This is a genomic window from Maridesulfovibrio sp., from assembly GCF_965230075.1.
Taxonomy (GTDB): Bacteria; Desulfobacterota; Desulfovibrionia; order Desulfovibrionales; family Desulfovibrionaceae; genus Maridesulfovibrio.
On the sequence record NZ_OZ245945.1, the window covers coordinates 3,773,527 to 3,822,500 of the forward strand.

42 protein-coding genes, 1 tRNA gene and 2 rRNA genes (2 of these 45 only partly in view) are annotated in these 48,974 nt (G+C 47.5%); 17 read left to right on the forward strand and 28 right to left on the reverse strand.

What is annotated here, in order from left to right; all coding sequences use genetic code 11:
- The 3 genes in view from ACO05Z_RS17080 to ACO05Z_RS17090 are tightly spaced (at most 58 nt apart) and all read left to right on the forward strand, a layout consistent with a single transcriptional unit that may run on beyond the window.
- Positions 1-798: the 3' portion of a tyrosine-type recombinase/integrase gene (locus ACO05Z_RS17080; RefSeq protein ID WP_421903392.1), read on the forward strand. Its footprint begins 390 nt before the window's first position; 798 of the gene's 1,188 nt are visible here — the last part of the coding sequence; its start codon lies beyond the left edge, outside the window; the stop codon is at positions 796-798.
- Between the two features lie 58 nt (positions 799-856).
- A complete protein-coding gene (locus ACO05Z_RS17085; RefSeq protein WP_415712692.1) occupies positions 857-1,135 on the forward strand; it encodes a type II toxin-antitoxin system RelE/ParE family toxin in 279 nt (92 codons plus the stop codon).
- Entirely contained in the window at positions 1,135-1,431 is a 297-nt protein-coding gene (locus tag ACO05Z_RS17090) for a HigA family addiction module antitoxin (RefSeq protein ID WP_421903393.1), read from the forward strand. The genes ACO05Z_RS17085 and ACO05Z_RS17090 overlap by 1 nt, the downstream gene beginning before the upstream one ends.
- A gap of 647 nt (positions 1,432-2,078) precedes the next feature.
- Here the strand turns inward: ACO05Z_RS17090 and ACO05Z_RS17095 are convergent.
- The 15 genes from ACO05Z_RS17095 to ACO05Z_RS17165 form a co-directional block, all read right to left on the reverse strand.
- A complete protein-coding gene (locus ACO05Z_RS17095; RefSeq protein ID WP_421903394.1) occupies positions 2,079-2,864 on the reverse strand; it encodes an AAA family ATPase in 786 nt (261 codons plus the stop codon).
- A 50-nt stretch (positions 2,865-2,914) separates the two neighbouring features.
- A complete protein-coding gene (gene cooS, locus ACO05Z_RS17100) occupies positions 2,915-4,828 on the reverse strand; it encodes an anaerobic carbon-monoxide dehydrogenase catalytic subunit (RefSeq protein WP_421903395.1) in 1,914 nt (637 codons plus the stop codon).
- Between the two features lie 4 nt (positions 4,829-4,832).
- Entirely contained in the window at positions 4,833-5,396 is a 564-nt protein-coding gene (locus tag ACO05Z_RS17105; protein WP_421903396.1) for a 4Fe-4S dicluster domain-containing protein, read from the reverse strand.
- A 19-nt stretch (positions 5,397-5,415) separates the two neighbouring features.
- Positions 5,416-5,757, reverse strand: a complete 342-nt coding sequence (locus tag ACO05Z_RS17110; protein WP_421903397.1) for a hydrogenase maturation nickel metallochaperone HypA — start codon at positions 5,755-5,757, stop codon at positions 5,416-5,418.
- 194 nt (positions 5,758-5,951) lie between these two features.
- Entirely contained in the window at positions 5,952-7,034 is a 1,083-nt protein-coding gene (locus ACO05Z_RS17115) for a nickel-dependent hydrogenase large subunit (RefSeq protein WP_421903398.1), read from the reverse strand.
- Complete coding sequence (locus ACO05Z_RS17120) at positions 7,034-7,579, reverse strand: NADH-quinone oxidoreductase subunit C (protein WP_421903399.1); 546 nt, start codon at positions 7,577-7,579, stop codon at positions 7,034-7,036. The genes ACO05Z_RS17115 and ACO05Z_RS17120 overlap by 1 nt, the downstream gene beginning before the upstream one ends.
- Before the next feature lies 1 nt (position 7,580).
- Positions 7,581-8,114: a 4Fe-4S binding protein gene (locus tag ACO05Z_RS17125; protein WP_421903400.1), complete on the reverse strand. Its 534-nt coding sequence runs from the start codon at positions 8,112-8,114 to the stop codon at positions 7,581-7,583.
- On the reverse strand, positions 8,114-8,557 hold the full coding sequence (locus ACO05Z_RS17130; RefSeq protein ID WP_421903401.1) for an NADH-quinone oxidoreductase subunit B family protein: 444 nt from the start codon (positions 8,555-8,557) through the stop codon (positions 8,114-8,116). Before ACO05Z_RS17130 ends, ACO05Z_RS17125 begins: the two co-directional genes overlap by 1 nt.
- An 11-nt stretch (positions 8,558-8,568) precedes the next feature.
- Positions 8,569-9,519: a respiratory chain complex I subunit 1 family protein gene (locus ACO05Z_RS17135; protein ID WP_421903402.1), complete on the reverse strand. Its 951-nt coding sequence runs from the start codon at positions 9,517-9,519 to the stop codon at positions 8,569-8,571.
- Positions 9,519-13,283 carry a proton-conducting transporter membrane subunit gene (locus tag ACO05Z_RS17140; RefSeq protein WP_421903403.1) on the reverse strand — a complete coding sequence of 1,255 codons (3,765 nt, stop codon included), beginning with the start codon at positions 13,281-13,283 and terminating at the stop codon, positions 9,519-9,521. The genes ACO05Z_RS17135 and ACO05Z_RS17140 overlap by 1 nt, the downstream gene beginning before the upstream one ends.
- Positions 13,284-13,363: 80 nt before the next feature.
- Entirely contained in the window at positions 13,364-14,032 is a 669-nt protein-coding gene (locus ACO05Z_RS17145; protein ID WP_421903404.1) for a Crp/Fnr family transcriptional regulator, read from the reverse strand.
- Positions 14,033-14,457: 425 nt separating this feature from the next.
- Positions 14,458-16,500, reverse strand: a complete 2,043-nt coding sequence (locus ACO05Z_RS17150) for a bifunctional DNA primase/polymerase (RefSeq protein ID WP_421903405.1) — start codon at positions 16,498-16,500, stop codon at positions 14,458-14,460.
- A 5-nt stretch (positions 16,501-16,505) separates the two neighbouring features.
- The gene (locus ACO05Z_RS17155) at positions 16,506-16,745 is read right to left on the reverse strand and encodes a helix-turn-helix transcriptional regulator (protein ID WP_136675768.1); all 240 of its coding nucleotides are present in this window, start codon (positions 16,743-16,745) and stop codon (positions 16,506-16,508) included.
- Positions 16,746-16,847: 102 nt separating this feature from the next.
- Positions 16,848-17,648, reverse strand: coding sequence for a hypothetical protein (locus ACO05Z_RS17160; protein ID WP_421903406.1), 801 nt, complete (start codon positions 17,646-17,648; stop codon positions 16,848-16,850).
- 206 nt (positions 17,649-17,854) lie between these two features.
- Entirely contained in the window at positions 17,855-18,481 is a 627-nt protein-coding gene (locus ACO05Z_RS17165) for a hypothetical protein (protein WP_421903407.1), read from the reverse strand.
- 101 nt (positions 18,482-18,582) lie between these two features.
- Between ACO05Z_RS17165 and ACO05Z_RS17170 the strand changes: the two genes are divergently transcribed.
- Positions 18,583-19,095 carry a CC0125/CC1285 family lipoprotein gene (locus ACO05Z_RS17170; protein WP_421903408.1) on the forward strand — a complete coding sequence of 171 codons (513 nt, stop codon included), beginning with the start codon at positions 18,583-18,585 and terminating at the stop codon, positions 19,093-19,095.
- A gap of 146 nt (positions 19,096-19,241) precedes the next feature.
- Here the strand turns inward: ACO05Z_RS17170 and ACO05Z_RS17175 are convergent.
- Positions 19,242-19,328, reverse strand: a tRNA-Leu gene (locus ACO05Z_RS17175).
- A gap of 201 nt (positions 19,329-19,529) precedes the next feature.
- On the opposite strand from ACO05Z_RS17175, the gene ACO05Z_RS17180 reads away from it, so the two are divergent.
- The 4 genes from ACO05Z_RS17180 (at position 19,530) to ACO05Z_RS17195 (ending at position 23,932) form a co-directional block, all read left to right on the forward strand.
- Positions 19,530-20,213 carry a DUF554 domain-containing protein gene (locus ACO05Z_RS17180; protein ID WP_421903409.1) on the forward strand — a complete coding sequence of 228 codons (684 nt, stop codon included), beginning with the start codon at positions 19,530-19,532 and terminating at the stop codon, positions 20,211-20,213.
- Between the two features lie 71 nt (positions 20,214-20,284).
- Positions 20,285-22,480 (forward strand): SpoIIE family protein phosphatase, encoded by a 2,196-nt coding sequence (locus tag ACO05Z_RS17185; RefSeq protein WP_421903410.1) that lies wholly within the window; start codon positions 20,285-20,287, stop codon positions 22,478-22,480.
- Complete coding sequence (locus ACO05Z_RS17190; RefSeq protein ID WP_421903411.1) at positions 22,477-23,331, forward strand: hypothetical protein; 855 nt, start codon at positions 22,477-22,479, stop codon at positions 23,329-23,331. Before ACO05Z_RS17185 ends, ACO05Z_RS17190 begins: the two co-directional genes overlap by 4 nt.
- Position 23,332: 1 nt before the next feature.
- On the forward strand, positions 23,333-23,932 hold the full coding sequence (locus tag ACO05Z_RS17195) for a TIGR00730 family Rossman fold protein (protein WP_421903412.1): 600 nt from the start codon (positions 23,333-23,335) through the stop codon (positions 23,930-23,932).
- Between the two features lie 33 nt (positions 23,933-23,965).
- Here the strand turns inward: ACO05Z_RS17195 and ACO05Z_RS17200 are convergent, their stop codons facing one another.
- A complete protein-coding gene (locus ACO05Z_RS17200) occupies positions 23,966-25,261 on the reverse strand; it encodes an HD-GYP domain-containing protein (protein ID WP_421903413.1) in 1,296 nt (431 codons plus the stop codon).
- A gap of 23 nt (positions 25,262-25,284) precedes the next feature.
- Positions 25,285-26,436: an HD domain-containing phosphohydrolase gene (locus ACO05Z_RS17205; RefSeq protein ID WP_421903414.1), complete on the reverse strand. Its 1,152-nt coding sequence runs from the start codon at positions 26,434-26,436 to the stop codon at positions 25,285-25,287.
- A gap of 239 nt (positions 26,437-26,675) precedes the next feature.
- Here ACO05Z_RS17205 and rocD point away from each other — a divergent pair, with 239 nt between their 5' ends.
- Genes rocD through ACO05Z_RS17220 form a run of 3 tightly spaced genes read left to right on the forward strand, consistent with a single transcriptional unit; the run spans position 26,676 to position 32,575 of the window.
- The gene (rocD, locus tag ACO05Z_RS17210; RefSeq protein WP_421903416.1) at positions 26,676-27,875 is read left to right on the forward strand and encodes an ornithine--oxo-acid transaminase; all 1,200 of its coding nucleotides are present in this window, start codon (positions 26,676-26,678) and stop codon (positions 27,873-27,875) included.
- 53 nt (positions 27,876-27,928) lie between these two features.
- The gene (locus ACO05Z_RS17215) at positions 27,929-32,056 is read left to right on the forward strand and encodes a two-component regulator propeller domain-containing protein (protein WP_421903417.1); all 4,128 of its coding nucleotides are present in this window, start codon (positions 27,929-27,931) and stop codon (positions 32,054-32,056) included.
- Positions 32,057-32,575, forward strand: a complete 519-nt coding sequence (locus tag ACO05Z_RS17220) for a hypothetical protein (RefSeq protein ID WP_421903418.1) — start codon at positions 32,057-32,059, stop codon at positions 32,573-32,575.
- 115 nt (positions 32,576-32,690) lie between these two features.
- On the opposite strand, the gene ACO05Z_RS17225 is transcribed toward ACO05Z_RS17220, so the two are convergent.
- Positions 32,691-33,107, reverse strand: coding sequence for a secondary thiamine-phosphate synthase enzyme YjbQ (locus ACO05Z_RS17225; RefSeq protein WP_419778265.1), 417 nt, complete (start codon positions 33,105-33,107; stop codon positions 32,691-32,693).
- A gap of 138 nt (positions 33,108-33,245) precedes the next feature.
- Here ACO05Z_RS17225 and ACO05Z_RS17230 point away from each other — a divergent pair, with 138 nt between their 5' ends.
- A complete protein-coding gene (locus ACO05Z_RS17230; RefSeq protein ID WP_421903419.1) occupies positions 33,246-33,665 on the forward strand; it encodes a hypothetical protein in 420 nt (139 codons plus the stop codon).
- Between the two features lie 49 nt (positions 33,666-33,714).
- On the opposite strand, the gene ACO05Z_RS17235 is transcribed toward ACO05Z_RS17230, so the two are convergent.
- Both ACO05Z_RS17235 and ACO05Z_RS17240 read right to left on the reverse strand, forming a co-directional pair.
- Positions 33,715-35,874 carry a PAS domain S-box protein gene (locus tag ACO05Z_RS17235; RefSeq protein WP_421903420.1) on the reverse strand — a complete coding sequence of 720 codons (2,160 nt, stop codon included), beginning with the start codon at positions 35,872-35,874 and terminating at the stop codon, positions 33,715-33,717.
- Positions 35,875-36,005: 131 nt separating this feature from the next.
- A complete protein-coding gene (locus ACO05Z_RS17240; RefSeq protein ID WP_421903421.1) occupies positions 36,006-37,043 on the reverse strand; it encodes a DUF1786 domain-containing protein in 1,038 nt (345 codons plus the stop codon).
- Between the two features lie 57 nt (positions 37,044-37,100).
- On the opposite strand from ACO05Z_RS17240, the gene ACO05Z_RS17245 reads away from it, so the two are divergent.
- Positions 37,101-37,967, forward strand: a complete 867-nt coding sequence (locus tag ACO05Z_RS17245) for an esterase/lipase family protein (protein WP_421903422.1) — start codon at positions 37,101-37,103, stop codon at positions 37,965-37,967.
- Between the two features lie 48 nt (positions 37,968-38,015).
- Here ACO05Z_RS17245 and ACO05Z_RS17250 read toward each other — a convergent pair whose 3' ends face one another.
- Positions 38,016-39,605, reverse strand: a complete 1,590-nt coding sequence (locus tag ACO05Z_RS17250) for a HEAT repeat domain-containing protein (RefSeq protein ID WP_421903423.1) — start codon at positions 39,603-39,605, stop codon at positions 38,016-38,018.
- Between the two features lie 35 nt (positions 39,606-39,640).
- A complete protein-coding gene (locus tag ACO05Z_RS17255) occupies positions 39,641-40,099 on the reverse strand; it encodes a chemotaxis protein CheX (protein WP_421903424.1) in 459 nt (152 codons plus the stop codon).
- 227 nt (positions 40,100-40,326) lie between these two features.
- Here ACO05Z_RS17255 and ACO05Z_RS17260 point away from each other — a divergent pair, with 227 nt between their 5' ends.
- Together ACO05Z_RS17260 and ACO05Z_RS17265 are read left to right on the forward strand one after the other, a co-directional pair.
- The gene (locus ACO05Z_RS17260; RefSeq protein WP_421903425.1) at positions 40,327-41,568 is read left to right on the forward strand and encodes a NupC/NupG family nucleoside CNT transporter; all 1,242 of its coding nucleotides are present in this window, start codon (positions 40,327-40,329) and stop codon (positions 41,566-41,568) included.
- 22 nt (positions 41,569-41,590) lie between these two features.
- Positions 41,591-43,339 carry a chloride channel protein gene (locus tag ACO05Z_RS17265; protein ID WP_421903426.1) on the forward strand — a complete coding sequence of 583 codons (1,749 nt, stop codon included), beginning with the start codon at positions 41,591-41,593 and terminating at the stop codon, positions 43,337-43,339.
- An 11-nt stretch (positions 43,340-43,350) separates the two neighbouring features.
- On the opposite strand, the gene ACO05Z_RS17270 is transcribed toward ACO05Z_RS17265, so the two are convergent.
- Positions 43,351-43,530 carry a hypothetical protein gene (locus ACO05Z_RS17270; RefSeq protein WP_421903427.1) on the reverse strand — a complete coding sequence of 60 codons (180 nt, stop codon included), beginning with the start codon at positions 43,528-43,530 and terminating at the stop codon, positions 43,351-43,353.
- Between the two features lie 211 nt (positions 43,531-43,741).
- On the opposite strand from ACO05Z_RS17270, the gene ACO05Z_RS17275 reads away from it, so the two are divergent.
- Positions 43,742-44,809, forward strand: coding sequence for an HD-GYP domain-containing protein (locus ACO05Z_RS17275; protein WP_421903428.1), 1,068 nt, complete (start codon positions 43,742-43,744; stop codon positions 44,807-44,809).
- A 58-nt stretch (positions 44,810-44,867) separates the two neighbouring features.
- Here the strand turns inward: ACO05Z_RS17275 and ACO05Z_RS17280 are convergent, their stop codons facing one another.
- The gene (locus ACO05Z_RS17280) at positions 44,868-45,833 is read right to left on the reverse strand and encodes an AEC family transporter (RefSeq protein ID WP_421903429.1); all 966 of its coding nucleotides are present in this window, start codon (positions 45,831-45,833) and stop codon (positions 44,868-44,870) included.
- A 133-nt stretch (positions 45,834-45,966) separates the two neighbouring features.
- On the opposite strand from ACO05Z_RS17280, the gene ACO05Z_RS17285 reads away from it, so the two are divergent.
- The gene (locus ACO05Z_RS17285) at positions 45,967-46,545 is read left to right on the forward strand and encodes a hypothetical protein (RefSeq protein WP_421903430.1); all 579 of its coding nucleotides are present in this window, start codon (positions 45,967-45,969) and stop codon (positions 46,543-46,545) included.
- Positions 46,546-46,548: 3 nt separating this feature from the next.
- Here ACO05Z_RS17285 and ACO05Z_RS17290 read toward each other — a convergent pair whose 3' ends face one another.
- The 3 genes from ACO05Z_RS17290 to ACO05Z_RS17300 all read right to left on the reverse strand — a co-directional run.
- Positions 46,549-47,127 carry a pentapeptide repeat-containing protein gene (locus ACO05Z_RS17290; protein WP_421903431.1) on the reverse strand — a complete coding sequence of 193 codons (579 nt, stop codon included), beginning with the start codon at positions 47,125-47,127 and terminating at the stop codon, positions 46,549-46,551.
- Between the two features lie 202 nt (positions 47,128-47,329).
- Positions 47,330-47,444: ribosomal RNA gene (gene rrf / locus ACO05Z_RS17295) — 5S ribosomal RNA — on the reverse strand.
- Positions 47,445-47,541: 97 nt separating this feature from the next.
- Positions 47,542-48,974: ribosomal RNA gene (locus ACO05Z_RS17300) — 23S ribosomal RNA — on the reverse strand (it continues 1,501 nt past the right edge of the window).

Sequence of the window (48,974 nt, forward strand, 5' to 3'; positions counted from 1 at the left end):
CGGGAAGAAAGCCTACACCGTATCTGGATTTCACCAGCAATTGGCGACTGTCCTTTTGCCAGCGTGTCAGCGACCGACCTTGAAAAGATCAAAACCAATATGTCTGAAAAGGGACGCAGTCCCCGCTCCATACAGTATGCCCTTGCGACCGTGCGCCAAGTATACAATGTCGCCAAGAATCTGGATATTTTCAAAGGCGATAATCCGGTCAAAAAAATCAAGATGCCCAAGATGGATAACCGTCGGACGCGTTTCCTGTCTGAAGATGAAGCTGATCAGCTCCTTGATGTGTTGCTGGAAAGAAATCCCCTGCTGCATAGCGTGTCTTTGGTTTCCCTGTATTGCGGCCTTAGAGCTGGCGAAATCATCGAGCTTGAATGGAAGGATCTGAACTTCGCAGAAGACATGATCCTGATACGTGACGCCAAGAATGGTTTCTCACGTCACGCTTTCATGACCAAACAGGTCAAGCAAGAACTCCGCGAACTGCGCAAGCAAGTTGACCCTGACCAAAAGCCAGTCTTTAGCGCACAACGCGGTAAGAAAATCAATGAGGTCTCCAGACTTTTCAATGAGGCTGTCGACGAGCTTGGATTAAATGTTGGTATTGACGACCGCAGGCAGAAGGTTGTTTTCCATACCCTACGCCACACTTTCGCAAGCTGGTTGGTTCAACGGGGAACTCCGCTCTACACCGTGGCAAAGCTCATGGGCCATTCCACTCTGGCTATGACTGAACGGTATGCCCATCTTGCACCGGACAATTTAAAAGCTGCGGTTGCTGTTTTAGAAAACTAGTGTCCTCAACACTTCTTGACAAAACGTTGCGCAGTGCGCAACATACTAATGAAGAACAATGATCAAAACATTTAAGCACAAAGGTCTGGAAAAATTTTATCGATCCGGTTCAACAGCCGGGATACAGGCCAAGCATTCCAAGCGGCTCAGAATCCAACTTTCAGTCATTGATACGGCTCAGGAAGTGGAGGACGTTAACCTTCCCGGATTCAGACTGCATAAGCTCAAAGGAAGCCGTGCAGACCTCTGGTCCATAACCGTTAACGGTAATTGGCGGCTGACCTTTGAATTTCGAGACGGGAATGCCTACATTTTAAATTACGAGGATTATCATTAATGACTATGTACAATCCCCCACATCCCGGTGAGCTTATCAGCTCTGTATACATGGAAGAATACAATCTCAGCTGTCGCAAGCTGGCGATGATGCTCGGTGTGGCTCCGTCCACTCTCGCCCGTGTTCTGAACGCCAAAAGCGCGGTTTCCCCAGAAATGGCCCTGCGCCTCTCAAAGGTTCTCGGACGTACCCCCGAAAGCTGGCTGGCTATGCAAGCCAATTACGACCTTGGAAAGGTTCGGAGTCAGATTGATTTATCTGGGGTTACTCCTGTGGGGCGTGGGTCGATGGTATAGCTGCCCCCCCGACAATACCTCCAACTTATTCAAAACACCTTCCAATCCGCTCAGCTTCTTTCGGCAACCTAGAAAACTGCCTCCTCTACGATTCCCTTTCTTCAAAAAAGCTAGCTTTGTGTTGCTCTTCTTTTGACTAAGCACAAACGCCATTTCCAGCCATCTTTCTTTGCCTCTTGTGTTGAGCCGACGGCGAATAAACTAACCTTAGCCCCAAGGCTGAGCTGGACGTAAGGTCGACCACTTTGAAAAAGTGGGCCTACCTTACCTGTCCTGCCTTCGGACACCACTTGATCATGCTTTATTTTACGAGAGCATTGGGCGATTCAAGCAGAATAATGAAAAATCACGGATAATAAACTATATTCTCGCATAATAAGGTATTGTCTCACAAAATACTGTGTAAGAAAGAAAAACGAAGTTTAAATGATAGAGTTGAGAAGAGAGTGGATTCGCTCATGGGCAAAAGTCTGTTTCCTGGATCTAAGTCGGCGATATTGTAAACGTCACTAAGTTAGTCCCATCCATAAGATTACTTTACTAGAGGATAGCATTTTAGCCAGTATGGCAGAGCTGATGCTTCCCTGCCATACTGGCTAATGTCTACGAGTGCTTATGGCTACCTGTAGATGAACTAAAAAAATAGTTTAGATTTGAGTCTTCTTGCCGCTTCGCTGTGTAAGTTGATCAAGGATGCTTTGTGCGGCTTTTACTACCTTTCCACCTTGGGAAAAAGGCGATACCCCGGCAATGTCTGCCTGACGAATGCTTTCATCCATAGGCAGTATACCGAGCAATTCCTGTTCATGAATGTTACTTTTTAAGAAGTCCGTTTCAGCTTCATTTCGTACCTTACTGCCGACGGTAAAAATATTTTTAATTCCAATATCTGAAGCAAGAGTTCTTATCTGCGCGGCAGTTTGCAAGCTGCGGCTTCCCGGCTCTACAACTATAATCAAGGCGTCAACAGATTCTGCCGTTCCGCGTCCGAAGTGTTCAATCCCTGCTTCCATATCCATCACGACACAATCATTCTTTTGGAAAAGAAGATGCTTCATAAGCGTTTTGACCAAGGCATGTTCCGGGCAGATACAGCCGCCCCCGCCCTGCTCTATGGTTCCAAGGAGCAACATGCGTATGTTTTTATAGTCAACTGCAAATTGATCCGGAATGTCTGAAACTTTAGGGTTGAGTGAGAAGAAACCGCCGCTGCCTTCTGCGCCTGTGCGTTCTTCTGCAAGTTCTTTCAACTGCGAAATAGGCGTGACATTCCGCAGGCTTTCTTCGGGGATACCGATAGCTGAACCCAGATTAGCGTCAGGATCAGCATCTATTGCCAGTACAGGAAGCCCTTGCTCAGCAAGAAGTCTGGCTAAAATTCCCGCAAGAGTAGTCTTGCCTACCCCACCCTTTCCTGTGATCGCAATTTTCATTATATATCTCCATGGAAGGAGTACCCCGTGCAGGGGTACTCCTTTTGATTTTATGTGAACAACCCTAAGCTTTTACGACGCTCCAGAATTTCATCATAGAGCTTGTCAGCCGCTTTTACAGGGTCGGTTTCGGGTATGAAAAAGCCACCAAAGATATCTTTTACGTCTTCGGTCAATGCTTTTACTACTCCGGGAGCGCCTGTTATTTGCGGCATGACACCCACATGGGTCGGTAAGCCCAGTGCTACTGCCCAGCTTCCGATGGCAACTGCCTTTTCAGACATCAGCTCCGGGGCAGAAGCAACCACAGGTAGATCACTAAGATCTTTGTCGAGAGCATTGGCCAGTGCTGAAGCCAACTGAACCGCTCTGGAATTGTCTACACATGACCCCATATGCAGGACAGGAGGGAGAGGACCACCGAGTCCTGCAGCTGTCCCGACTGCAGTCAGCACTCCGAGCAGCGATTTGCCTGCATATTCTTCTGCAGCGTTTTGCGTCATCATACCATCTTTGGCATATGCTCCGGCTCCGCAACCGGTAGCGAGTACCAGAACATCTCGTTTGAGCAGTTCCTTAACCATAGTCCTGTATGCATGGTCCTGTTTGACCTTGACGTTATTACATCCTGCAAAAAGGGCTACACCCTTGATCTCTCCACTTACAATTGCATCAATCAGAGGTTTGAGAGGATCTTTTGCATTGACGTGGGTAAGTGCACCGATGATTGCCTCAACACTGAAACCCACGATGGCTGTTTCTTTAACCTTGGGAATATTAATCCGCTTAGGATCGCGTTTCTTAAATGCCTCAATGGAAAGGGTGACAATTTCCCGGGCCCGCTCAAGAGCGTCTTCTTCGCTGAATTCGACATGACGCGCACCTGTTATCTTGTTGTCGGGCATAGTTGTTATTACTTCAGTGTGATAACATTTACCGGCAGTTGCAATGGAAGGCATAATACATTGTACATCTACAACCATCGAATCGACAGCTCCGGTCAGTATCGCCAATTCCTGTGAGAGATAGTTGGTGGCAAGGGGGATTCCGTGGCGCATCATCACTTCGTTACCTGTACAGCAAATGCCGACAACATTAATCCCTTCCGGTGCCCCGGCATCAATGGCTGAGTCGTTCATAAGCATGGCCATGTCACAGATAACTTCGCTTAATAACGGGTTATGGCCATGCAGTGCAATGTTAACAGCACCTTCTTTGAGAACTCCCAGGTTGGCTTTGCTAATAGTTGGTGCAGGTGTTCCGAAGAGCACATCTGAAAGTTCTGTTGCCAGCACCATACCGTTATAGTCAGCTAGAGCTCCACGAATACCGCCCATGAGTAAATTTATATGATCGCTGTCACATCCGACATGAGTTCGAGCCATAATATTAGCAATTGCGGCATCAATGTTGTGCGGGAGTACCCCGGCCTTTTTAAGCCGTTCAATTCGCTCTGAAGGGAGAGTTTTGGTTATCCAGGTGCAACCTTTTTTGTGGTCCTGATTTCTGAAGTCATCCAGTGAAATCCGGGCCACTTCTGAAGCTATCTCTTGTGAAGATTTTTCTTCAACATCTATGTCCAAGGTTTCAGCAACTTTAAGGAGCTTAGCTTCATCCTTAATGCGGTATGCCTCAAGCCCTTCATCTCCAACATGTTTCATGGCAAGGGCTATGTGTCTGCCGTGTTCGGAATGTGCGGCAGCCCCGGCAGCCTGCATACGGATCAGGTTACGGGCGACGATAACGTCAGCTGTTGCACCGCATATTCCTCGGTCGGGTCCGTTACCGAAGGGATCAATCCTGCAGGGGCCCTTCCAACAGATACGGCAGCAGATACCCAGTTCGCCGAATCCGCATTGGGGCTGCATCTTCTCATAGCGGTCCCAGGGAGTATCAATACCCTCAGCCTCAGCAATGGGGATAAGGGTTGCCATGGATTTGTCTATGGATTTGTCTTGGCTCATATTATTATCCTTGATTGTTAGAGTGGATGTGGGCCATTTCCCGGGCTCGGGAGCGCATCATCATTTTCCGGTATTCAGAAAGTTTAATCAGTTTCAATGCACCCGTAGGACACGCGTTCACACAGCTGCATAAAGGTTTGCTGCCAGCAGTACTGCGGTGCTCACACAGGTTGCATTTTTTGGCTATTCCCAGATTGGTTCTGCCCGGTTCTACGGCAAATCCTTCCCGGCAGACTTCGATGGCACCGAAGGGGCAGGCGATTACACAAGCCTTGCACCCGATGCATTGTTTTTCATTAATTTTGACAATACCGCTGTCTTGATAAATAGCCCCGGTCGGACATGCGTATGCACAGGGAGCATCTTCGCATTGACGGCATTGCATGGGGACATTAATTCCATCAATCTGGATAATGTGAATTCTGGAAACAAGCTTGTATCCGTTCATCTGGGCCTCAATCAGGTTGCATCCACTATGGCTTTCGGCACATGATATTTCGCATTGCTTGCACCCGATGCATTTTTTCTGGTCTCCATAAATGATTGAATTGTCGTGATATTCAGGCACGTTTTACCTCTTTTTGTATTTAGTCCGCTTCGAAACTTTTCACATAAAGCTCACGCCCGCTTTTCAGGCGCATTGTTTTGCTTCCACAGTACGGGCATTCCATCTCTTGTTTTTTTACGGGGAACACCTTCCTGCATCTGTTGCACTCTGCAGTTGCTTTAACCGACTCAATGATCAGTTCAGCTTCAGCGGCCAATGTTGGTTCTGCTACTAGTTCAAAACAATCTCGCAGTGTCTGGACTTCTGCACAGGTAAATTCTCCCAAGCACATGGTGATTTTGTTGACTTTGTTGAGATGTAGCCTTTTGACTTCTTCTTCAACGATGCTCATTATTCCTAGTACAATGGAAGCTTCGTGCATTATTTCACTCCACACCCCATGCATGCAGGGCCATGCAATGGATTAAAGTTGTTTCTTTAATAAAGCGCAGTTCCGGAACAAGTTCTGTCCAATAGTTGACAGAGCTAAAAAATTGCAGAAAAAAACCGCCGCCCTGCATAGGCAGGGGGGCGGTTTAATCATCCGGCAATATATTGGATCACTTTGTCAGAAGTCTATCGCTCGGTACATGAGATACATGGGTCGATGCTGTTTACAATAAGGGGAATATCGGAGACTTTGCAATCTTTCATCATTATCTGCAATGCGTCCCAGTTCATATAGGTAGGAACCCGCCACTTCAGACGTTGCGGTCTGTCTGTTCCATCTGATTTCAGATAATAAATAAGTTCTCCACGCGGAGCTTCCGAACGGGCCACGGATTGGCCTTCGGGAATATTGGGTAAACGGTCAGGAACAGTTGGTCCAATGGGCATTTGATCAAGACTTTGTTCTATGAGCGATACAGCATCTACAGCTTCCCGTAGACGGACCAGCGCCCTGCTCTGTACGTCTCCTCTTGTTTCGGTTTGAACGCTAAAGCTAAGTTGGTCATAAGCGGCGTACGGTGCCTTGTCGCGGATATCATATGCTATCCCGGAGCCTCGGGCTACGGGCCCGACAACCCCCATATGAATTGCATCTTTTTCTGGCAGGATGCCGACACCCTGTGTTCTGGTTTTGATCAGCGGTTCATTTTCGTAGAGGCGGTATATTCTATCGAGTGACTTTTTTAATTTTTCGAGCTGTCCGCGCAAGAATTGTTCAGTTTCTTCTTCTAAGTCATATTTGACGCCGCCGATACAGTTGGCTGCAAGGTCCATGCGGTTGCCGTATACCCCTTCCTTGGCATCCTGTATTAACTCCCGGATTTCCATGACATGCATAAACATGGATTCGAAACCTATGATATGGGCCAAGATACCGACGTTAAATAAATTGGATGCTATGCGTTTAATCTCATCTGCAATGACCCTTAAGTATGTGGCTCGAGGCGGAACAACTATCCCGGCGAGATTTTCGATTGCCATGCAGTAGGTGCAGGGATGGCTGTTGGAGCAGAGAGAACATAGGCGTTCAGTGAGGGTTATATTCTGGAAATAGTTGCGTTGCATGGCCAGCGATTCCATTCCCCGGTGAACATGACCGGCAGTTATTTCAAGATTTTTTACCGTCTCTCCTTCAACATCCACCCGGAAATACATCGGTTCTTCAAGAGCTACATGTAACGGGCCTATGGGCATTGTATATTCAGCCATTATTCGACCTCCTTTGCCCAGTCGGGAGTGGTGGTTTCGGAGAAAATTTTTTCCCACAGCATACTGCTGGAAGCACCGTTCATCATTGATGAGAGTGGGACCAGACGGTTCATGACTCCGCTATCAAGGGTCGGATCAAGAAAGAGTCGTCGGGGCTTCGGTCTCCCCGTTAATTTGAGGTCATAGAGCTCTGCAAATTCACGTTCATGCCAGTCGGCATTGGCGAACAATCCGACTATAGAGGGGACAGTCCGGACTTCCGGGGGAAGCTTCAGGTTCAAAGTGAATATAACTCCGTTTATGTCGAAGCTGTAGACAATTTCCATTTCTCCATCCGCTGTGAATTTATCTTTATTGTAAGCGGTGATGGTACACAGTCTGGCTCCGTATTCTGTCAGCTTTTCAACCACTTCGGTTAACACTTCAGGTCTGGATAGCTGACACCAGACAAATGTGTTTTTGTTTGCATCACATGTGTATTCCAGATCGGTATACTGTAACAGTGCGTCAAAAGAATCGAGAGATGCATTTAGGTGGTGGGACATACTATCTCCTTTCAGCATCAGGCTTGATTATTTGTAATTGGTTACGAGCTGTATGGCGGCGCCTGCATTCAGGGCATATCTTCATAATATATTCAGCTTCATTTGATCCTATGGCTTTGGTGCCGAGTTTGTCTCGTCGCAATGGAAGCATGCGTTTTCCACAAGCAAGACACTTGGGGTATTGAACGAATTTGGTTTCGCAGCAGCGGTACTTTTCATCCTGCGCGTGGGCCAGATGCCAATTTTGGCTCATGTGAATAGCCTTTGTGGGACAGTAGTGTTCGCAAAGGCCGCAGAATGTACAGGTGTTGTGCCAGATTCTAAACTCTACACCATCTCCAATGGGAGTATCTGTCATTGAGATAGCGCCTCCGGCACAAACGTGGCTGCATATACCGCAGGTAATGCAAAGAGATGGATCCAGCACCGCACTGCCGCGAAACCGTTTAGGAGTGTGTGCCTTTCCCAGAGGGAACGGTTCTGTTGATGGTCCTTTAAGAACGTTTGAAATAATTACTTTTAGAAAGGGAAACATTATTTCACCTCCGCAAGCCGGTTCTTCCAGAGTTCGCAGGCTTTCATAATGCCTTCGATAATCGCTTGTGGTCTGGGAGGACAGCCGGGAACATTTATATCGATCGGGATGTATTGGTCCATGGGCCCTTCAATTGAGTAACTGTCCCTGAAGACTCCTCCGGAGATGGGACAAATTCCGACTGCAACCGTGATCTTTGGATGAGGGATTTCTTCATAGACGCTCAGGACGCGCTCCTTGACTCTCGTGGTCAGCGGACCGGTGATGAGTACAATGTCGGCATGACGTGGACTGCCGCAATATTTACAGCCCAGACGTTCCACATCAAAACGCGGTATCAGGGCTGTGGTGGCCAGTTCCACATCACAACCGTTACACGAACCGGCATTGATTCTGTACAGCCACGGCGAACGTGGAACCATACGTTGGATCATTTTAAGCATGATAACCTCGCTTAATTAAGAAAATATACCAACCCCAGACTAAGGTAAGCCAGTGAGGAAGGATACTTTAAGAAAAAGATAAAGCCTTGCTCCACTCTGAGTCGTCCGGTGGAAGCCCTGAAGAGGGAGACTGAAACGATCATCAGTACAAGACATTTTAATAAGTGGAAAACAACATTGACTGCCGCCCCGCCAGGCAGGGAGCTAGGTAAGAACAGGGCAACACCTAGACTGAGCACTACAAACAGTTTTACGGCAGACATCAGGTTGAAAAGGGCTAAAAGGGGGCCGGAGTACTCAAGGATAGGGCCTTCAATGACCTCTGTCTCCGCTTCAGGAATATCAAATAGTCCAACTCCCATTGTTCCCGAAATAAAGACAAGGTATGCCAAAAATGCAGGGAGCATTAAGGGGTCTAGAATGAACGGACCATGTGAAAGCTGATAGTTGATGATCCCGTTTAGTGAGAAGTCTCCTCCGGCCCGGAGAGCGGTCGCAAGAAGGGTAACCAGAAGCGGAATCTCGTAAGCAAACATAATGATCATTTCACGGGAGAAGCCGAGAGCTCCGTAGGGGGAGCTTGAGGCTGAACCTCCCAGCATAAAAGCTATTGCCGGAAGGGCAAGCAGGTAAAGCAGGACAAATATGTCTGACGCTCCGGGAATTCCCGACCATGCGCCGCTTATGGGAACAATGGCGGCACAGGTCATGGCCCCAGCCAGTCCGAGAATCGGGGCAAGCAGGAATGTTGCGGAATTGGCTGTTTGAGGAATCAGGGTTTCCTTAGTGCACAGCTTCACGATGTCGTAGATAGGCTGCAAAAGAGGGGGGCCGACCCTGCGTTGCAGTCGGGCAACGGTTTTTCTGTCGGCTCCCTTGAGCAGCAACCCGGTTATGAGGGCGAAAATACCGCCTGGAAATATGAGCATTGCCGTTCCGGCGCTGATGTATCCTTCCAGCATTATGCTTTCTCCTTGAAGAACGGAATTTGGATGAGGCCTCGTAAGCGCTCTACAAATTGTAAAGGGGCTTCATATAAGTTTGAGGCCGAAACATTGGTTTCCTTTGGGGGAAGTTCGGTAACTCCACATAAATGGATTCCTGTCCGTCTGACTTTTCGGGATAAGATCCGGAGTAAAAGTATTGAAAGGCAGAGGGGAATTAACAACATGAAAGCCATGAGAGAGGCGTTCCATTCTCCAGAACCTCCGGTTATTCCACCCAAACTGGTCGCAATAGGGGTGATTCCCAGAGATGACTCGATTGTTGCAATGGGCTTAAGCAGCAGGCCAGGGAAGATTCCTGTCACAATACTGATAGCAGAGAGTATGCACATTGGTATAAGCATCGTGAGTTTTGCTTCTCGTATATGTGCATATTTCGGAGAGAGATGACCAAAGAATGCTGAATGCAAAAACTTGGCAAAATAAGCCAGAGTAAGCACGCTCCCGGAAAGTGCGAGGAGTGCGAGCAGAATTTCATTTTGTTCAATCAGAGCTGTGTAAAGAATCCATTTGGAAGTGAAGCCACTAAAAGGAGGAACTCCGGCTGCAGAAAGAGCGCTGATTCCGAAAGCAAGGGTTGTCAGTGGCATGCGCTGCCCGATGCCGCCCAGTTCATCCAGTGAGTGGGCATGAGTTCTGTACATCAAGGCTCCTGCACACAGGAAGGCGAGGTTTTTAAAGACCATATGGTTAACCAGATGCAGCATTCCCCCAGCTATTCCCAATGAGGTGCCAAGGCATATTCCCAGCAGGATGTACCCCATCTGACTGACAGTGGAGTATATGAGTACAAGCTTTATGCTTGAATGGGTTACGGCTTTGTAGGCGGCATAGAAGATTGTCACTCCGGCAATCCACGCGGATATATACATTAACCCCTGCATTTCAGGGCTTGGTAGAATGCCGTGACCAAGGACAAAACAAAGCAGGATAAATCCGATGGGAGCACTTTTCAGTAGTACTGCTGAAATGTATCCGCTGATGGGCGTGGGAGCCGTTGACGGGTGCATCTGCCAATCAATACGCAGCGGAAGCATGGCCGCTTTCATCAGCAACCCTATTCCGATTAGGCCTATAGGGAGCAACCAGGTGGTAGCGGGGATATCCGGTAAGGCTTGTGCAATCTGCTGAAGATCGTAACTGTTTGATATATTACCGAGCAGGAGAATACCAATAAGCAAAACTGAAGCTCCAGCCATATTAAACAGGAAGTACTTGCTTCCTTCAGCGAGAGCATCCTGACTTTCTTCATGAATGATTACGAAGAAAAGTGGCCAGCTGCTCATTATTTCCCAAAAGGCAAAAAAATTGAACAGGTTGGTGGATAAAGAGAGTCCAATCAGGCCACTGATCATAAAGAGGCTGCTTCCATAAAAGCGCCATTGGGTGTGGCTGTGGTCCATGTAGCCGGCCGAGTAAATAAAGCAAAGGGTGGCGGAAGCGACGACGAGTAAAGAAAAGGCCAGTGCGTAGGGTTCCGTTTCAGGAGTAGTCAGCAATAAAAGCACGCCTGTCATGGCGGTTAACACGGCAGCTGCAATACCTTGAGAACGGTTGCTACGCAGGAGCGCTATGACTGCCGCCCCGGCAAGGGGAAGCAGCGTAGCAACAGGCCAATTCAATGTAAGGTCAGGGAGGAGGTCGACAGTTCGCCATGTCGCTTCCGCCGCGAGTGAGGCTTTATTCATCCACAGTTTCGGTTGGAGACCGAATATTATACACACGGCAGCCAGAGCCATCATGCCCAGTTGCATGGTCATGGGGGCTTCTTTGACCTCCGAGTGCACACACGACTGAAAAAATAGAACTTTAAGCAACCGAGCATAGTACATGATTCCGATCAGGCTACCGGTAAGGATCAAACCGGCGATGATATATGAATCAGTCTGAACTGCGGCGTGGAGCATCAGGAATTTGCTGATGAATCCGTTGAACGGGGGCAACCCCATAATGGATAGTGTGCCGATGGCAAACCATGCGCCAGTAAGGGGCATTTTTTTACCCAGTCCCGATAACTGGTCTATGCTCTGAGTTCCCGCTCGCAGGATAAAGGCACCGGCGGAAAGAAAGAGCAGACTTTTAATGACGGCATGGTTAATTATATGTCCCAGAGCCGCAGTCGTTGTCAGCCCAGAGTCAATTCCGAGAATAAGGGCAATCTCGCCGACTTGTGCCAGAGTGGAATAGGCGAGCATTCGTTTAATGTCGTTCTGACGGAGAGCCTTAACCTCTCCAATCAGCAGGGTGCATGCTCCGGCCATCATTGTCAGTTGTGGCAGTATTGACGCTTCGGTTGCTATCCAGATCGGAACGGCCCCGCTTGCAAACAGCGGTATGAACTTCAGCAGTCCGACAATACCCGCCTTGGTCAGGATTCCTGACATTGGGGCGGAAATTGATGAAGGTGCTACAGGGTGAGCATCCGGTAGCCATGAATGAAAGGGGAATAGCCCTGCCTTTACACCCAGACCGACAAAAAACATTACTGCGATACACGCCATTACTACAAGAGGCATCGATTCGACCGGCATATATAAAGATGCGATCTCGAAACTTCCTGAGTATGAATGCCACAAGAGTATGCCATAATGCATGATACAAGCCCCAGAGACACACATTATGAAATATTTATACCCCGCTCTGAGGGCTTTTTCTGTTTGCTTGTGAATGACCAGAAGGTAGGACGTCCAGGTCATAAGTTCCCAGAAAAGGTAGAAAGTCCCTAGATCAGAAGCCGTCGCAACCCCGATTAGAGAGCCGAACATCAGAAAAAGAAAGAAGAAGTAGCGGTTTGAGTGAGGACGGTTTCCGACATACCCGATGGAATACAGGACCACGATGGAACAGATGAATGTATAGAGGAGCGCGATTAAGGCAGATAGTTCATCTAGCCCGGAATGCAGCCATAAAGTGCAGATTGAGGCTAAAGTCGTCAGCGATATTAATATATTTCGTAATTTATATGAATATCTACCCACTAGAAAAACTGCGAATGCTCCCAGATAGGGAACAAGGACAATTGTGGGCCACGGCTGTTCAAAATGAGGAAGTCCGGAGGTTTGGTGTGTGCCTAAAAGGTCCAGTGCCAGTTCTTCACAGGCATGGATAAGCGGTTCCGGAGAAATTGTCAGCAGAGCTGTTGTTGCAGCAAGAGCTACGCAAATAATTCCTGTAAACGAGCAGGCGTCAGCATATTCAGTAGCCGACTCATCTACGGATATTTTTTCAAAGCATACAGCTTGTATAACCTTAATGATATACATCGCCGCAATGATGGTTCCCAGTGTGCAAGCGGCAGCAACTATATAGTTTCCATTTTCAATGGCCGCATACATAATCACGAATTTGCTGATAGCACCTTTGAACGGGGATAGGCCCATGAAAGAGAACATAGCGAATCCGAATAAGACCGAGGTATAGGGCATGGCCCTATGAATACCTCGGAGGTTATCGACATTCCATGAACCGGCGTGCATAGCCAGCCGATAAGCTGCTAAAAAGCACAGTCCGCGTATGACAGACTGGTAGGTGAGGTGGAGCAAAGCTCCTGCCGCACCTGATACTGAAGCGGTTCCGAAACCGATTAATAAATATCCGCATTCAGCCAAGGTTGAAAAGAGAAGCAGCCGCTTAAGATTCTTTGCTGAACTGAGAGCCAGCACTTCACCCAGGACCAATAAGATAGCCCCGGCGACCAAGGCAGTCTGAGAAGTAGAGAACATCTATAAAAACCTCCTGCCAGTGTGATAAAACTAAAGCAGGAGATCTTTCTGTCCGGGTTTTGACAAATTAGAATTTTAAATCAGAAAGGAAGTTGAGCTGCCTTATTTAGCTTTTCCATGTCGGGGATGAAGAAAGTGCCTCGGCGCACCTTTTCAATAAGACCAGATTTATACATCCCATTAAGAAGTGTTGAAACCATTTGGCGCGATGCCCCTAACATTTGAGCAATTTGTTCTACCGTCAAGCTGGTTTCAAGGATCACTCCCCCATCACCTTCCTTGCCGTTGGAAAGTGCTTCTTCATATAGAAATAAAGCCAGCCTCAATTCAGTATTGCGGAATGCAAAACCGTCTATGATTGAGAATGAACTGGATAAAAGCTCTCCAAGCACTTTGACCATTGTCATGGTGAATTCACTATGGGATACGGCTATTCTATGAAATTCATTAACAGGACATACGAACATACTTCCATCTTCCAAGGCTTCGCAGCTCGCTCTGGTGTGACTACTATAAACATCTCCAGGACTTAGAATAGAAAGTAAGAATTCTCTTGATGGCGAAGACAAAAAAATCCGCACTCTGCCTTCTTTCAGAATAAAGACGTAATTCTCTTCCGTGTCAGGAGAGTTTAGAATTTCACCTTTACGAAATTTGCGAATGCGGAAAGCCTTCATTATATCGGCATGTTCTGGAGCTTCAAGAACCTCAATCAGGTCAATGCTGGAAAGTTTCATTTTGGACTGCATTGTGCCTCCTTTAGGCTGAGGTTCTGATGTGACGCTTTGTATCTCTTGGATTGCCTCTAGGACCATATGGTATTGGGAATTAAGCTTATATACCATAAAAGGTTCCTTAACAAAACGAAGTAAGAAAATTTTTGTTAGATATGAAACTCTAAAGCTTCATGTATCGTCTGAGCGTGTTGTTCGCCCATTTTTAATTACTCCTTACGTTATCCAATAGACAAATACTGTCATCTGCCTGACATATTTAAACCAATTAGCAATGATTGGGGACGGCGATTTGGATGGCCGATGAATCGCCATTTACCGACTCATTACTTATTCTTTTTCAGCGCGAATTTCGCGAACTTTGCGAATTTACTAATTCAATATGAAGTGTGCGAATTTTGCTAACTTACTCGCAACGCACTTTGAGTAAATTCGCAAAATTAGCTTTTTTCGCATAAATAAAATATTTTTCGTGGTCTTCCTCCTCCTTGCGGCTTCACTTCTTCGATTCGGATATTTTTACTGGCAAGGAGGTTGTTCAGGGCCACGGTCATCTTTCGCTTTGAAATGTGGTTCCCGAAAAATTTATATAGACCGGAAGTATCCAGCTTTCCGCTAGACTCCTCCAAAGCTTCCATAATTTTCTGACAAGTCGAATCACTTTCCAGTCCTGCAAAGATGAACCGCGCTGACTGTTCGCAATAATCCCAAAGAGCAAGGGCCGCTTTCAAATGAGGGAGCCGAACGCTGTCACTTCCATCAAGCAAGGCGTAAATCAGTGCAATGCGCCGGACATAAGCTTCGGAGCGGTTAAGCACCGAACCAAGCAGATCTGCACGCTCTTTCGCCAGCAATGGATATATGTTTCCCCATTCTGCCTTAGCTTCAGGATCAAAATCCATCTGAGAACATACTTTCGAGGACTCCAGCAATGAATGAAGCTTCTTTTGAAACGACCTCACATGTTGGCTGTCCAAAGGTTCAGGAAAAGGAATCAATTTCGTTCTGCGGACGCAGAGCCATAGGAAACGGTTTGCAAAGCCATTGAAGATCTCAACCCGATCAAGTCGAGCGTGCAGCTCTTGCAAAGTAATATGGGTGGTAATGGCAACATGCGGATTTGTTGCCACCAGCTTACTTGTTTTGGTCAGCGGCTCGATGGTTCCGCCATCAAACAGGGTACGGACAATAGTTGAAAGCGTGTTGCCTTCCCGCTTTGTACAGGCCAGAGCCCCGGCAAATTCCTGATCAAGGATAAAAAGACGTTTGTCATCAACTCCGGGGTCCATCGTAATCTGTTCGCCAACTCCGGTGCTTTTATCCACATGATATTTAAGTTCCGGGTCACGTATGGCATGGATCAGGCCCTCACCACTGGACAGCGGTCCTTGAGAAGTTTGTGCCGAAACCCATTCCTTTTCATTGAAGGCGAACAGTTCCCGAATAGGAATGGATGAGGTGCCTTTACGCGCTTTCGAACTCTGCCCAACCAGCACGGCATTTATCCGGCTGTACTGCTTTTCTCCGGCAAACATGTGCGGAGACTGCCCGACCTCAACCCCGAACCGACAGAGAAAAGTCGCGAGGACGGCAATAGGATCAGCTTCAGACTTCTCCACCGCAAATTCTGCAAATTCTCCAGCAAAGCCGTAAAAAACCGCTTTGTCCGGGATCGGCCACGCTGAGGTGGTTAGCCCTGAATATGGATTGCTTTCTTCCACAACCTTCTTTCCGGCCTGTACTCCGCTCTGAAGAGTCCGTTGAACTTCCTTCGGTCCCAGACCTGTTTGTAACGCTGCTTTGGCAATAGCTTCAACATTCCCGCCATCCGCCTTCCCTGAAGCAATGTCCTTCCCGACCTGAAAAGCGACCTTGTTTAAAGAATCGTTTCGGGTTCCTTTCTCTACCTGCAGTAGGGATTGAACATATGCAGGTTGTTTTGTCTGTGAGTTGGACCCTGAGCCATTAAGAATAAGCTCTACCAGCCAAGCAGGAGCTTCAGCGGGAGAACATTCGGTTAACCATTGGTAAGAATCACCCGAAACATGAACCGATGGCGGTAGGATAATGTAACCGCCAGTTCCCCGGATATCGAGCCCCTTGCCGATCTTGCTGGCAGAGTTGCGGATCTCAATATCAGCAGGCTGTATGAAGAATAGATGCCGTCCCCCACTCCCGGTTCGCTGGGTTAATGTTTCGGGTAGTGGTGAGTTCTGACTTTCAAGCAAAGCAAGCGACTCTTCCCCGTGCGGTGGATCAATATCCAGAACAAAACTGTTCGCTCCGGTCGGGCTGCCTATATTTGCCTGTGGAAATTGCTGCCACCATTGGGTGATTTGATTAAGGTCGTTAGTCGCGCTCTTGAATCCACCGGAAACGCAAGGCCGCTTTCCTGAACATGGGAAGACGGGGAGCCCCTGCTTTGCATAGAACAAAGCAGCATCGGCAAGCGTCATAGTTGATACGGATGAAAGGGAGATCATTAAGCCTACCCCTGCAACCAGTTTTCAAGCCATGAAATCAGATCTTCACGCAGATATGCGACTCGTCTGCCGCTTTTGATGCTTTTCGGACCTCGCCCTTGGGAATCCAGATTAGCAAGGTAACCGCTTGAGATCAGACCGCCGAGGTAAAGTTTTACATCCTTACGGGCAATAATCGGGGGAAGGGTTTTGTGCAGGATTGTCAGATCAGCACCGGAAGACTCATTTGATTCTTTGATTGGCATAAGTGTTAACCTCCAAACATTTGTTAAGATGAGTGAAGGTTAACACTGTCGGGATGGCTGTGCGGAAAATTGGGAGAGTTTTTTACCCTGCGCTAAATGCCGTTAATCAACGCTATTCACGCCGTTGGGATTATTTGGGAGATTCTTCTTGTATCTGGATAGGTAGTTTTCAAATGATTTATACATAATCCTTACAGCCTCATCATGCTCCAAATACTCACGCCAAAGTCTGGGAGTCAGGGGACCACTGGAATAGAAAAGTTTCTCCTCATGAAGGACAACTTGAAAATCATCAAAACACACTGGTTTTTCGGGTGAGGATTTATCTTTAATAATATTCCAAAGGCTACGAGCAGACATTTTGCGTTCAACTCCGAGATGGTCGCAAAGCATAGCGAACCATTCAATATTCTTCTCGGCCGTTTTTACAGGAGCCTCGCCCTCAGCTTCTTCCTCAAAACGGGGAAAAGTTTCAACCGCCCAGTCATAAAAATCTTCAACGGTAACTGCCAACTCATGCAGGGATGATCTTGAAATCCTTTTGTCTTCGTTGAAGTCGTCCAGCAGATCATTCGAGATGGCTATGATTTTGAGAAGTTGTTGGATTGGTAAGTAATTTTCATCTTCTTTAAGAATGCCCGGAGATGGGACAGAGACATGGCTTAAATCGATATCAGCAAGATTTGTATAAACAACGATTGGAGAAGCTTTAAGCATCTGCTCAACAATCTTCATAGGGAACAGAAAAAGGCTTCCGTGTGCTCTATCTTCGAGCAGGGATAGGGATAATTTCAAATGCCTTTGTTCACGCGAGAAGGATCTTACGTGGTTGAGCATGTCTTCTGCGTATATGGTCAGATGGGTTGGCCTTTTGTGCCAGTGGTATTCAGGTGTAAGAGTCAAGATACCCACCACAAATAAGAATAATCATTTTTTCTACCAACAACAAAAACACCCCAATGAATATTTACAAAATCCCAACCCCATTAATCAAACAAAGATTTAACCCCTTAAAAATCAACGTCCTCAATTTCTGAAGACATTGAAACTATATTTGAGGCGTAGACCTTTTTTGAAAAACACTCTTGGTCAAATGTTGCGGGAAATTTTTATTTCGGCCAGTAGACAAAGGCGTAGATAAAAAAGACCAAAGCCAGACAATCCTTTGAAAACAAAATCATCAAAAAAGCATCCCTGCCAGACCAATCAAGAACTAAACCGTCCTGAACATAATATTTCTGGTCGTAATCATACATATCAGGGCACTCTTGAAATTGAACTCTCCGCTGTTCTATGGCTTCGTTAATTTTAGATTTTATATCTACAAACGCCTTAACCTGCCAGCTATAAAATTTTGCATAATGCAATGTATCCTCATTTGTCCATTCAAGAGGCGTTAAAGCAAACTTTTTGTTAAGCAAAAACCTTGGATATTGCACATAATACGCAGCCTCTTCTTTTGTTTCAGCAAGGCTTGGTTCAACATCAACTACCCAAAAAAAAGCAGAAGAAAAAAACTTGTCTACGCCCTTGCCAATCAAAGCCAAAAAAGCCCACAAAATTTGTAGAAAGACAACCGCAGCTAGAACTTTTAAGAGTGGGTGCCATGAGTAGTCGGATAAGACACCAATAGGAATTAGAACACAAAACCATTGCAAAACGAAAAAAAACAAATAAATAGGGAAGCCAAGAAGTACAAACAGTTTTCTAGCCCTATAATCAAGCATTCCAAACACTTTTCCTCCAATCGCTGACAAAGACGCGTTATAAAACATCTCACAGCGCTGCTTTTTATATTTATAAAATTACTGTACATGTCAAGCAGGAGGTAACTTTGATGAAATTGCGCTTCGTTTACATATTAGCATTATTTTTAATTTTGGCAGGGTGTGCAACCCCATACCAAAGCGATTGGATTAACGGCGGATATACATCAACACAGCTCGATCAGAATGTGTTTGTCGTCAGTTTCAAAGGTAACGGATTCACTAAATCAGACACAGCAGTTGATTATACTCTGCTAAGATGTTCCGAACTTACATTGGAGAATGGGTATAAATATTTTGTGATTATTGATAGTAGTCAAGACAACAAAACCAGCTCATACACGACACCAAAGACGTATCGCACAGATTTCAATTCACGTACAAATATTAACAACTACGGATATGGGACATCGGCATACACATACGGAACTGCCACCACAATGGAGTCTGGAGGGCAAACTTTTACAACCTCAAAACCAAGAATAAAGAATACAATCGTATGCTTTAAAAATAAACCTGCTGGATTTGCCTACAATGCGGAGTTACTCAACAAGTCCCTTAAGCAAAAGCACAATCTGAACTGATTTATTCACAAAAGCACTTAAAAACTTTCCCACTCAAAAGACTTTTTATCCCCCTCCACACCTCAAAAAAGTTGTACAGGAGTTGTACAAAACACAAGACACAAAAAAGGACTTACAGCCATAATGCTGTAAGCCCTTGTATTATCTGGTACCGGGAGCGAGACTCGAACTCGCAAGGGCGTGAACCCGGCGGATTTTGAGTCCGCTGCGTCTACCAATTCCGCCATCCCGGCATGCGTGAGGGATTGTTAATATTAGATGACCTTACGACTGTCAAGAGCATTTAGCAAGATATGGGCAGGATTACATATCTGCTATCCGCAACTCAATCTCCTGACTATTCAGCGCTGATCATACTTTGCTCTATTGTAAAGCGGCTAACTCAATGCTATTTCTAACTTCCTTTCATTAATTTTCTACAAAAAGAGTTTCCCATGATCCCAATCGGCTCACTGGTCAACGGTGCCGCCATCATCGGCGGTTCCATCATCGGTATTCTCCTGCACAGCAGATTTCCTGAACGCATCAGGGAAATAATCTTCCAGGCACTGGGCCTCGGCGTCCTGCTGATCGGTATTCAGATGTCACTGAAAGTCGAAGATATTCTTGTGGTTATTTTCAGCCTGATCATCGGCGGTATTGCCGGAGAACTGATGAGACTGGACACCCTTTTTGAACGCGGAGCCGGGTGGCTCAAGAAAAAAGTCGGCTCAAAGGACACCGGATTTATCGACGGCATGATCACCGCTTCCCTGATCTTCTGCATCGGGGCCATGGCCATTATCGGTTCATTTGAAGAAGGCATCAACGGAGACACCACCATCCTTTTCACCAAAGCCATGCTCGACGGATTCGCCGCCATCGCCCTTGCCTCCTCTTATGGAGTCGGGGTGCTCTTTTCCTTCATTCCGGTCGTCATCTACCAAAGTGCTCTAACCTTTTTTGCAGGATCTTTTCAGGAATGGTTCTCACCGCTGATCATTGCCCAGCTCACCGCCACCGGAGGGCTGCTCATCATTGGTATCAGCCTGACCCTGCTCGATATCAAGCGCATCAACCTCGCCAATCTGCTGCCCTCTTTGGGAGTGGTCATCGCGCTCACCGCCATGTTCAACTAAATTCACAATAAGCGGATGTTTTAAACGTTTTCATCATTGAATATTAAGATTGGATAGGTTCTAATACTATTATGAAAATCCGCTGGAAAATGCTCATCATTCTGTTGACCTTTTCCCTGACTCCTTTGTTCGTGCTCAAAACCCACGGGCTGAATTCACTTAAGGATCTGGGGGCTGATCTGCAGACCCAAACCCGCGTGACCCTGCTTGAACGGGCCACCCAGACCCTTGCTGATCAGGCTGAGGGGGCAGCGGTCATGGTCGACCTTGAGGAACGGCTCTACCGAACCACCCTGAAAAGCATTCAAGGCGAAGCTGAACTACGCCTGACCGATAACGACACTGCGCCTGTAGTCAAAGAACCATACATCACAACGCCCAACAGAAGCTTCAACCAACCGGAACTCATTCACAAACCGGAATACAAAAAAAGAGCTATGATGGGCAAAGGTATGTCCCAAATGGGACAACATACCACCATGGCTGCCGTGCAGCGCGGTGATCTCATTGACCTGCCCATAACCCTCAACCATATTTCTTTCTGGCTGCCTGAAGGCGTGTCCCGCAAAGAAACTGATACTGAAATCAATAGAATTGCTCCGCTGCTGGATGATTTTATATCCTGCGCCGCAGCATTACAGAGCCTTGTTCTCTGGCAGGAAATTGTTCTTGAAGACGGCTTGGTTGCCACCTACCCGGGCCATAATTCCTTTCCCCGCAAGTACGACCCCCGGAAGCACATCTGGTACAAAAACATTAAGAATGACCCAGCCATGGACTGGACCCTGCCCACCCCGGACCCGGCAACACGTACCCTCTGCTACAGATATTCAGCACCGATAATGGAAAACAACAAATTCATTGGTGCCACTTCCATTGTCATCCCGGTAAATACAATCATAGAAGGCTCTTTTACGGGAACTGAAACCAAGGCCGCCGAGATCATGATGGTTTCAACCGGCAGCGATGAAATTTACCGGGAGAACTCACTTCTTGTGGTGGGTAAAATCGGGGACAACGCTGAGATTAAAGTACCCCATGGGCCGATGGGAAGATTCTGGCTGCGCCCGCCAGAACCGGAATGGCTGACAGAAGACACCCCGGAATTCAAAACTCTCATTCGGGACATAAACGAAGAAAACTCCGGTGTTCTGCACATGAATTACAAGGGAATCCCATCCCTGTGGACTTACAGCCCGGTCAATACCCATCTGGCAATTCTGATCATCACCCCGGTCCATGAATTCACCGCCGAAGCGGACGAAGCGGAACAATATGTCCGGGAGAGTATAGCCAACCAATACGAAGGAACATCCCTGATCGCATTAGCGGTCATCATTTCCATCGCCATCGTGGCCTATTTTGTTTCCCAAAGCCTCTCCACCCCCATCCGCAGGCTTTCGGAAGCAATGATCAAGGTCGGAGAAGGCGACTGGGATGCCCGGGCGGACTTCCACTCCAAGGACGAACTGGGTGATCTTGCCCAGAACTTCAACTATATGGTTCCGCAACTGCGTGAGCATTCTAAAATCCGGCAGGCCCTGAGTCTGGCCGATGAAGCCCAGCAATCACTTTTCCCGAAAGCCCCACCGGAAGTAGATGGAGTTGATATCGGTGCACGCTGCACCTTCTCCGAACAGACCGGTGGCGACTACTACGACTTTGTGGGCTGCGCCACCTGCGGACCGCACACATTCGCCACCGTTATCGGTGACGTTTCCGGGCACGGTGTCAGCGCGGCCCTGCTTATGACCAGCGCCCGTGCCTACATGCGGGCTCTTTCCGGACGCGGTAAAACACTTGTGGAAGCAGCAACGGAAGTAAACCGGCTCATAACCAAAGATTGTGCCCAAACCGGGCATTTCATGACCATGTTCATGGCCGTCTGCAATGCTCAAGAACGGACCGTGAACTGGATCAGGGCCGGACATGACCCCGGAATGATCTACACCCCGGAAACCGATACCTTTGACCAGCTTCTAGGAGACGGACTGGCTCTTGGCGTGGATGAAAACTATCCCTACCGCGAGTACCTGACCCAAATGAATCAGGGGCAGATTCTGGTACTCTACACTGACGGAATCTGGGAAGCACACAGTCCCGCAGGCAATCAATTCGGCAAGGACAAGATGCAACAGGTCATTCGGGACAATTGCCATAAATCATCACAGGAACTGGCCGACATCCTGCTTATTGAAGTAGCGGCCCATCGAAAAGGTCTTCCGCTTGAGGATGACTGCACAATTATCGTGGTAAAATTCTTATGAAATACTCAATATACGAACTTGCAACATACGCATTCGATCCCCTCCACGCCTTCTGGCAGAATGAAAGGACCGAAAGAGCGGTCGCCGGAATCCTGATCGGCTGTTTTCTGGCGGCTCTGCTGGGCATTGAATTGGGCAGGCAGGGGTTGCTGCCCGCAGCAATTGCCGCCAAGACCCCGACCAGTCACTATGCCGCTGTAGGCATTGCCTTCACCCTTGTTCTGGTGCTGGAGGTAATCAGTTTCATCTTTGTACTGCCCTGCTCCTTTTCCAAATCCGTGGGCAAGCAGCTTGAAATTCTCTGCCTGATCCTCATGCGCAATTCTTTCAAGGAACTGGTCAATTTTCCAGAACCGATCACCTTCACCGGCAACATGACACCCATTTACCAGATTCTTTCAGACGGAGCCGGAGCCTTTGTCGTCTTTGTATTGCTGGGAATATACTACAAGGTCCAGAAATCCGGACCAACCTTGAAACCGGCATTTAAATTCAGTTACGTTGCCAGCAAAAAACTGGTCGCCCTCATGCTGTTGGGCCTTTTCATGGGTCTGGGAGCATACGTATTCTATTGTTCAGCCAAGGGGCTGCCCAGCTTTGACTTTTTCAGTACGTTCTACACCATCCTGATTTTCAGCGACATCCTGCTGGTGCTCATTTCCCAACGTTTTCTTCCGGCATTTCACGCTGTTTTCAGAAATTCAGGATTCGCGCTGGTCACCCTGTTGATCAGGCTTGCACTTGCGGCCCCGCCCTTCTACAATGCAGCTCTCGGGGTTGCCTCGGCCGGCTTTGCGGTCCTCTTAACCCTTGCATATAACACATTTTATATAAACAAAAAGGAATCCTGAAGTGAAAAGCATCTGCATCTTCCTCGGTGCCAATCCCGGCAACGATCCTAAATACGCACAAGCGGCCCGCAACATGGGCCGGGAACTGGCCCAACGCGGCCTGACCACAGTTTACGGCGGTTCACGCACCGGACTCATGGGCATTCTTGCTGAAAGTGCTCTGGAAGCAGGAGGCAAGGTCATCGGAGTTATCCCGGAAAGCCTCTATAAGATTGAAATCGCCCACACAGACCTTACAGAATTGCATGTTTCCGATTCCATGCACGAACGCAAAGCCCTCATGGCCGAACTTTCCGACGGCTTCATTGCCATGCCCGGAGGAATCGGAACCATGGATGAAATATTCGAAATATTCACCTGGGCACAGCTCGGCTTCCACTCCAAGCCATGTGGTCTGCTGAATGTTGACGGCTACTACGACAAGCTGCTCAGTTTTCTGGACGGTGTGGTTGAGGAAGGCTTTCTAAAAGATATGCACCGGGAAAAACTGCTTACTGCCGAAACCCCGGACCTGCTCATTGAATCATTCGCCACCTACGAACCGCCCAGCGGATCAAAATGGGTGGAGAAAGTGGACGTCACCCAAGGCAAAAGACAGTAAAAAAGAATCCCCCTACTAATGGCAGGGGGATTCTTATTTCTTGCTCCGTTCCGAAAACTCAGGATCTACAAAATAAATCATCCTGCTGCGCGGCGAAAGGTAATCAAAGACTTCGCGCGCCAGCTTGGCGGGATTAATCGAGTTGGTTATTGTATATTCAGACTCTTCTTCCAAATCTAAAATCAGGGCTTCTTTCTTCGGGACTTCCGGATCATATATAACAACGCTGGGCAGTAAGGGTTTTGCAAGATTTACGGAAATAACCATCCCTACCTTTTCATCATTGAGAACAACTACTGTTCCCGGAGGGTAAATACCCATACATTGTATAAATGCAGACAAGTAATCCGGCTCAAAATAACCGGCCGTTTTGGAAAACATATACGACAAAGCCTGATAAGGGGTCAGCGATAACGCCGGATCATGTTTGTTAATGAGTAAATCGTAGAAATCGGCAATGGCCACAATTTTGGTCAGCTTGCCCAAGTCTGCTCTTTGCAATCCTCTAGGATATCCTCCGCCGCAGCAACGTTCATGATGCTCATACACAATCTCCATTGCCTCAGGAGGATAATCCTCACAACCGGATAGAATATTCACACCATAAAAAGGATGTTTACGCCCCACTTCCGCTTCAAACTTTGTAAGCTTTCCTTTTTTATGCAAAATTTTCTTTTCTATCTTTGCCTTGCCTATGTCGTGAAAAAGACCTCCCATTGCGAGTATGCGCATCTCCTCTTCATCCAACTCCATGGTTCGGCCCAAAATCAAAGATAGAACCGTAACGTTCATGGAGTGGTAGTATACTGTATCGTTCTTATCCACCTGCAAATTCAGGACATGCATAAGAGCTTCGCAATCACTTAAGAAATATTTACTCAAAGTTTTCGAAAGAGTATTTGCCTCCTCAAAGAACTGCATATTCCCTCTGGTGATTGAAAACATGAGGTCTTCAACCTGCTTCACGGATATAGAATACTTCTGCTCCGCGCGGGCAACAGATTCTTTCTTCTCCTTTAGCTTTTCCATCCGCTCTTTCTTCTCTTTGAACAGATCATCTGGAATCGTATCAAATTGAAGCTTCGAAGGACGTAGACTTGACTTCTGCTTCGTGGCTTCCAAAGGCGTGACCAAACTTTTGTCCGGAATGCAAATAACCTTACCAACCCCCAAAGAGCGCAAGGTTTCAATCGTCTTGAAATCCTTAATGCGGAAACTACTGGTCAAAAACGGATGTCGATACCACGGCACACCCACGAGTTTGATATAAACTCCGGGCCTCAGCCGATCCACATCGACCATATGTTCACCATTTTTGAGTCTACCCATATGAACTCACCACGCGACTAGCTTTAAAATATATTTTTTTCCTTAATGGTTATCTTCTTCGTTATATCTATTATGTTTTCCGCATTCCTATGAATGTAATCGATCATTTTGGAGTCCAGCACCTGCGCCCTCGCTAAAAATTTCATTCTCTTGCCTTTAACTACCCCATAAACATCTTCGGCCAGCTCCATTCCCTCGACAAGCCCCAACGGATAAACTTCACGTATATGATACTGCGCTTCTGCCCCCAAAAGCCCACCAAGTTCTTTGATTACTTTCGGGTCATACCTATTGCTCCGTAACTTCATCATGGCAAGCGCTTCACCCGGCCCCCGGCCGCCAGCCTTTAGTCTGTCGAAATCGGAAACAACCTTTAAAATTCTCGCACCCACAGGAATTTCATCTCTGGAAAAGCCTCCATCACTGCCAGCATCCATGTAATGAGCTTCCTGCAGAGAAAGTTTTGTACAAACATCTTCAAAATACGGCAGCCTTGATAGCAATTTGGCCGAATACTCAGTGTGACGGGTAAAGATGCTGTAATCAACACTTCCGAAAGCGTCTCCTGTCTCAATCATATCCAACAACCGATCTGGAAGAAAAACGAATCCAATGGAAGACAACACGGCAGCAACCTCCGTACTCCATGGATCAGGATCTCCCAATTTTCTGCTCAAGCCCTTCACCAGCGGCAAAATACGCGCAGTCCTGCTGTTTAGCCCGGGGTTATGCATGGCTGCGATATCACTGACCATCCTGATTACAGCACGGGTCATTTTACTGGACATATGAGATTCAACGTTTGACAGGCGGTGAAACTCTAAAGCATCCCGCAAGGCCTTCTTTAATATTTTAAGTGAACAGGGTTTGGTTAAAATCCTGAAAACACCACACTCATTTACAGCATTGATTGCCATTGCAAGATCGGCATTGCCACTGAGCAGAATTCGTACAGACGCAGGGGAAACATCCTTAGCTTTGGTCAAGAATTCCACCCCGTCCATCTCAGGCATCTGATAATCAGAAACAATCACATGGAAGGAACCATCTGTCTTTAAAGTTTCAAGAGCTGCAGCTCCGGAAGGACAGCAGGAGATATGAAGTCTTTCGGTCGATATTTTTGAAAATAGCAAGTGGATAGCTACATCGTCATCAACAAAAAGAATTTTATACATTATTGCCTCCAGACCGATTTTGACAAACGGCAGTCATTAATATCTCCAGCATAATACTTCTTTGAATATAAAATAACCCTTTTCAAAAAGAAAATAACTACTTTTTTATTATTAATTTACCCGTAGTTACAAATATAAGACCTTCAAACTGGCTAAAATATATTATAAATCAAAAAGAAGGCTGACAAAAACAGGAGGGTCTTATATAGAAAGGTAAAGCCAAAAATGGAGGGCACACGATGAAACAGTCCGACTACATTGAACTTGAAGACAGATTTGGCGCACAGAACTATAAACCTCTCGATGTCGTAATAGAAAAAGGCGAAGGAGTCTGGGTCTGGGATGTAGAAGGTAACAAATACATGGACTGCCTTTCCGCATACTCCGCTGTTAATCAAGGCCATTGCCATCCACGTATCAAACAGGCCATGCAGGACCAGCTTGATAAACTGACTCTTACTTCCCGGGCCTTCCGCAACGACCAGCTGGGACTTTTCTACGAAGAACTCTGCTCCTTAACGAACTCTCATAAGGTACTGCCCATGAACAGCGGTGCCGAAGCAGTAGAAACCGCCATTAAAGCAGTGCGCAAATGGGGTTATATGGTCAAAGGAGTACCCGAGGACCGTGCCGAAATCATTGTCTGCGCTGATAATTTCCATGGCCGGACCATCTCCATTGTAGGTTTTTCCACCGACCCGGTGTCCCGACGGGGTTTCGGTCCTTTCACCCCGGGATTTAAAGTTATCCCCTTTGGTGATCATAAGGCCCTTGAAAACGCCATCACCCCGGATACTGTGGGTTTTCTTGTTGAACCAATTCAAGGCGAAGCCGGAGTAATCATCCCCCCTGAAGGCTATCTGAAAAAAGTCCGCGAGATATGCACAGCCAACAACGTTAACCTGATTCTTGATGAAATCCAGACCGGACTTGGCCGAACCGGGAAACTGCTGGCCGAAGAACATGAAGGAATTGAAGCAGATATAACCCTCATCGGTAAAGCCCTTTCCGGAGGCTTTTATCCAGTCTCGGCAGTGCTTTCCAATACCGAGGTTCTCGGCGTACTCAAACCCGGTGAACACGGCTCAACTTTCGGCGGCAACCCGCTGGCTTGCGCCGTGGCAAGGGAAGCCCTGAAAGTGCTTCAGGATGAAGCACTGATCCAGAACGCCGAAGAAATGGGTAAAAAATTTCTCGATGGCTTGAAATCCATCAACAACAGCAAAATACGTGAAGTGCGCGGCCGGGGTTTGCTTCTGGCTGTTGAATTTAAACTTGATGCCGGGGGAGCAAGACAGTACTGCGAAAAGCTTAAAGAAAACGGGCTGCTCTGCAAGGAAACCCATGACAATATCATCAGGTTTGCACCTCCGCTGGTGATTACCGCCGAACAGGTGGACTGGGCCCTTGAACGCATTAAACCTATTCTCTCAACTTAAACGGCAATAAACATCCTGTTTTCAAAATATTGCAACCGCACAGGTACTTGCGCATGGCACTGAGCAACAGATTTGCGACTATATTCACAGGAACACTTATATTCTTCCTTGTTTCTATAATGCCCTCATTTGCATTTCAGGAAGAATTGAGATTCGACCGTCTTTCACTAAACGAAGGACTTTCGCAATCGTCCATTCTGTGCATGCTACAGGACTCACGTGGATTCCTTTGGTTTGGAACCTATGACGGATTGAACCGCTATGACGGCAGGAACATAAAAATATACAAAGGCGGCACAGCCAAGGGAGCGCTTTCCGACGGGAACATCCGCGCACTCTACGAAGACAGATCCGGTGTTTTATGGATCGGTACAAAGGGAGGCGGTTTGAACCGCTACGACCGCCACACTGACAGCTTTAAGAACCACCAGCCGATTCCCGGAAACACCAATTCGCTTTCAGCTAAAGATGTAAGTGCGATATTCGAAGACTCAAAAGGACGCTTATGGGTTGGAACCCATAAAGGGGTAAACCTCTTTAACCGCGAGACAAACACCTTTATCCGCTTCCAGAACTCAGAAGTTCCGGGAAGTATCAGCCATGACGAGGTCAGATCTATTTATGAAGACCTTGAAGGCAACATCTGGGTGGGCACTGCTGTAGGATTGAATCTGTTTAACAATGAACAGAAGACATTCAAAACCTTCCTGAGTGACCCGGATGACAAGAACAGCATCTGTGACGACACCGTACTCTGCTTTTACCAGCAAAATCAAAATGAGCTCTGGGTCGGCACCAAAAAAGGGATATCCATCCTTGATGCCCGCCAAGGAAAATTTAAAACCCTGTTTCGCTCACTTGAGATAAATGACATTTATCAGGACCGCTCTGGCAACCTCTGGCTCGGAACCCTTGAAGGATTGGGCAAAAGAGATCCGGCAAGCGCATCAGCGGCTCCGGAAAAAATGATGTTTGACTTCTCAAAAAACAACCAGCTTGATCACCAGAGCCTGAGCAGCAACAAGGTAACCAAGGTAATGGAAGACAACTCCGGGGTCATCTGGGTCGGAACCTATACCGACGGGCTGAGCAAACTGCCTCCCAAGATGCAGGCCTTCGGTATCCTGAGCCGCCAACCTTGGAAAAAGGACACCCTCTCAGGGCTTGAAGTCAGCGCAATACTTGAAGACCGGGAAGGACTGCTCTGGATCGGGACCTATAAAAACGGTCTGAATACCTACGATCCCCGGACAGGTGAAATTAAATCATACAGCACTAAATCTGCTTCACCGTGGAAACTTTCCGGTGACAGGATCAACTGCATTTTTCAAGACAACTCCGGTCTTATCTGGGTTGGAACCCGCAAAAAAGGTGTCTTTGTAATCGATAAGGCCAAAGGGATCGTTGAAAGATACAAATGGGATAAGAAAAATGAAAATTCCCTGAGCCAGAACAATATCTGGTGGATATACGAAGGAAGCATGGGCTACATCTGGATCGGAACCAGCAAGAAGGGACTTAACCGTCTTGACCGCAAGACAGGTGATTTCAAGCGCTATAGCCATTCCGATTCAGACCCGACCAGCCTCGGCCATAAGAGGGTCCGCAACATTTTCGAGGACAGCAACAACAACTTCTGGGTCTGCACCAATGCCGGCCTTAACCTCATGGACCGCCAAAAGGGAACCTTCAAGCATTTCCGCCATGAACCGGACAACCCGCAATCACTATCCAACAACCGGGTAACCCCTGTTGCTGAGGCTGCTGACGGCTCACTCTGGCTGGGCACAGATTCCGGCCTGAACAGATTTGATCCGCAGACCGGCATCTTCACCCGCTACAGCGAAATGAACGGCCTAGCCAATGACGGAATCCAAGGACTATGTCTTGACGACAACGGCCATGTCTGGGTCTCTACTTTTAAAGGTGTCTCCCGTCTTGATCCGGTCAGCGGCAAGGTCTGGAATTTCGGACCCTCAGACGGACTACAAGGCATTGAATTCTGGATTAATTCCTACAACAAAGGCCAAACTGGAAAGATATATTTCGGCGGATTGAAAGGCCTGAATATGTTCAATCCCCGCAACATCAAGATCAACAGGACTCCTCCACCAGTGGTCATCACCGACCTGACCATTATGGGCGCTCCGGCCGATCTGAAAACAAACATCACTGAGTCAGATCAGGTAACACTGTCATGGAAAGATGCCATGTTCAGCTTCCAGTTCGCGGCCCTAGATTACCAGAACCCGAAACTCAACCGCTACCAGTACAAGCTTGAAGGCTTCAACGATGAATGGATAGATTCCCCAGATGCTACAGCCACATTCACCAACTTCGATCAAGGCTGCTATGTCTTCAAGGTCAGAGGTTCAAACAGCGACGGCATCTGGAATGAAAACGGGGCCAGTTTAAAACTGACCATCATTCCTCCATTCTGGAAAACTTTGTGGTTCAAAGCTGTATTGGGAATTTTGGCTCTCATTCTACTCATCATCATTGTGCGCCAACGCACCCGAGCCGTAGAAAAACAAAAAGAACTGCTGGCCGAAGAAGTGGAAAGCAGAACAGCGGACCTTAATCAGGAAATTGAGGAGCACAAAAAGACAGAGAAAAGACTCGAACAGGCCATCCTGAAAACAGAGGAAGCCAATGAAGCCAAAAGCGCCTTCCTCGCCAGTATGAGTCATGAGATACGCACCCCCCTCAACTCAATTCTGGGAGTTGCCGATCTGCTCAAAGATACCCCCCTCACCGATGAGCAGGGCGAATATGTCAATATATTTGAATCATCAGGAGAAATCCTGCTGACCATCATTAATGACATTCTTGATTTCTCAAAAATCGAAGCCAATCATGTCAAGCTTGAGAAAATCCCCGTCGACCTGCTGCAGGAGACGGAATCACTCATGCAACTTCAGGCTACGGCTGCTTCTTCACGCCACGTGGAACTGGTCATGCGCTACAAGCCAGACGTACCGGAAATTGTCCTTGGAGACTCCACCCGGATACGCCAGATATTACTTAATCTCCTTGCCAACGCGGTTAAGTTTACCAGCAGCGGCGAAGTCTCCATTGTTATTTCCCGGGCCCCGGAAAGCAATTCCCCGGACAACATAACCTTCACAATTTCTGATACCGGTATCGGGATTGCCCCGGAAAAACTGGAATCAATCTTTGAACCTTTCTCACAGGCAGACTCCTCAACCACCCGCAGGTACGGAGGTTCCGGACTCGGCCTTTCCATCAGCCGCAAATTGGCCGAGCTTATGGGCGGAACCATTACCGCCAGCAGCACTCCCGGCAAGGGCAGCACCTTCATGGTCACCCTGCCTCTACCCCGTGCACTGCAAACTCCCGTAGCAGCGCAGCCTGATCTTGGATATTCTGAAATTCTGGTGGCGGCCCGCAATCCGGAAACACTGGCCTCAATCTGCGAAACCATTAATTACTTCAATGGAACCGCAACCCCGTGTTCAACGGTAGAAAGCCTGAAAATCCTGCTTTCATCCCCGCAGGACGACAAATATAAGCTGCTGGTCTACGATCTTTCCTTAAAGGATGCTGATGGCCTAAATTTGCTCCACGCAATACAAAAAGAAGGAGTAAAGCTTCCTCCGGTACTGATACTTCAGCAGGGAGCCTGTTTTGACAAAACATACCTTGAGCAAGGCATTGCAGGTAGCGGACAGCCGCTGCCCACTTCGCGCAGACTGCTCCTGCACAATATGATGGAACTGCTTCACCTTTCCACCAAAGAAGAAAAGGGGACCGCAAACCCCAAATCTCAGGAACTGCCGCCCATAAAAATATTGCTAACTGAAGATAACATTCCCAACCGGGACCTGATCCGCCATTTTCTCAAGGATACCGGCACAACTTTGGCCATGGCTGCTGACGGAGCACAAGGCCTGAAACTGGCTACAAATGATAATTTTGATATAATCCTGTTGGATATGGAAATGCCGGTCATGGACGGACCGGAATTTCTTGTAAAATTCAGGGAATATGAAAAGACGAACAACCTTCGCCCAACCGGGGTGATCGCCCTTACCGCCCATGTTTCTGCTGAATATAGGGAGCAATGCATCTCTACAGGGGCAGACGAATTCCTGTCCAAGCCCATTAAAAGGGACACCCTGCTGCAGACCATATTGAACATCTATAACAAGACCAGATAAATGGAAAAACTCACCGCTAAACAAACCAAATGGCTTCGTGCCCTGCATATGCTCAGTGCCTGTCTCTGGGGCGGTGGCGCACTTTCACTGGTCCTGCTGCACTGTCTGTTTGTTCCTTCCTCAGGGGAAGCCCTTTACGGCAGGGATATCTGCCTCAAACTGGTGGATCAGTATGTTGTCACCGCCGGAGCACTGGGCTGCCTGGTAACCGGATTCATCTTTGCGTGGAAAAGCGCTTGGGGATTTTTCAAATTCAAATGGATCGTCACCAAGTGGGTCATAAACATAGGCTTCATCGTTTTCGGATTCACCTGCTTCATGCCTTGGCTGGACCGCATGAGCGAGCTTTCCGGCAATACAGGAGCATTGGCCCTGCAAACCCCGGAATACCTGCGCAGCCAGTTGCTCAATGAAATATCGGCATTCGCTGTATTCGGCTGCCTGCTTTTTCTAGTCTGGGTCTCGGTTTTTAAGCCGTGGGGTAAGACTAAATTCCACCTAAATTCAAAATCCAGTTAAGAAAGTGCCAGATGCAAGGCGCAAAAAATGGCTGGAACGATGCGTATTAAGGCATACGTGAGTTTCAGCCTTTTTCGCAGCAACACCGCAGATGGTGCTTTATCAACTGGATTTTTTACTCGCCTATAATCTTGACCAAGACCCGCTTGCGTCTCCCGCCGTCAAATTCTCCATAGAAAATCTGCTCCCAGGTGCCGAAGTCGAGCTGACCGTCGGTAATGGCGACTACCACTTCACGACCCATGACCTGCCGTTTCATATGGGCATCGGCATTATCCTCGTAACCGTTATGACGATACTGACTGACCGGCTCATGGGGAGCCAGCTTTTCCAGCCATACTTCGTAATCATGATGAAGCCCTGATTCATCATCATTGATGAACACACTGGCAGTAATGTGCATGGCATTGACCAGACAAAGGCCCTCTTTAACACCCGATTCTGCGAGACACTTGTCCACTTCCGGGGTGATATTGATGAACGCCCGCCTGCCCGGAACCTCAAACCACAATTCCTTTCTGTAAGATTTCATATGCTGAAGCCTCCGTATCAGCTTGACATCTGCATGCTGCAAATGCTTGATTCTCTTTTTGCCCCGCAGCTGATGCAGGGCCATCTTCGTCACAAACGAACAGCCTAAAAGCTACATAATATTTCAGGGAGAAACAACATGGACAAAGGTTACGCGGAAACTATCGCCTCCGACATCATGCAGATGCTCGAATCAGCCAAGGGCAGCGATCTGGACCTCAACAGCGGATTCCAGAATGACGCTTTCACAGCCGAGAACTTCTCCTTCGGCTACCTGTTCTATCCCCGTGAAATGCTCCTCGCCATCCCGCAGCTGCCGCAGGCGGTAAGAAAAAAAATCAAGAAATCAAACATCCTCGGAACCGTAGATCTTGAAGGTAGAAAAGTAGGTATCCACCTCATCTGCTCCATGAACAAGGGCTTTGATGAAATCGAATCCGCAGAAGACATCATTGCCGGGATCAACAACAAGGAACTGATGGATTTCAAGGAACAGATTGCCGGAATCCTGCACAAAGACCTTGTAGGAAATATTGAAGAGAAAACAACTGAACAGTAGTTAAAATAAAAGTGCCGCCATATCCCTCTAGGGTATGGCGGCATTTTTTTTAGTGCTTTGCGCGGGGTATCAACTTACCGATGATCTGGACCAGCTCATCGATTTTGACCGGTTTTGATGAATAGGCATCCATGCCGTTACTGAGAAATTTCTCGCGGTCTCCTTCCATGGCGTATGCTGTCAGGGCAATGATAGGAATATCGTTCCCTTGTTCCCTGATTTTCTTAGTGGCCTCAAGGCCATCCATTTCAGGCATCTGCACATCCATAAGGATCACATCAAAAGGCCCGCTGTTCTCCAGCAGGTCCAAGGCTTCAAGTCCATTTTCAGCCGTCTCCACTTCAAAGCCCTGTTCGGTCAGGAAATGGGCAATATAGAGCTGGTTGGTTGCATTATCTTCAGCCAACAGGATACGTGCGGCCAACTCTTTATCATTCCTGCCTTCATCAAGAAAAGAAGTCTCTGTTTCAACGCATTCACCGACACTGGACTTAAGTTTAATTGTAAATTTAAACTCCGACCCCCAGCCTTCCTTGCTGGTAAAGGTGATATGTCCGCCCATCATCTCAACTAATTGGCGGGAGATTGCCAGCCCCAAACCGCTTCCGGGATGGCGCTTTGAATATCCGGCATTAAGCTGGACAAAACTTTCAAACAATTTTTCGGCCTTGTCTTCGGAAATACCAATTCCGGTATCCTTAACCCGGAATTCAAGCACAGCCCCCTCTTCAAAACTGCCGACGTGATCCACTGAAATTTCCACATACCCCTTTTCAGTAAACTTAATGGCATTACCGACAAGATTTATGATGATCTGGCCCAAACGGTATTCATCGCCGTGGTAACAGCGGGAAACATCATCGCTGACATGTGCCCGCAGTTCGATCCCTTTTTCCTCAGCCTGAACCTTAAGCACGGAAAGCTGTTTTTCCAGCATATCATAAAGGTTGAAGTCTTCAGGTCGAAGTTCCATCTTACGGGCTTCAATTTTGGAAATATCAAGAATATCATTGATAATATGCAGCAAGGACTCCGCAGCCTTTTTCACTGTCATCAAATAACCCTGCTGTTCTCCGGTCAGATCGGTATTCAGGGTCATCTCGCTCATGCCGATGATAGCACTGATGGGAGTACGAATTTCATGGCTCATATTGGCAAGAAATTCACTCTTGGCCCTGCTGGCTTCCTCTGCTGCGTCACGGGCCTCACAAAGCTCAACCTCACTGCGCTTACGCTCAGTAATATCCTGCCCCACCGCAAGTACGCCAAGCGCACCGCCCTTGGCATCCAGCAGCCGGGAAAGGGACCACTGGATCATACGTTCCTCTCCCCCTTTGGCAACCACGTAGTTCTCCAGCAGGCGCAGGGGATTACCAGACAAAACAGTAGCAAACTGGCGGTTATGGTCCGGCCAGAGCCTTTCCGGGACAAATAGTTCGTAATAATCCCGGCCCAGGACTTCATGACGGGTCCTGCCGAAAAGCTGTTCAGCCATGCGGTTGAACTCAAGAATCTTCTTATCTGGTGAAAGCAGGATGATCACGCTTTCAGCAGTCTTGACCAGTGAACGGAAACGGTAGGCACTTTCCTTAAGCGCTTCTTCCACCTTCTTTCTGGTGGTGATGTCCTCAACAGAGGCCACAACCTTCTTGATGCTGCCGTCATCTGAAATAATCGGGGAGGCGTTAATGGAAAGGAGCACCTTGCGCCCGTCCAGCCAGTGGATGGCATGGCGGATATCGAGAACTGCATTACGAATTTTCATTACCCGGTTGAAAGCCAGCCTTTCCTCAGGAAAAGGAGAGCCATCATGAGCGGTAATTTTCCAGATGGGATCATTATGCTGTTTGCCGATAATCTCTTCACGGGCAACACCATGCACCCGCGCAGCCTGATCATTGGCAAAAATAATCTTGCCGTCATTGTCCATGACCAGAATTCCCATGGGGCTGGTTTCCATGATGCTGCCCATGAGATCCCGCTCGCGCTGTAATTCAACCTCAACCTTCTTTCTCTTGTCTATGTTGAGATAAAGGAACCCAATGAAAATAAGCAGGACAGTTATTATGATAGCGGCACCAAGGATAAGAATCCTGTCAAGATTACCGGACCCAAGCTCGGTAAGTGCAGCGGACAGCCAGCCTTCGGCAAAGATGTCCGTACATCCGGGCAGGAACAGTAAAGTGGCAAATAGTATCGTGCGCAACATAATTCTAAAACTGTATCCGGTATTTTCGTTTATCCGGTTAAGATAGTTCTATCAGCATAAATGATAAGCAGATCACATACATCATTATCGTTATTAATCACTCAGAGCAAGACCAGAAGTAACTTTATTAACTACAGTATCCCTTTCAGGGTTAAACCCTTTATCAAACCAAAACATCCGGCCAGCATCATATCCCCGCCCGGAGACGGAAACTCTACAGGATAACCGTTTAAAAGGGCTCTCCGGGGACCAAGCACATAGGTAGGAGCAAAACCCTGTGCTTCTTCAGGTAAATCAAGGGTCAAACAGCCGTGGCCCCAGTCATCAAATACGTCCTGAAAACTGATCTGCCCCTGCCGGAACCGTTGAGAATCATCCCAGAGTTTTTCCGGGGTCATATTTCCGGTATGATGCTCATAAACACCGTAAACAGCACCTTTGTAGAGCAGGAAAGACACCGTATGGCTGTTACCCACATTGATCAGGCAGACTCCCTGCCTGTGGCTGTGCTCCATTATCTCATCTACAAAAAGGGCACCAAGTACCGCCGCAGCACCGGTATCACTGACCGCACCACCGCCGATGCTATCCTGCAATTCAGCCATGCGGGTAAATTCGTCAGGAACGGTTTCAAAAACGAGGCTTTCCGGGCGCCCTCCATTCTCCAGCAGCAAATGTTTCCAAAGATTAAACCGGCCGATGCGGTTACTCTTACCGGGATGATAGCCGTGATCCTGAACAGATGCAGTCACGTAATCCGGGTAATCCAATCCTGCGGCCTTAAAAAAGTTCTTCCACCATCCGGCATCGAAATCAGCAAGAGGAACTTCCACACACCCTTCCGGCTTTTCCTCAGCAAGAATGATCCCGTTACTCTCCAGCCGGGACAGGTCGTCGCCAAGGGCCAAAGCCGCACGCGGATGAGCGTATACTTTATACCCGGCCTCCATATGGGGATAGACAGACCGTCCGAATCCACCGCCCATATTCCGGCCAGAAAGATAAATATCGCGTCCCTGCCCGGTCAATTCCTTGATCCGTTCTCCGACGACCCTTGCCGGAGAAGGCAGTACAAACTTAAAACAGTTCTCAATCTCCACATCTTTAATATAATACAGAACATCCTGAGTTCCACTGCCGATATCCAGACTTAAAACCGTACTCTTCACTCCAGATCTCCATTTGTAACAGTAAAGATTGATAATTATGTTGCAGGCGGAAACAATTTGCGTCAATTGAAAACAGAATATGTTAACCGCAACCCCGCATCGACCATGATGAAAATATTTTTTTTCGCCGTCCTGCTGATCCTGCTGCCCCTACCTCTGATTCTCTTTGCCGCCCTTTGCAACAGAGCGGAAATCCGCAGGAGAGGTATCAGACAGACGACCAAAGACATTGCCCAAGCTACAGTTTCAGCAGGGATAAGCCTGATCATTGCCATCTGCACCCGGCCATTCACTTTTCTATGCAACCTGCCGCTGATCAGAAAAAACGGAAACAGCACTCCCATCCTCATGACCCACGGCCTGTACCATAACAAGGCTGCATGGCTGGTCATGCGCTACCGTTTGAACCTTGCGGGGTTCAGCAACCTGCACGCATGGGAATACAACAGCTTTACTACATCCTATCCGGAACTGGTGCTGGAACTACGGGATATAATTTCAAAATTACACTTGGAATCCGGGGAAAAAGTAATCCTCATCGGACACAGTCTCGGAGGTCTGCTTTCCTGCGGATCGGCACAAAACCCGGAAATGGAAAAGATGTGCGCGGGAATTATCACCCTTGGCACCCCTTACCGGGGCAGCGAACTCGCAGCCATTGCTATCGGAAGACTGGGACGCAGCCTGCACCCGCAAAGCAGCCTTTTTAATGGCAACAATAAAATCGGCTACCCCCGGATCATCTCCAAGACTGCCATCATCTCTCCCACTGACGAGTTGGTGCTGCCGTGGTCCAACCTTGAACCTGTGGCGAATGCGTGGAATATCAAGCGTACCCGGGCTTTGGGCCATGTGGCCATGCTTTACAGCAGACAGGTGGGAAACATGGTGGTTGAAGCAATTCGTAAAATCCAAAACACATAAAAAAAGGGAGAACCATATCAGTTCTCCCTTTGTAGTAATCGTTATTTTCTAGGAAACGTATTCAGCAATCTTGGCCTTAAGCTGATCGGCTGTGAACGGCTTGGTGATAAAATCGTTCACCCCGGTTTTACGGGCCAGTTCCTGCTGGGAATATTCTGATTCAGTGGTGACCATGATGACCGGGATATCCGCATAGCCTTCAGTCTGGCGGAGCTTGGAAACGAATTCCATTCCGTCCATGACGGGCATGTTCATATCAGTGATAATCACGTCGAACTCTTCACTGAGTTCAATGTGTGAATATGCTTCCTGACCATTTTCAGCCACAGTGGGTTCATATCCACCATTAGTCAGAATGCTGCGGTAAAGGGCAAGCATGGATTTGGAATCATCAACAGCCAAAGCCCTCTTGCCTCCGGCAACTACAGCCTCAGGCAGTCTGGCCATATCTGCTTCCGCTTCTTCACCGCCAATCTCGGCCAGTTTGGTCCGGAAAGCTTCATGAACTTCGGAGTCCTTGGATGCTGCCACAGCATTCATCAGGAAACGGCCAATCTTGCCTTCTCCATACAACGCCTGAAAAACATTCACAGCCTTGGCAGTGACAATAGCCCGCAGGATTTTCCCGGCCTTGCTACCACCCTGCCCTACGATCTCAACCAGCTTTTTGGTCACACCGGGGTTAACCAGCCCATCAAGACCAGTCATAACCGCTACGGCAATAAGCTCGTCATCATCTTCCAGACCATCGATGAGGCTGATCACACCCTTCATGGTGCCGATCCTGCCAATAGCTTCATAGATGGCATACTTCACACTGGAATCAGTGGAGTACTGCTTTTCAATGGCATCCATGAGCACATCAAGACCGTCCTTGTCACCAATGAAACCAAGTACGTTGGCAGCGAGGATCAAGTCATCTTTAGCGGTATCCGGACTGATTATCTTATTCAGGTAAGATACAGCCCTGCCGCCTAAAGAGGTCAGCGAATCAGTAACTACCCGGCGTACAGTAGGATTGCGGTGGTGCAGATTGGCAACAATAAAATCAAGGGCATCGTCAGTGCCGATGGCGGAGAGGCATTCAACAGCCTTCCATGTGGTCAAATCGCAAACTTCATAACGGCCGTCCTCATTGTTACGCTCAACAAATCCCTTAAGAGCAGGGACGGACTGCTCATCCTTAAGTTCAGCAAGCATCTCAATGGACATGACCACGATAAGATCGTCATCGTTATTAATATTGGAACGGAAAAGCTCAAGGGACTCGGGGCCGCCTATTTTGGAAAGAGAAGTCAGAACCTCGAACAGAAAATCAGGATCAGTATTATCATTTGCCATCTGCAGAAGAACAGGAACGGCACTTTTGAACTGAAACTCACCGCAAACCCTGATGCACAGCGTACGCAGCTTACCTTCTTCCTTATCCAGAAGTTCAACCGTTTTTTGCTCATCAGCGGAAAGAACACCGTTCAAGGCAGTCACAACCATATAATCAACAGAAGTATCTTCAAGCGGATTCTGAAAAAGGTCCAGCAACCCATCCAGCTCCACCGGATCTTTTGCTGTGGCGACTTCATTGAGAATACTGATTTTATCCAAGAAAGATTTTTCTCTGAAACCGGTTAACATAGACATATCGCTATCTCTCTTTTTTTCAGTGGAACTTTGTTCTATTCAAAACAGAATTCAATGGTGAAATCCCCAGCATCGGTTGTGAAGGGGATAGCCATAATAGGAGTATTGGCAATGTGGGTTATGGTATGGTTATCGCCCATAATTACCGAAGGAGTGGCCCCGGAAAAACTAAGGCCCTGTTCAGCCAGACCAGCCCTGGCCTGACCGGAAACCATGTTGGTAATTTCGCCAACAGCATCCTGAACATCCTGCAAGATATCCTGAACATCATCGCCAAGCATATTCTTTACAATGGTAACCGCACAATTTTTTGAAAAAGAAATTGAAATGGTACCATTCATATCACCGGTAATACCGACCAGACCCGTGACGTCACCCACTGCGGTCTTGGTTTTCTTTACATAAGGTTTTCCGGGCTTCGGAGTGATCATGGCCATCATCGACAGCACATCCACTGCAGCCTTGATAAACGGCTTAGCAAGTTCAACATTCATATAGACATTCCCTACATCAGAAGTTTTCTCCAAGAGCAGGATCACCTTCAGTTCACGGTCTTTTCCTACTTAGAACACAATTTGACAGATACTAACTTCAAAAACAGAAAGGTTCAAGAGACATGATTAAAATCAGAAGACAAAATCCATCAACGTTGCAGCCCAGCCTAGTATCATGTAATCCACATGAATATTTCAAATACTCTATTTACAAAGGATAATAAAAAATGCTTCAAAGCTTGGCCGGACTGTTCGGTTTGGTATTCATTGCATGGCTGTTCAGTGAAAATAAAAGAGGACTCAGCCTGAAAAACATCCTCACCGGAATGGTTCTTCAGTTTGCCGTAGCCGCACTCATGTTGAAAGTTTCCTTTTTCAGTGACCTGATCATGTATTTAAACCATGCTGTAGATGCACTGCAACAAGCTACACAAGCCGGGACAAGCTTTATATTCGGTTATCTTGGCGGAGGCCCGCTCCCCTTTGCCGAGACTTCTCCAGGCGCAAGCTGGACCCTTGCCTTCCGGGCCTTGCCGCTTATCCTTGTGGTCAGTGCGCTTTCCGCCCTGCTTTTCTACTGGCGGGTCATTCCGGTAGTAGTCAAAGGCTTTTCACTTGCATTGCAAAAAACCATGGACATCGGCGGTGCACTGGGCCTTGGAGTTGCCTCAAATATTTTCGTGGGCATGGTCGAAGCACCGATCATCATCGCCCCCTATGTCAACAACATGAGTCGCAGTGAACTCATGACCCTGATGATCAGCGGCATGGCGACCATCTCCGGCACAGTGCTTGTGCTCTACGCCTCCATCCTGAATCCGGTCCTCCCCGGTGCCATAGGCCATATTCTGACCGCCTCCATCATCAGTGCCCCGGCGGCAATCCTGATTTCCCGGATTATGGTTCCAGAGCAAAAAGGACACCACGGAGAGGACAGTCTCAAAATCAAAAGTACTGCCTCCAATTCCATGGATGCCGTGGTCAAAGGGACTTCCGACGGCGTAAACCTGCTTATCAATGTAGTGGCAATGCTGCTGGTTCTGGTGGCACTGGTTGCCCTGACCAACCAGATCCTTTCTTTTTTACCCGATTTTCACAACGAACCGCTAACCCTGCAGCGCATCTTGGGTGTCATAATGTGGCCCATAGTCTGGCTGATGGGAATTCCCGCAAACGAGGCCTACGCTGCTTCCTCACTCATGGGGACCAAGACCATTCTTAACGAATTCCTTGCTTACCTGCAGTTGGCCGGACTTCCCCCAGGAACCCTGTCTTCGCGTTCAACCATAATTATGACCTACGCCATGTGCGGATTTGCCAACCTCGGCAGCCTTGGGATTCTTCTCGGCGGCCTTGTCTCCATCGCCCCTTCCCGTAAGGATGAAATAGTCGCTCTGGGTACAAAATCGGTGATCGGGGGAACTTTGGCTACCTGCATGACCGGAGCTGTGGTAGGACTGCTCTATTAAGTAAAAAAGGATTCAGGCAGACATGTTCAAATCAGGCAACAACATCAGCCCTGCGGAACTGAAACACTTCCTGCATAAACGGGCCCCCTCGCGCAATGCCGTGCTCATCCTTGCGGCAATTGTCATCGGGGCCTGTTCGGCTTTGGCTGCTGTAGGTTTGAACAGGGCCCTTGATTTCCTGAGCATGCTACGCAAGACCAACTCCCACCATTGGTGGATGTTCATGTTGCCCGCAGTGGGGGCCGCACTTGCTGTCATCCTGAGCAAAAATGTTTTCAAGGAATCAGGGGGACACGGAGTCGGGGAAGTAATAGCCAAAGTTGGGCTGAAGCAGGGAATCCTGCGTCCCATTTCAATCATCAGCTCACTTTTGACCAGCTTACTGACCATTGCCAGCGGCGGGTCTGCAGGTCCTGAAGCACCGGTTGTAGTCAGCGGATCGTCAATGGGCTCAAACCTGTCCCGGCTGTGCAAAATGAGCGGACAGTCACGCATGACCCTCATCGGCTGCGGTGCTGCCGGATCTATCTCGGCAATCTTCAATGCCCCGGTAACCGGAATGATCTTTGCCGTAGAAATCATCCTCGGCGAATGGACTCCCTACCACCTTATCCCCATTGCCATATCTTCGGTGGTCGCCACCCAGACCTCACGGCTACTAGAGGGCAACGTCATTCCGTTCAGCGACCAATTCCCGCCCATGGGGGTCACCGATCTGGGGACTTCCATCCTGCTGGCCGTACTTACCGCACTAATTTCTGTGGCTTTTGTACGTTCCATCCGGCAGGTAGGGTCCATCTGCTCTTCATTCACCAACAAACCATGGATCAAGGCTGCCTGCGGCGGTCTGGCCGTAGGGATAATCGGCATTTTCTTTCCGCTGGCCCTTGGCGAAGGCTACACTTCCATCAAAATGGCCATCCACGGCACCCTGCCTGATGGAATTGCACTAGTTGCACTTATGGGAATGATCAGGATAGTCACCACATCCCTTACTCTTGGCAGTGGAGGATTGGGGGGCATATTTGCGCCATGTCTCGTAATAGGCTCACTTTTCGGCGCATTTTACTACCGAATAATTTCCCAGATTGTCCCCCAGCACATGCTCACCGGCGAAGGATCATACGCACTGCTGGGCATGGCCGGAGTCGTCAGTGGAGTGATGCAGGCCCCGCTTACAAGCGTATTTCTGGTGCTGGAAATAACCAACGGCTATCAGGCGGTGATGCACATCATGACCGTAACTTTCCTTTCGTCTATGCTCACCCACGCCTTTGAACCATCATCTTTCTACTTCCGTGATCTGGTGGAAAAAGGACAGCTGCTGCGGCCCAAGACCGATGAAAAAATACTGGCGGATATTGACACCAGTCAGCTGGTACACGACAAGCTGACCTATGCCTGCCCGCAAATGACAGTCAACGAATTCCTGAAGGTACTGACCAGCACCAGCCAGACCCACATCCCCATTATCAACAGTGAGACTCAGAAGTTCATGGGCATGGTCGATGTAGTTTCAGCACGTTCCTCCATCCTTGACCCGGATCAGCAACAAAACAACATCGGAGAGGTTGCTATCGACCGAAATGCCCCTGTCATCGAACAGGGCATGGGAGCGGCAGAAATCCTTGAAATAATGAATCGCAGCGGCAAGCGCACCCTTCCGGTAATGAAAGACGGCACCTTCAACGGTTTTATCACCAAGGAAGATATCCTCTCAGCGTACCGGGGCGAAATGAAATCCTACGGCAAAAGCGATAACCTCTTCTAAGTTCGGACAGGCTAATCCTCGCGCTTATCACTTTCAGATGATTGGCTCTCTTCATCCTGCACATACTTAGCTTTCACAATTGTGTCCGCAACGCGGCCCATGACCTTTTCCAGCTTACGTTTCAAATCCGGCTTCTCTTCCAACACCTTCTTTGAAACACTCATGAATTTATCAGGTATTTTGTCAGCCATAAATTCCCTGTAATTTTCTTCTTCAATTACTCCGCAACAACATTGCAACAAGCATTGCATCTTTCATCCACACTGCAAACCTATAAAAATAAACAGAAGATTAACAATAAATTAAGACGGGTATTTACTTTTTTACCCTGCTGTAATATTCTTCAATATCGTTTAATTTTTAGCACTTGGAAAGTGCTCTTTACTGAAAGGAATCAGTACCATGAATAATGATGCAGAAAGCCAAAATGCCGGAACTGAGGAGTTCTTGCAAATCAGTTTCAATATTTTAAATACATTTGGAGCCAGACTACCTGTCTCTCTATGTATTCACGACGACGAATTTGAACGCGTCGTTCCCCTTTTTGCTAAAGACACAAGACTTTCCAGTAAAAAGCAGGAACAGGTCAACAATTATTGCAATGACGGTAACCTGTTCATATCCAAAGAAGATTACGCTTCACTTGCCGGACATATAAGCCAGAACCTTGGTGCATTGCTTACCGAACATTTTCTTGATGAAGCTGCTGCAGCGGAAATTTTCTATGAAGGAGTTCTGGAGAAAGTTCGGTCCTTTTACTCCAACCCCATAGGGGAAACCTTAGCCGATCTCAGCACTGTTCTGGCTATTTTCTGTGAATACGTCTGGGTGGACCCCAACAGATGGACATACTTTTTCAATACACTCAAGCGGGAAAAAGATCTCTGCTGCCATGTAGTGAATACTCTTTTTGTGGGCACTTCCATTTATTTGAAAGTTCTCTATAAACCCGGAGAAAAAATGGACCTTAAGCCCCTTGCCCTGGGATTGGTCCTTCATGATCTGGGTATGACTCAGATTCCGTCAGCAGTAACGGAAAAAAACACCAAGCTGCTTTACAAAGAAAGAATGCGCATGCAGGAGCATGTAGATATCGCAGAAAAAATGCTCAACCGCCTTGAAATCAGAGATGATACCATCAAGGCTTGTGTATTTGACCACCATGAGCGCTTGGACGGGAGCGGTTACCCAAAAGGACGTCGAGGCGATGCCATCAGCCTCGAAGCAAAAGTCTGCGCCATATCAGATGCCTTCTGCGGAATGATTGCCGACCGCTATCACAGGCCCGGACTAAACCCCATTCTCGCAGCCATCATCCTGACGGAAAGTAAAACCAAATACGACACAGCGCTGACCACTTCGCTAATCTCTTTCATCATATCCAACAACCCGGATATGAAGGCGTTGTTGCAAGATAAAGCAAAAATGCAACAACTAAGAGCCATCGCCCTGCAGAAAGCAGCCCAATAAAGAACAAAAGCCGGAGTGAACATTTCACCCCAGCCTTTGTTTATTCATACTTAAGAACCTAACCACGAATCAGCGGGATTCCGCACGCTTCTGCCGCCACTAGGGTCAGAAACATGGTCGGTATATATAAAATCATAGAAACCAGCACAGTAGCTGAAGTTTCTGTTTCGCAAGTGATATAAGATTCCGCAAGCACGCAACACAGCGCCGCTGTGGGCATTCCAGCAAGCAGCACACCCATTAGCAATTCCTGCCCCCGCACTCCGAAAGCAAACAAGCAAACCGCGGCAAGAAGTGGATGCAGTATCAATTTAAATATATTGACCAGCCCGATATTAAACCACTTCAACTCCATTTTCTGGCGGACAATCAAAATCCCGATTGCAAACAATGCACAGGGAACCGAAGCCATACCGAAATTGTGCAAACCCTCAGCGAGAAATTCCGGAAGTTTCCAGTGCAGAAATGAAAAAGCAGCTCCGGCAAAAGACGCGCCTATCAAAGGCGTTTTTAACATTGAAAGAGCAATCTGCCAGATTATACTCAGCGTGGACTTTGACTTATCCGCCCGATGCAGTTCAAAAGTAGCAACCACCATAATGACAATAAATATCGGTAGGATGATGGCCAATGTGGTCGCAATCAATGCCTGTCTGCTGCCGTCATATAGATACATCATGATCGGTAATCCAAGGTAAGCGGAGTTGGGAAAACTTCCGGAACTGGCCCGGATACCGTCCTCTGTAAAATGCCCCTTGAATATAAATTTTGAAGCAAGAAACATCAGCCAGTATGCACCGATCATGGCAGAGAGATAACCGCCGATAAAACGGACCTGCGCAATTTCCTCAAAGGGAGTAGTAGCCAGCGAACCAAATAATAAAGCCGGGAGTGTAAAATAATATACAAACCCGTTGAGTACAGTTGCAGAATTTTCAGGGAGTATTTCACGCCGGAACGAAACTGCCCCGGCAAAAACCATCAAAAATAAGGGAGTAAGCGCAGAAAGGACAAGTGTAAGCATATATTCAACTCAGGATTGAAAGATTTAATCTAAAGGGGCGGTCAGCAGATTTCTGGAATTCGTATAGACATTTTCAGTAAAAAATATTTATATAATAACAGGATGTAAATTTCATGACCAACCGGAGTCTGTGTTGCCAGAAGAAATTATTCTAAGAAATGACATGCGTCCAGTAGGTATTGCACTATGTAGTTTCGGACTTTTCGGAACAATAGGATTTTTGCTGTTCAGCATTTTCGGTTCCTTTACCGCGCAGAGTGATGGAGAAATCTATCTGGCCCGCTTATTGGCTATGGTAGGGATCGCCGCCTTTGTTTGGAAAATGATAATTCTAAACGCTCAAAAAAATTTCCTTGAAACCAGCGAAGACGGCATAAAACTCAGCAATTCCATAACAAAATACATCCCATGGGATAATATCAAAGATATAGTCGTTGAAGAGCAGGAATCTGAACAGGAAGCTGAAGAAGACTATTCTCCATTCATAAACTATAAACCAGCTCCAGTCATATATCTGGAACTGCACAGTGCAGATAAAATTCTGTTTGAGAGTACTGTCCGAAAATTCTCAGCTAGGAAGATTAATAAGTTCATTGCCCAGCTTTCTGCTGAACACAACCGTATCCCTTTGGAGATAATGATCTCTGTCCACACTCAGGAAGAAATTTGTAAAATGTTGCGGGCACGCTGGGAGAGAGCTGTCAGCAATTAATTTCTACTTCAACTCAATTTCAAGATTTGCCAGCAAAGATACTGCTTCAGGTAATGAAAACTTGGTTTTTTTGAGCTTATTTGTCTCTGCATTCATAAAATAATTTCGGGAAGAGGTGAAATCAGAATAGCTCAAATCTGTCTGGTGAAACTGACATCCGGCGAAATCACAATCCTCAAATTTGACGCGCGCTAACTTGCAGTCAGAAAATGCTGCATCCCTTAATGAGCAGGAATTGAATTTAACCTTAAGCAAATTTTGACTGCTGAAGGCACACCTGTCCATGAGACAATTGGTATAGCGCGCTACTATAACCGGGCCGAGATTACCCCAGTTAATTCCCAGCAACTTTGAATCACGGAATTCTGTGTCGATGACCTTTGAATTTGAAAACACAGCCACAGCCATATTACACCCCACAAACTGACACTCCTGAAATTCGCAATCAATCAATTCAGTATACTGGAAAGAAGAAGCCTCAAAAGAGCACCTGTAGAAAGTCACTTCCTGTAAGGTCTGATCCTCAAGATCTATATTTTCGAACTGAATATTTTCGTAGGATTCGAAATCAACTATCTGCATTACTTCTCTCCCTAAGAGATCATTTTCATTGGGGGGTTATACTACTCAATCAGCAGAGAATCAATCAGATTAGTTACAAAATACCAGCACTACTTGAACACAAAAAACACCCCACACTCATCAAGAGTCCGGGGCTAAAAAACTCATCTTCCCCAAACGCAATAAAGCCCCCTTGAATTAACAAGGGGGCTTTGAAATAAAAAGCTTGCGGCGACCTACTTTCCCACTGGCTACCCAGCAGTATCATCGGCGATGGAGAGCTTAACTTCCGAGTTCGGAATGGGGTCGGGTGTGACCTCTCCTCAATGGCCGCAAGCAAATTTGCTTGCTCTTTTTGAGCAAAATATATTGTTTAATAGAGAAGAATTTACCCCTTACTTTAACTAGTAGAAGTTAAAGTTAAGGGAAGAGAAGAAAAATAAGTCGCACGATTTATTAGTACTGGTCAGCTGAATGCATCGCTGCACTTACACCTCCAGCCTATCAACCAGGTGGTCTACCTGGAATCTTTAGATGCTAAAGCATAGGGATAACTAATCTTGAGGCAGGCTTCCCGCTTAGATGCTTTCAGCGGTTATCCCTTCCGAACTTAGCTACCCTGCAATGCCGCTGGCGCGACAACAGGAACACCATAGGTTCGTCCACCCCGGTCCTCTCGTACTAGGGGCAGACCCTCTTCAATTATCCTACGCCCACGGTAGATAGGGACCAAACTGTCTCACGACGTTTTAAACCCAGCTCGCGTACCACTTTAATCGGCGAACAGCCGAACCCTTGGGACCTGCTTCAGCCCCAGGATGTGATGAGCCGACATCGAGGTGCCAAACCGCGCCGTCGATGTGAACTCTTGGGCGCGATCAGCCTGTTATCCCCGGCGTACCTTTTATCCTATGAGCGATGGCCCTTCCATGCGGAACCACCGGATCACTAAGACCAACTTTCGTTCCTGCTCGACATGTCTGTCTTACAGTCAAGCTCCCTTATGCCTTTGCACTCGACGGCTGGTTTCCAATCAGCCTGAGGGAACCTTTGCAAGCCTCCGTTACTTTTTGGGAGGCGACCGCCCCAGTCAAACTACCCACCAGACACTGTCTCTAGGCCGGATAACGGCACTAGATTAGAATTCAAGACTATCAAGGGTGGTATTTCAAGGTTGGCTCCACCGACACTAGCGTGCCGACTTCAAAGCCTCCCACCTATCCTACACATGATAGCCCTAAACCCAATGTCAAGCTATAGTAAAGGTGCACAGGGTCTTTCCGTCTTACCGCGGGTAACCGGCATTTTCACCGGTAATTCAATTTCACTGAGTCTCTGGTTGAGACAGTGGGGAGATCGTTACGCCATTCGTGCAGGTCGGAACTTACCCGACAAGGAATTTCGCTACCTTAGGACCGTTATAGTTACGGCCGCCGTTTACTGGGGCTTCAATTCGGAGCTTCGCCGAAGCTAACACCTCCTTTTAACCTTCCAGCACCGGGCAGGCGTCAGTCCATATACATCGTCTTACGACTTAGCATAGACCTATGTTTTTAGTAAACAGTCGCCCCCCCCGATTCTCTGCGGCTCCAAACAGCTCATTAAGTGAATCAAGTCACCGTCTGGAGCATCCCTTCTCGCTAACTTACGGGATCATTTTGCCGAGTTCCTTAACCAGAGTTCTCTCAAGCGCCTTGGTCTACTCGACCCGACTACCTGTGTTGGTTTGCGGTACGGTCAACAAATGCTAAACTTAGAAGATTTTCTAGGCAGTCTGGAATTACTCACTTCAAACGTAAAGTTACGGCATCGTGTCTCGGCCTTAAAGGAAAACGGATTTGCCTATTTTCCAAGCCTACGCACTTACA

Coding starts and splice junctions, on each gene's coding strand:
- ACO05Z_RS17085 (WP_415712692.1), top strand. CDS start 857: ATGATCAAAACATTTAAGCACAAAGGTCTGGAAAAATTTTATCGATCC.
- ACO05Z_RS17090 (WP_421903393.1), top strand. CDS start 1,135: ATGACTATGTACAATCCCCCACATCCCGGTGAGCTTATCAGCTCTGTA.
- ACO05Z_RS17095 (WP_421903394.1), bottom strand. CDS start 2,864: ATGAAAATTGCGATCACAGGAAAGGGTGGGGTAGGCAAGACTACTCTT.
- cooS (WP_421903395.1), bottom strand. CDS start 4,828: ATGAGCCAAGACAAATCCATAGACAAATCCATGGCAACCCTTATCCCC.
- ACO05Z_RS17110 (WP_421903397.1), bottom strand. CDS start 5,757: ATGCACGAAGCTTCCATTGTACTAGGAATAATGAGCATCGTTGAAGAA.
- ACO05Z_RS17115 (WP_421903398.1), bottom strand. CDS start 7,034: ATGGCTGAATATACAATGCCCATAGGCCCGTTACATGTAGCTCTTGAA.
- ACO05Z_RS17120 (WP_421903399.1), bottom strand. CDS start 7,579: ATGTCCCACCACCTAAATGCATCTCTCGATTCTTTTGACGCACTGTTA.
- ACO05Z_RS17125 (WP_421903400.1), bottom strand. CDS start 8,114: ATGTTTCCCTTTCTAAAAGTAATTATTTCAAACGTTCTTAAAGGACCA.
- ACO05Z_RS17130 (WP_421903401.1), bottom strand. CDS start 8,557: ATGCTTAAAATGATCCAACGTATGGTTCCACGTTCGCCGTGGCTGTAC.
- ACO05Z_RS17135 (WP_421903402.1), bottom strand. CDS start 9,519: ATGCTGGAAGGATACATCAGCGCCGGAACGGCAATGCTCATATTTCCA.
- ACO05Z_RS17140 (WP_421903403.1), bottom strand. CDS start 13,283: ATGTTCTCTACTTCTCAGACTGCCTTGGTCGCCGGGGCTATCTTATTG.
- ACO05Z_RS17145 (WP_421903404.1), bottom strand. CDS start 14,032: ATGCAGTCCAAAATGAAACTTTCCAGCATTGACCTGATTGAGGTTCTT.
- ACO05Z_RS17150 (WP_421903405.1), bottom strand. CDS start 16,500: ATGATCTCCCTTTCATCCGTATCAACTATGACGCTTGCCGATGCTGCT.
- ACO05Z_RS17155 (WP_136675768.1), bottom strand. CDS start 16,745: ATGCCAATCAAAGAATCAAATGAGTCTTCCGGTGCTGATCTGACAATC.
- ACO05Z_RS17170 (WP_421903408.1), top strand. CDS start 18,583: ATGAAATTGCGCTTCGTTTACATATTAGCATTATTTTTAATTTTGGCA.
- ACO05Z_RS17180 (WP_421903409.1), top strand. CDS start 19,530: ATGATCCCAATCGGCTCACTGGTCAACGGTGCCGCCATCATCGGCGGT.
- ACO05Z_RS17185 (WP_421903410.1), top strand. CDS start 20,285: ATGAAAATCCGCTGGAAAATGCTCATCATTCTGTTGACCTTTTCCCTG.
- ACO05Z_RS17190 (WP_421903411.1), top strand. CDS start 22,477: ATGAAATACTCAATATACGAACTTGCAACATACGCATTCGATCCCCTC.
- ACO05Z_RS17200 (WP_421903413.1), bottom strand. CDS start 25,261: ATGGGTAGACTCAAAAATGGTGAACATATGGTCGATGTGGATCGGCTG.
- ACO05Z_RS17205 (WP_421903414.1), bottom strand. CDS start 26,436: ATGTATAAAATTCTTTTTGTTGATGACGATGTAGCTATCCACTTGCTA.
- rocD (WP_421903416.1), top strand. CDS start 26,676: ATGAAACAGTCCGACTACATTGAACTTGAAGACAGATTTGGCGCACAG.
- ACO05Z_RS17215 (WP_421903417.1), top strand. CDS start 27,929: ATGGCACTGAGCAACAGATTTGCGACTATATTCACAGGAACACTTATA.
- ACO05Z_RS17220 (WP_421903418.1), top strand. CDS start 32,057: ATGGAAAAACTCACCGCTAAACAAACCAAATGGCTTCGTGCCCTGCAT.
- ACO05Z_RS17225 (WP_419778265.1), bottom strand. CDS start 33,107: ATGAAATCTTACAGAAAGGAATTGTGGTTTGAGGTTCCGGGCAGGCGG.
- ACO05Z_RS17230 (WP_421903419.1), top strand. CDS start 33,246: ATGGACAAAGGTTACGCGGAAACTATCGCCTCCGACATCATGCAGATG.
- ACO05Z_RS17235 (WP_421903420.1), bottom strand. CDS start 35,874: ATGTTGCGCACGATACTATTTGCCACTTTACTGTTCCTGCCCGGATGT.
- ACO05Z_RS17250 (WP_421903423.1), bottom strand. CDS start 39,605: ATGTCTATGTTAACCGGTTTCAGAGAAAAATCTTTCTTGGATAAAATC.
- ACO05Z_RS17255 (WP_421903424.1), bottom strand. CDS start 40,099: ATGAATGTTGAACTTGCTAAGCCGTTTATCAAGGCTGCAGTGGATGTG.
- ACO05Z_RS17260 (WP_421903425.1), top strand. CDS start 40,327: ATGCTTCAAAGCTTGGCCGGACTGTTCGGTTTGGTATTCATTGCATGG.
- ACO05Z_RS17265 (WP_421903426.1), top strand. CDS start 41,591: ATGTTCAAATCAGGCAACAACATCAGCCCTGCGGAACTGAAACACTTC.
- ACO05Z_RS17270 (WP_421903427.1), bottom strand. CDS start 43,530: ATGGCTGACAAAATACCTGATAAATTCATGAGTGTTTCAAAGAAGGTG.
- ACO05Z_RS17275 (WP_421903428.1), top strand. CDS start 43,742: ATGAATAATGATGCAGAAAGCCAAAATGCCGGAACTGAGGAGTTCTTG.
- ACO05Z_RS17280 (WP_421903429.1), bottom strand. CDS start 45,833: ATGCTTACACTTGTCCTTTCTGCGCTTACTCCCTTATTTTTGATGGTT.
- ACO05Z_RS17290 (WP_421903431.1), bottom strand. CDS start 47,127: ATGCAGATAGTTGATTTCGAATCCTACGAAAATATTCAGTTCGAAAAT.